Origin of the sequence: Pseudomonas sp. B22129, assembly GCF_044218875.1 — a bacterium.
Lineage (GTDB): Bacteria > Pseudomonadota > Gammaproteobacteria > Pseudomonadales > Pseudomonadaceae > Aquipseudomonas.
Window position 1 is genome coordinate 3,333,400 of record NZ_CP162592.1, and the last position, 57,671, is coordinate 3,391,070.

A 57,671-nucleotide genomic window follows, 5' to 3' on the forward strand; every position below is an offset into this window, starting at 1 on the left:
CGCCTGTCCTATGTGGTCAGGCTGACTGAAGCGGCGGCCAACCGCACCATGGACCTGGTGGAAAACGCCACGCCGCTGGTCAACGGTATGGCCAACGAAGCCCAGGCCCTGAGTGTTGACTGGGGCCGCTTCATGCGTCGGGAAGTGGGCGCTGAAGAGTTTCGTGAGCTGGCGCGTCGGGTCGACAGTTTTCTGTCGCGCAGCGAGCAGGAAAACCGCACGGTTTCCAGCAACCTCAACGACATTCTGCTGGCCCAGGATTACCAGGACCTCACCGGTCAGGTGATCAAACGCGTGACCCAACTGGTCACCGAAGTGGAAAGCAATTTGCTCAAACTGGTGCTCATGGCTGGCCAGGTCGATCGTTTTGCCGGTATTGAACATGACCGCGCGGCGATCCTCTCGGAAAAAGATCCAAAAAAACATCTCGCCAAGGGTGAAGGTCCGCAGATTCATGCCGATAAACGTGAAGACGTTGTATCCGGGCAAGACGACGTAGACGATTTGTTGTCCAGTTTAGGCTTCTAAGGAGCACCCACATGAGCTTCGGCGCCGATGAAGAAATCCTTCAGGATTTCCTTGTAGAGGCCGGCGAAATTTTAGAGCAGTTGTCCGAGCAACTGGTCGAGCTGGAAAGCCGACCGGATGATGCGAACCTGCTCAATGCAATTTTTCGCGGTTTTCACACTGTAAAAGGGGGCGCCGGCTTCCTCCAGCTCCATGAGCTGGTGGAGTGCTGCCACATCGCCGAGAACGTGTTCGACATCCTGCGCAAGGGTGAGCGCCACGTTGATTCGGAATTGATGGACGTGATTCTCGAAGCACTGGATGCAGTCAACGGCATGTTCAGCGAAGTGCGCGAACGTGCCCCGATCACCGCGGCTACCCCGGAACTGCTGGCCGCCCTGGCGCGCCTGGCAGAACCCGCCGACACCTCGACGCCGGTTGCCGTTGCAGCCCCCGCGCCGGTGGTGGAAGCCGAGCCGGATGTGACCGACAGCGAGTTCGAACAGCTGCTCAACTCCCTCAGCGCGGTCAAGGCCGAAGCTGAAGCGCCGCGTGCGCCGGTTGCTGCGCCGACCAGCGAAGACATTACCGACGCAGAATTTGAATCCCTGCTCGACCAGCTGCATGGCAAAGGCCAGTTCGCGGCTGACGCCGTGGCCCCTGCCGCAGCCACCGAAGCGCCTGCCGCTTCGGCCAACACCGACATTACCGACGACGAATTCGAAGCATTGCTCGACCAACTGCACGGCAAAGGCACGTTTGTGGCCGAAGCCTTGCCGGAAGTTGCAGCCACCGCCGCCGCGCCGGCGGCCAGCTCTGCGCCTGCACCTGCCGGCGACGGGTTGATCACCGATCACGAATTCGAAGCCCTGCTCGACGAATTGCACGGCAAAGGCAAGTTCACCGAAGTGGCCCCGGCGGCTGCGGTTGCCACGCCAGCACCGGTCGCCGCCAAAGCCGCCGCGCCAGTGGCCGCCAAGCCAGCCCCGGCACCTGCTGCGGCCCCCGCTGCGGCGCGTGCAGCTGCTGCACCGGTGGCCGAAAAACCGGCCAGTGAAGCCGAAACCACCGTGCGCGTTGATACCGCACGCCTGGACGACATCATGAACATGGTCGGCGAACTGGTGCTGGTGCGTAACCGCCTGGTGCGCCTGGGCCTGAACAGCGGCGACGAAGCCATGCAAAAGGCCGTGTCGAACCTCGATGTGGTCACCGCCGACCTGCAAACCGCGGTGATGAAAACCCGGATGCAGCCGATCAAGAAAGTCTTCGGCCGCTTCCCACGGTTGGTTCGCGACCTGGCACGCCAGCTCAAGAAAGAAATCAACCTGGAACTGGTGGGTGAAGAAACCGACCTCGACAAAAACCTGGTCGAGGCCCTGGCCGACCCGCTGGTCCACTTGGTGCGCAACGCCGTCGACCACGGCGTGGAAACCCCGGAAGAACGCGAAGCGTCGGGCAAATCGCGCAACGGCAAGGTGATTCTGGCCGCCGAGCAAGAAGGCGACCATATCCTGCTGTCGATTACTGACGACGGCAAAGGCATGGACCCGGCAATTTTGCGCAATATCGCGGTCAAGCGTGGCGTGATGGACAAGGACGCCGCCGACCGCCTGACCGACACCGAGTGCTACAACCTGATCTTCGCCCCGGGCTTCTCGACCAAGACCGAGATTTCCGACGTGTCCGGCCGTGGCGTCGGCATGGACGTGGTAAAGACCAAGATCAGCCAGCTCAACGGCTCGATCAATATCTACTCGACCAAGGGCCAGGGCTCCAAGATCGTGATCAAGGTGCCGTTGACCCTGGCGATCATGCCGACCCTGATGGTGATGCTGGGCAACCAGGCATTCGCTTTCCCGCTGGTCAACGTCAACGAAATCTTCCACCTCGACCTGTCGCGCACCAACGTGGTGGACGGCCAGGAAGTGGTGATCGTGCGCGACAAGGCGTTGCCACTGTTCTACCTCAAGCGCTGGCTGGTGGCATCGGCCAAGCATGAAGAGCAGCGCGAAGGCCATGTGGTGATTCTTTCCGTGGGCACCCAGCGTATCGGCTTTGTGGTCGATCAACTGGTGGGCCAGGAAGAAGTGGTCATCAAGCCTTTGGGCAAAATGCTGCAGGGAACCCCGGGCATGTCGGGTGCGACCATCACCGGTGACGGCCGGATCGCGCTGATTCTCGACGTCCCGAGCATGCTCAAGCGTTACGCCGCTCGGCGTATTTGATTCTGGTGGGGTAGGGCGGTTTGCCCGCCCCGCCTAACGGAGTGTTTATGGCAGTCAAGGTCCTGGTGGTGGACGATTCGGGTTTCTTCCGCCGCCGCGTCTCGGAAATTCTTTCCGCCGACCCAACGATTCAGGTGGTCGGTACGGCCACCAACGGCAAAGAGGCGATTGATCAAGCCATTGCGTTGAAGCCTGACGTGATCACCATGGACTACGAGATGCCGATGATGGATGGCATCACGGCCGTGCGGCACATCATGCAGCGCTGTCCGACTCCGGTGTTGATGTTCTCCTCGCTGACCCATGAAGGCGCCCGGGTGACCCTGGATGCGCTGGACGCGGGTGCGGTGGACTTCCTGCCGAAGAATTTCGAAGACATCTCGCGCAACCCCGAGAAGGTCAAGCAGATGCTGTGCGAGAAGGTGCACAGCATTTCGCGCAGTAACCGTCGCAGCCTGTTCAGCACACCGGCGCCAGCGCCCGTCGCGGCGCCGGCACCGACCACGTCGTCGTTTGCGCGCCCGGCACCTGCACCGGTGGCCCGCCCGGCGGTGGCGCCGGTTCGTGCGCCAGCGCCGAGCGGGCATTCCCCCGCGCCCAAACGCAAAGCCTACAAACTGGTGGCTATCGGTACTTCCACCGGCGGCCCGGTGGCCCTGCAACGCGTGCTGACCCAATTGCCGGCCAACTTCCCTGCGCCCATCGTCTTGGTGCAGCACATGCCTGCCGCGTTCACCAAGGCTTTCGCCGAGCGGTTGGACAAGCTGTGCCGCATCAGCGTCAAAGAGGCCGAGGACGGCGACATCCTGCGCCCTGGCCTGGCGTTGCTGGCCCCGGGTGGCAAGCAGATGATGGTGGATGGCCGTGGGGCGATCAAAATCCTGCCCGGCGATGAACGCCTGAACTACAAGCCGTGCGTGGATATCACCTTTGGTTCGGCGGCCAAGTCCTACGGCGACAAAGTTCTGGCGGTGGTGCTCACCGGCATGGGCGCTGATGGCCGTGAAGGCGCGCGCCTGCTCAAGCAGGGCGGCAGCGCGATCTGGGCCCAGGACGAAGCCAGCTGTGTGATCTATGGCATGCCCATGGCCATCGTCAAGGCTGACCTGGCCGACGCCGTGTACAGCCTGGACGACATCGGCAAACATCTGGTGGAGGCCTGCCTCTGATGGATGTATTGAGCCTGATCGGCATCATCATGGCGTTTGTCGCGATCATTGGCGGCAACTACCTCGAAGGCGGCCACCTCGGTGCGCTGGCCAACGGCCCGGCAGCGCTGATCGTAATCGGCGGCACCGTGGGCGCTGCGCTGTTGCAGTCGCCCTTGAGCTCCTTCAAGCGCGCCATGCAGATTCTGGTGTGGATCATTTTCCCGCCGCGCGTGGATTTGCCCGGCGGCATCGACCGCGTGGTCAACTGGAGCCTCACCGCGCGCAAGGAAGGCCTGCTGGGCCTGGAAGGCGTGGCCGATGCCGAACCCGACAGCTACGCGCGCAAAGGCCTGCAGTTGCTGGTGGACGGCGCGGAGCCGGAAGCGATTCGCAGCATCCTGGAAGTCGACTTTTATACCCAGGAAAGCCGCGACATCAACGCTGCCAAAGTCTTTGAAAGCATGGGCGGCTATGCGCCGACCATCGGCATCATCGGTGCGGTGATGGGTTTGATCCACGTGATGGGCAACCTCGGCGATCCGTCGCAGTTGGGCAGCGGCATTGCGGTGGCCTTCGTCGCGACGATCTACGGCGTGGCCAGTGCCAACCTGCTGCTGTTGCCGGTGGCCAGCAAGTTGAAGTCGATTGCGATGCGCCAGTCGCGTTACCGCGAGATGTTGCTCGAGGGCATTTTGTCGATTGCCGAGGGTGAGAACCCGCGCTCCATCGAATTGAAGCTTCAGGGCTTCATGGATTGATGATGGGTATCGAATTGTGGCGAACTGCGCTGTTGTGGCGAGCGAGCTTGCTCGCGCTGGGCTGCGCAGCAGCCCCAAAACAGGCGACCCGGTTTCGGCAGGAGAGCGGTGGTGAGTTCGTTGGGGGCGCTTCGCACCCCAGCGCGAGCAAGCTCGCTCGCCACAACAAGCTCGCTCACCACAGTGGGCACTACGCCCAAAAATGGGGGGAGGTTCTATGAGCCGTCGCCGTCGCGAGCCTGAAGAGCACGTCAACCACGAGCGCTGGCTGGTGTCCTACGCGGACTTCATCACGTTGCTGTTCGCGTTTTTCGTGGTGATGTACTCCATCTCGTCGATCAACGAAGGCAAGTACAAGATCATTTCCCAAGCGTTGGTGGGCGTGTTCAACGATACCGACCGCGCGCTCAAACCCATCCCGATCGGTGACGAGCGGCCCAAGACCGTGACCCCGGCCAAGCCGCTGGTCAACGACAGCGACGAAACCGCCGCCGGCATCGGTGGCACCAGCGACCCGCTGAAAAGCATCGCCGATGACATCAGCGCCGCGTTTGGTGACCTGATCAAGTCCAACCAGATGACCGTGCGAGGCAATGAGCTGTGGGTGGAGATCGAGTTGAACTCCAGCCTGCTGTTCGCCAGTGCCGATGCGATGCCGAGCGATCAGGCGTTCACCATCATCGACAAGGTGGCGGCGATCCTCAAACCGTTTGAAAACCCGGTGCACGTAGAAGGCTTTACCGACAATTTCCCGATCAGTACCGCGCAGTACCCGACCAACTGGGAATTGTCTTCGGCGCGTGCCGCGAGCATTGTGCGCATGCTTGCCATGCAGGGCGTAAACCCCGGGCGCCTGGCGTCGGTGGGCTATGGTGAATTCCAGCCGGTGGCCAATAACGCCACCGCTGAGGGCCGCGCGCGCAACCGTCGCGTGGTGCTGGTGGTCTCGCGTAACCTGGATGTACGCCGCAGCCTGACCGGCACCGGCACGGCGAATGCAACGCCGGATGCGGCGTTGAAGCGGGCTGGCACACAAACTGCACCGCCAACCGTTAAGCCGTCGGTTCGTCAGAGTGCCGTCAATTCTCCGTCACCGGCTCAATAACTTATGCACTGTCTCGGTCGCGCCAATGCCTGCCGGGAGGAACCAACCGAATGAGAGTCTGGGCAGTTGCCAATCAAAAAGGTGGGGTCGGCAAGACCACCACGTCCATCGCCCTGGCCGGGTTGCTGGCCGAGGCGGGCAAGCGCGTGGTCGTGGTCGACCTGGACCCCCACGGCTCCATGACCAGCTATTTCGGTTACGACCCGGATGCGCTGGAACACAGCTGCTACGACCTGTTCCTGCACAAGGGCAGCGTGCCGGCGGATTTGCCGGGGCAACTGCTGTTGCCCACCAGCAACGAAAGCATTTCCCTGCTGCCATCGAGCACTGCGCTGGCGACCCTCGAGCGTCAGTCGCCGGGGCAGAGTGGGCTGGGCCTGGTGATCGCCAAGACCCTGGCGCAGCTGTGGCAGGACTTCGATTACGCGATCATCGACAGCCCGCCGTTGCTGGGTGTGCTGATGGTCAACGCCTTGGCGGCCAGCCAGCAGTTGGTGATCCCGGTGCAGACCGAGCACCTGGCGGTCAAAGGCCTGGAGCGTATGGTCAGCACCCTGGCGATGATCAACCGTTCGCGCAAACAGGCGCTGCCGTTCAGCATCGTGCCGACGTTGTTCGACCGCCGTACCCAGGCGTCCCTCGGCACCTTGCGTGTACTGCGCGATGCCTACCCGGACACCATCTGGAATGGCTACATCCCGGTGGACACCCGCCTGCGTGATGCCAGCCGAGCGGGCCTCACGCCGTCGCAGTTCGACGGCAAGAGCCGTGGCGTGCTGGCCTACCGCGCGTTGCTCAAGCATCTGCTCTCGCAGCAGCTTGTGGCGCAGGTGGCGTGATGACCCGTCCCGTCGAACTCAAAACGCGGCCGCAACTGGCACTGGAATCCTACCTGGATAACTTGCTGCAGGATGCGACCGCAGAAGAATTGCCGGAACCGATTCTGGTGCTGGAGCCGGCTGTAGAGCCTGAAAGCACGCTGGATGAATTTCAGCTGGCTGTATTGGAAGAGCAGGCCCGTGACGCGCACGTAGTAGCGGCCCCTGTTGTGGTGCCGATTACGCCGGTGATCGTGGCGCCACTGGTGGTTGAACCCGTGGTGCAAGTGCACCTGCCGCCGAGCATCACGCCGCCGCCCGTCACGGGGGATGGTCGCCCGTCGTGGGCCGCCGAGCCGTTCGAATGCCTGTTGTTCGACGTCGCCGGGTTGACCCTGGCGGTGCCGTTGGTGTGCCTGGGCTCGATCTATTCGCTGGAAGGCCAGGAACTGACGCCCCTGTTCGGACAGCCGGAGTGGTTTCTCGGCATCCTGCCGAGCCAGGCCGGCAACCTCAAAGTCCTTGATACCGCACGTTGGGTGATGCCCGATCGCTACCGCGACGACTTCCGCCAGGGTTTGCAATACGTGATCTCGGTGCAGGGTTATGAGTGGGGGCTGGCCGTGCATCAAGTCAGCCGCTCGTTGCGCCTGGACCCGAATGAAATCAAATGGCGCAGCCACCGGGGCCAGCGGCCCTGGCTGGCGGGCACCGTGATCGAACATATGTGCGCGTTGCTGGACGTCGCCGAACTGGCTGAGTTGATCGCCAGCGGCGCCGTCAAATCGATGCCACAAAACAAACGCAGTTGATTGAACAATAAGGGCCGTGCGGTTGCGTGGCCAAAGAAGCACACACAGAAGGGGCAAGGGGTATGAACAAGTCAGCGTCCGCACAAGGTTTGGCCGATGATCCAATCCTGCAATGGGTAACCTTCAAACTGGATAACGAGTCCTACGGCATCAATGTGATGCGCGTGCAGGAAGTGCTGCGTTACACCGAAATCGCCCCGGTTCCGGGTGCACCAAGCTACGTACTGGGCATCATCAACCTGCGCGGCAACGTGGTGACGGTGATCGACACCCGCCAGCGTTTCGGCCTGGCGCCGACGGAAGTCAACGACAACACCCGTATCGTGATCATCGAAGCCGACAAGCAAGTGGTCGGGATCATGGTCGACAGCGTGGCCGAAGTGGTTTATCTGCGCCAATCGGAAGTGGAAACCGCGCCGAACGTGGGTAACGAAGAATCCGCCAAGTTTATCCAGGGCGTGTGCAACAAGAACGGCGAGCTGCTGATTCTGGTTGAGCTGGACAAGATGATGAGCGAAGAAGAATGGTCGGAACTGGAGAGCATCTGATTGTTCCTTGAGGCGGCGGTGATCGTCCTGGCCCTGTTGTGGGCCGGGACCCTGGCGTTCCTGCTGCGCTACATGCGCCAGCAACGTGAACTGTTGTTGCAGCAGGCTGAGCGTGATGCGGTGCGTGACCGGCGGATTCTGGATCTGGTCAAGCGGGTGGATCACTTTCAGCAGAGTGCGGTGAAAGTGGGGGATGAGGTGCACGAACTGCGCGCGATTCTTGGGCCTTTGCCGGACAAGCTGGCGCAGTTGGAGCAGCGGGATCCTTCGAGTTTGTCGTTTGCCCAGGCGGCCAAATTGGTCGGGATGGGGGCTACGGTGGATGAGTTGACGCAGTCTTGCGGGTTGACTCAGGCTGAGGCGCAGTTGATGAGTAAGTTGCACAAGGGGTGATTGTGTAGATATCCGTTGCTGCGGTAACGGCGGCTATTGGTTCCGCCCTTACGGCGGGTCACTTTGAAAAGCGCAAAGTAACCAAACGCTCTTGCCCCTACACTCGGTGCCTCGCCTAGGCTCGGCATGCCCGAACGAAGGCTTGAATCCGTGGGCCGCCGCGATGGGCCATCCCTGGCCCATCGCGGCTAACCCGGCGTCCTGCCGGGTTACCCACGGATTCAAGCCGGCGTTCGGCCATCGTGTTTTAACGGGGCGCCTCAGATCAAGATCAAAATCTAAAGCACGGCGGCCTGACAGCCGGCCTGAGTGGTTGAAGCAAAAGCGTTTTTTTGCCAGGGCAGATGACGTTCTTTCAGACAAATGAAGATCAAAATGTGGGAGCGGGCTTGCTCGCGAATGCGGTGTGTCAGCTACAAATATGCTGACTGATACTCCGTATTCGCGAGCAAGCCCGCTCCCACATTTCTGACCGAGTAAGAATTCAATATCTGCACAGATCTGCTTCTCTGTGGGAGCTGGCTTGCCTGCGATGGCATCAACTGGGTGTAACTGAAAGACCGAGGTGCCTGTATCGCAGGCAAGCCAGCTCCCACACAAACCGCGTTTGCTTTACACCACTTAGGCCGGCTGTCAGGCCGCCGTGCTTGTGATCTGCTTTTGATTTTGATCCTGGGCGCCCCGTCAACCATGTGTCCGGTCCGTACAGCTTTTCAAAGTGACCCGCCGTAAGGGCGGAACCAATATCCGCCATTACCCAAAAAATGGATATGTACCCGGTAAACCAAACCCCCTCCCCAAATGTCCACATCCTTCAGGAACCACTAAACCCCAGGAGTAGCCCCCAATGACCACCCCCAAAGCCCTGTTGATCCTCCACGGCAAGCAAGCCCTCAACGAGGACGTGCGCACCGCCGTGCAGGCCCGGCGTGAACAGGGGTGGGATCTCGCGGTCCGGGTCACCTGGGAAGGCGGCGACGCCCAGCGGCTGGTCAATGAAGCCCTGGCCGACGGCTACACCCACCTCATCGCCGGCGGCGGCGACGGCACCCTGCGTGATGTGGCCGAAGCCATGGCCCTGGCCAAAACCGACGCCAGCCTGGTGCTGATGCCCCTGGGCACCGCCAACGATTTCGCCAAGGCGGCCGGTGTGCCGCTGCAGCCCGCTGAGGCGCTGGCACTGCTCGACGTCGAGCCCCGAGCTATTGACCTCGGCCAGGCCGGCAGCCAGATATTCCTCAACATGGCCACCGGCGGCTTCGGCAGCCAGGTCACCGCCAACACCTCCGAAGACTTGAAAAAAGTACTGGGCGGTGCCGCCTACCTGTTCACCGGCCTGACCCGTTTCAGCGAGTTGAAAGCCGCCTACGGCGAACTGGAAGGCCCGGGTTTCCACTGGAAAGGCGACCTGCTGGCGCTGGGTATCGGCAACGGCCGCCAGGCGGGCGGTGGGCATGTATTGTGCCCCGGCGCATTGGCCGACGACGGCCTGCTCGATATCAGCATCCTGCCGGCGCCTCAGGAGGTGGTCGGTACGCTGATGACCCTGATGAGCGACGGCTGGGGCCTGGACAACATGTTCGTACGGGCGCGCCTGCCGTGGGTCGAGATCAAGGTCGCCGAAGGGCTCTACATCAACCTGGATGGCGAGCCGCTCAAAGGCGACGACCTGCGTTTCAGCGCAGTGCCCAAGGCCTTGCGCGTGCACCTGCCGGTCAATTCGCCGCTAGTCGTCCAGGCTGATGATCTGCTCGCGAACGGCGAATAACACCAGGCCCGCCACATCGAATATCTGCAGGCGCTTCATGATTTGCGAGCGATGCGCTTCCACCGTCTTGATGCTCAGGCCCAGGCCCTGGGCGATTTCCCGGGTGGACTTGCCACGCACGATCAAGCGCAGGATCTCCAACTGCCGCGCCGTGAGGTTGTGGCTCTGGGCGACGGGGGACGCCGGACCCTGGCTGCGGATCAATGCCTGGTTGATCACCGTATGGGCGATGGCGGGGCTCAGGTAGCGCTCGTTGTTGCGCAACGCCAGCAGGGCGTGTTCCAGCTCGTTGGCCGTGGTGTCCTTGAGCAGGTAGCCATGAGCACCGGATTCCAGCGCGCGCATGATCAGTTCCGGGTCGGTGTGCATCGACAGGATCAGCACTTTGCTCTTGGGGTAGGCCGCCTTGAGCTGTTGCAAGGCGTCGAGGCCGCCAGTGTGTTTCATCGACAGGTCCAGCAGCACGATATCCGGTTGCAAGCTGCTGAATTTCTCCAGTAGCTGCGCACCATCGCTGGCTTCGCCGATTACGTTGTAGCCCGCAATATCCTGGATCAGTGCGCGTACACCGGCCCGGATCAATGCGTGGTCATCCACCAGGAGTAATTTGCAGATCACTCGAGAACCTTAGGGGAGCTGGCCCGTTCGAGGGCGCGGGGCGCCCAGGGGAAAAGCGCGTCGATCCGTGTGCCTTTGCCTGGCTGGCTGCTGACGGACAATGAACCGCCCAACTGATCGATGCGCTCGGACATCCCGGCCATGCCCCGCTGGCCTTCCAGGCCCGGGTTGATGGCGGGCGAAAAGCCCAGGCCGTCATCGCAGATCATCAGCGAGAGGCCTTCGGGCAGGCGTTGCAGGCGTACCAGCAAATTGTGCGCCTGGGCATGGCGAAGCATGTTGGTCACAGCTTCCTGGGTGATGCGAAAGGCCGCTACGGCCATTTCTTCCGGGATGCCGGTCAGCCGTTGCTGGCATTCCAGGCTCCAGTGGACGGGGGTGTTTTCCAGGGTCTTGAGCAGGTGCGCGCGCAAGCTCGCCTCAAGGCCCAGGCTGGCCAACTGGCGGGGGTTGAGGATGGCGGACACGTCACGCACTTTGGCCAGGGTTTCATTGAGGGTGTTGCACAACACTGTGCACTGGCTTTGCAGGTCGTCGGGCAGACGGCGTTTGAGCCATTCACTTTGCAACTTGGCGGCGGTCAGCAGTTGGCCGATGTCGTCATGCAACTCGCGGCTGAGGCGGTGACGTTCGTTTTCCTGGACTTGCAGCAGGCGGTCCGCCAGCTCCTGCGGCTGGAATTTGATCGACTTGCGCGAGCTCCACTGTTGCAGGCCCACCACCAGCAACGTGGCCAGGTTGAGCAGCAGGATCAAGAGTGGCAATGGCGCGGAACGGGTATAGGCCCACAGGCTGACCAGCAACGAGCAAAGGCACAGGACGAGAACCATGCGGCGCGCATTGCGGCGCGACACGGACCTTGCGATGAGTGACTTGAGGCTGGCGTACATAGCGGATGGAGCCACTGAAGGTTCGCTGCGGGAAGACCGCTCAATGTGGCGGGCAGGTCTTTGTTTGGAATCGTTTTTATACATGATGAAGTTGAGTCACTTCGAGCGGGGCATAGTACCACCACTATTACCGTTGGTCGCCTAACGCTTTTCCTGGAAAGCTTATTAAGCAGGCATACGCCCTGGGCGGTAATCCCAGCGCTCAAAGAGCGAGCAGTTGTATTAATCGACTTGGCTTGTATCACTATTGCGTTGATGGCTAATTGATATATTTTGCCCGCAGACAGATACCAGCCCTTTAATAGGAACGGTCGCTTTTAGATAAGTCAGCGATTAAATACGACCTTATCAACACGTCACGATGCGTGGTGCATGCGCTGCTGCGGTTTATTGGCGAAGTCTTTTTGCGGGATCTGCAAAGTAACCGTCGCAATCAATGTAGTTTGCTCGCTTTCATCCAGGCCCAACTCACCGGTCCGGGTGTCGATCAGTTCCAGTTGCCAGGCCAACAGGGTCAGGCAGTCATGCAAGGCGTCCAGCGCCTGATCATGCAGATGCATGGGGCTCACGGCGTTGGCAATCAGGTATTGAATATGTCGCGAGAACTCGCTGATCGCCTGCAGGGCCAGGCCTTCGGCCTTTTCGGCCAATTTAGCCAGGCTGGCCTTCATGCAGTCGATTGCATCGCTGTCGTTGCGAATCAAATGCAGGTGGTTCAGGCATTCTTCCGACTTGGCCAAAAGCATTTCAGCTTCCAGCAGGAATTCAGGAAGTGCGGTTTGCCATTCGTTTGCGCTGCTCATCCTGCAAGTCTCCGCAACATAAGGTCGGGTGATGAAATGCCGCATCGGGTGAATGGCGTAAAACTACCGCTGAAATATGACTGGAATCTGTAGCCCACTTCCGAAAATTGTGCAGGACCTTTATTTGAATGATGGCGAGCGCCGGGTGTAGCCCTCGTTATAAGGGGCTTTTGCATAACTTCAATTGCCGCCACGTGAATGTCTGGAAGACGCGTGGGCCGAGGGCTTGGTATGGCAAACAAAAGCCTGACTCCATTCATGCAATGAGAATGGCGTCACATTAATGGCTATTAGATATCGCGAATATCAGGTTGGGCCTGATTGTTCGTAGGGGAATCCCTTACGCAGCGGAACCTCGCGTCGATTTACATGTCGCGCGACGTTGCTGGAGGGCCTTGTGTGGAGGCGATTGCAGTAAAGCATGATGTCAGTGTGACATCAATGCATTTACGTGGCATTTTACCGGGGTCAAGGTCTGGCGCTCGCCGCCGATAACAAGCCTTAAGTGAGCAGCACAATCCCACATCAGGAGCTTTTAATGGCCGGCATTCTCGACACGGTAGATCAACGCACGCAACTGGTGGGTGAGAATCGCCTGGAGATCCTCATGTTTCGCCTGGCCGGGCGCCAATTGTTCGCGATCAACGTGTTCAAAGTGCAGGAAGTGCTACAGCTGCCCAAGCTGACCCTGATGCCCCAGCGCCACCCGTTTGTGTGCGGCGTGGTCAACCTGCGCGGCCAGACCCTGCCCGTGATCGACCTGTCACAAGCCATCGGCATGCGCCCGCTGGTGCCGGGGCCTAACAGCACGATTATCGTCACCGAGTACAACCGTTCGGTGCAGGCGTTTCTGGTGGGCGGCGTGGACCGCATTGTCAACATGAACTGGGAAGCCATCCTGCCGCCGCCCGCCAGCGCCGGGCGCCAGCATTACCTCACGGCCATCAGCAAGGTCGATGACCAGTTGGTGGAAATCATCGACGTGGAAAAAGTCCTCGCCGAAATCGTCCCGTACAACGCCAAGGTATCCCGCGAAAAACTCGAAGACCCGGTGCTGGAACGTGCCCGTGGCCGCGAAGTGCTGTTGGTGGACGATTCCAACGTCGCCCTGTCGCAACTGCGCGATACCCTTGGCCAACTCGGCGTGAAGATGCATATCGCCAGCGATGGCCTCAAGGCGCTGAACATGCTCAAGGCCTGGGCCGACAGCGGCCAGGTGATGACCGACAAGCTGCTGATGATCTTCACCGACGCCGAGATGCCCGAAATGGACGGCTACCGTCTGACCACCGAAATCCGCAATGACCCGCGCTTGCGTGGCCTCTACGTGGTGCTGCACACCTCGCTGTCGGGCAGCTTCAACGATTCGATGGTGAAGAAGGTCGGGTGCGACAACTTCCTGTCCAAATTCCAGCCCGACAAACTGGTGGATGTGGTGCGCCAACGTCTGATGTTGGACGAAGTGCCCGCCTGACTTTAGGATGACACTTTGTTTCCCAGGAAGGCAGGCCCATGCTTCGTCTCAGCGCGTTGTACCGTTACCCCTTGAAGTCCGGCAAGGCCGAGGTTTTGCAGCATATCGGCCTGGATACACTCGGGCTGGAGGGGGATCGACGCTGGATGCTGGTGGACGAAGCCAGCGGGCGTTTCCTCACCCAGCGTGCAGTGGCGAAAATGAGCCAACTGTCGGCGCTGTGCAATGGCGCTGGCGGCCTGACCCTGAGTTCCCCGGGCCATGCGCCGCTGGACGTGGCACTGCCCGGCAGCGACGCCGAGCTGCGCGGCGTGACTATCTGGCGTGACACGCTGCGCGTGCCGGATGCTGGCGATGCCGCCGCAGCCTGGGTCAGCGCTTTTATCGGCAAGCCGACGCGCCTGGTGCAAGTGCCTGTGGAGCGTGCGCGCAGCACCGAAGCCGGCTATGGCAAGGATGATGACAAAGTCGGTTTTGCCGACGGTTTCCCTTTGTTGCTGATCGGTCAGGCCTCGCTGGACGACTTGTCTCGGCGTATCGGCCGCCCCATGGAAATGCTGCGTTTTCGTCCCAACCTGGTGATCGAAGGCAGCGAGGCGTTTGCCGAAGACGGCTGGAAGCGCCTGCGCATCGGCGACGTGGAATTTCGCGTGGTCAAGTCTTGTTCACGCTGCATCCTCACCACCATCGACCCGGCCAGCGGCGAACGCAGTGCCGACCGTGAGCCCTTGGCCACGCTCAAGACGTTCCGCGAGCAGGACGGCGATGTGATGTTCGGCCAGAACCTGGTCAACGATGGCACAGGCCGCCTGGAAGTCGGCATGCCGGTGACGATTCTCGAATAAGGCTTTCGAATAAAATCAGCGCCCATAAAAAATGCCCGTCTCGCAGGAGACGGGCATTTTTTTGACCGGGTGAAAGATCAGCCGCGGTATTCGCACAGGTAAGCGGTATCCACGGCGACCTTCAGTTGGAACTTGCTGTTGGCCGGTACGTTGAACTGGCTGCCGGCGGCGAAGGTTTCCCAGTCGTTGGCATCCGGCAGTTTCACGGTCAGGGCGCCGGACACTACGTGCATGATTTCACGCTGGGCGGTGCCGAACTCGTATTCACCCGGGGCCATCACACCCACCGTCGCTGGACCTTCGGCGGTGCCAAAAGCGATCGACTTGACGGTGCCGTCGAAGTACTCGTTGACTTTAAACATGGGTGAATCCTCGGAAAAGGGTCTGGAAAAGTCGGCCAGTATGCCGAACGGCACGGAGGCTGCCTAGACCGGCAGTATCAGCGGTAACAACCGTGCGGTATTGCGTGCATCTTCCAGTGCCCGGTGTTGCTGGCCATGAAACTGCATCCCGGCCAATTGCAGGGCGCCATTGAGCCCCAGGGGTTTGTCCAGGCGCCGCGCCTTGGCGAAGCGCTGCTTGAGGTTCACATGGGGCGTCTGGGCGAGGGCGCTGGTCAGGCCGTGGCGTTGCCATTCCAGCTCCAGCTGCGCGCGGTCATAGTCGCCCCAGCTGGCCCAGCCTTCCAGGCGCGCCTGATGCTGGCCCAGCCAGCGCTCGAACAGCGGCCACACGTCGGTGATCGGTGCGGCGGCGTCGATGCTGGCCTGGGTGATGTGCGTCAGCTGACGGCAGAACGGCGTCAGCAGCGGGCGGCGCAGGGGGCGCACGAAACGCTGGAAATGATCCAGCTCGCGGCCCTGGCGGTTCACCAGGCTGGCGCCGATCTCGATGACTTCCATCTCCGTCACGGGCCAGCCGCCTTCATCCGTTGTGGCTTCAAGGTCAATAATCAGCCAATGAGGCATTGCGCAGGTTCCCGTACTCATCCCTTCCTGATGGGGATAGAGCGTAGCCCGGCCTTGTAGTTCCGCCCAGGGCCTATTCGATCTCCAGCAAAACCTGACGGTTACGTACCTGATCGCCGGCGATGACCTGCACGCCCTTGACCACGCCATCCATGCCGGCGGTCAGCGAATGCTCCATTTTCATGGCTTCGAGCACCAGCAGCAGCTGGCCTTTGACCACGGATTCACCCGCACTGACGCGCACGTCGACGATGGCACCGTCCATCGGCGCCTTGACCGTGCCGCTGCCGGCGGCGGCCTGGCGGCTGGCGACCTGCTGGGTGCGGTTGGTCACGTGCAGGCCCGGCAGCCATAGCTCAGTGCCGTCGAGGTAGTAGGGCAGGCGCCGACGGATGCCGTTGAGAGTCAGGGTGACGTGGCGGCCGTCGAGGGTGAGTTGGAGGGGAGCGGCGCTGACGGTGTGGGTTTCACCGTTGACCTCCAGGCGGTATATCGAAGGGCTGGCCGTGTTGTTGCTCCACCCCGCCAGGCCTTGCGGATGCTTGCCAGCACTGTGTTGATAAAACAGTGCGGCAGCCAGTGTGAGCTGATCTTCTGAGGCGGCCTGAGGCGGGATTTCGCTGAAATGCTCGGCGATAAACCCGGTGCTGAAATCACCTGCGACAAAATCCGCGTGCTTGAGCAGCTCGGCGAGCAGTCGCTGATTGGTGGTCACGCCCAGCAATACGGTGTCCTCCACCGCCCGCAGCAGTTTGCGCCGGGCCTCTTCGCGGGTGGCGCCGTGGGCGATGATCTTGCCGAGCATCGGGTCGTAGAACGGGCTGATGCGCTGGCCTTCGCTGATGCCGTGATCCATCCGAACACCGGGGGCCGGCTCCCAGCGCAGTATGTCACCGGTTTGCGGCAGGAAGCCCTGGGCCGGGTCTTCGGCGTACAGGCGCACTTCCATGGCGTGGCCGGTCAACGTCACGTCGGTTTGCTGCAAGGGTAACGGCTGGCCGGCGGCGATGTGCAGTTGCCAGGCCACCAGGTCGAGGCCGGTGATCAGCTCGGTAACCGGGTGTTCAACTTGCAGGCGGGTGTTCATTTCCAGGAAATAGAACTGGCCGTTGCGGTCGAGCAGGAACTCCACAGTACCGGCGCCGACGTAGTTCACCGCCCGCCCGGCGTTCAAGGCTGCTTCGCCCATGGCGTGGCGCAGCTCGGGCGTCATCACGGGGCAGGGCGCTTCCTCGATGACTTTCTGGTGGCGGCGCTGGATCGAGCAGTCGCGTTCACCGAGGTAAAGCAGGTTGCCGTGGCTGTCGCCGAACAGCTGGATTTCGACATGGCGCGGGTCGGTCAGGGCCTGCTCGAGGATCAGTTCATCGCTGCCAAAGGCGTTTTTTGCTTCGGAGCGCGCGGTGTGGAGGTTGGCCAGCAGGTCTTTTGCCTGATGCACCAGGCGCATGCCACGGCCCCCGCCACCGGCGCTGGCCTTGATCATCAGGGGGTAGCCGATGCGCTCGGCTTCCCGTTGCAGGGTTTGGTCGTCCTGGGCGCTGCCCTGGTAGCCGGCGATGCAGGGGACGCTGGCGTCGAGCATGGCGAGTTTGGACAGGCGTTTGCTGCCCATCAATTCGATGGCTTCGGGGCTGGGGCCGATGAACGTCAGCCCGGCATTCAGGCAGGCGCGGGCGAAGTCAGGGTTTTCGGAGAGAAAGCCGTAGCCCGGGTGAACCGCATCCGCGCAGGTTATTGTGGCGGCGTGGAGGATGGCGTCGATGTTGAGGTATGACTGCTGGACGGGAGCGGGGCCGATGTTGACGGCTTCGTCGGCCATCTGCACGTGAAGGGCCTGGGCGTCGGCGTCGCTGTAGATGGCCACGGTGCGATAGCCCAGGGCTTGGGCGGTGCGCTGTATGCGGCAGGCGATTTCGCCGCGGTTGGCGATCAGGATTTTGCTGAGCGTGGGCATGGGGTTATCCCTGAGTGATCGAGTGTCTGTTCGGGCCTCTTCGCGAGCAAGCCCGCTCCCACATTTGGAATGCATTCCCCTGTGGGAGCGGGCTTGCTCGCGAAGGCGTCATTTGCACCACTTCGGCTTCCGTTTCTGTACAAAAGCCTGCGTCCCCTCAACCCCTTCTTCCCCTTTCACCGCCTCGGCAAACCACTGCGCGCCTCGATCCAACACAACCTCTAGCGGCTCATCCCCACTCGCCAGCAACAGCGCCTTGGTTCGCGCATTCGCCCCTGGCGCGCAATTGAGCACCTGCCCCAACACGTCATCCAACCGCTCAGCCAACGCCTGCGGATCGCGCTCGGTAAAGTGCACGACCCCCAGCCGCTCAGCCTCCACGCCATCAAAGCGCGCCGCCGTCAGCGCGAGCCTGCGTGCCTGGGTCAGCCCGATGCGTTTCACCACAAACGGCGCAATCTGCGCGGGCAATAAACCAAGGCCGGTCTCGGGCAACCCGAACTGCGCTTGATGATCAGCTATCGCAATATCACTCACGCACGCCAGGCCAAACCCGCCCCCCAGCACCGCGCCTTGCAGCACCACGATGACCACTTGCGGCACCGCTTCAACTTCTTGAAGCAGAGTACCGAACGCCCGGTTCAACGCCTGCATGCGGTCGCCCGCGCTGGCCATGTCTTTCACGTCCGCGCCAGCACAGAAGTGCCCGCCCGCGCCGCTGATCACCAGCGCGCGCGTACGGCTATCGAGATCTGCCAGCACGGCGCGCAGTTCGTCGACCATTTCCTGGCTCATGGCGTTACGGCTTTCGGGGCGGTTGAGGGTGATGTGCAACACCCCGTTATGCGGTTCAAGCAGCAGGGTGTTCATGGCTTTTTCCCGGGCAAGGTGCCCATCAGTTTGCAGATGATGCCCAGCATGATTTCGTCGGCACCGCCGCCAATCGACACCAGGCGCACGTCGCGGTAGGCGCGGGCCACCGGGTTGTCCCACATGAAGCCCATGCCGCCCCAGTATTGCAGGCAACTGTCGCTGACCTCACGGCCCAAACGCCCGGCCTTGAGCTTGGCCATCGACGCCAGGCGGGTCACGTCCTGGCCCTTGATGTATTGCTCGGTGGCCTGGTAGACCAGCGCACGCAGGCATTCGATTTCCGTGGCCAGTTCGGCCAGGCGGAAGTGGATGACCTGGTTGTCGATCAAGGCTTTGCCGAACGTCTGGCGCTCCTTGCAATACTCGATGGTGCTGTCGATGCAGTACTCCAGGCCCTTGATCATATTGGCCGCGCCAAACAGGCGTTCTTCCTGGAATTGCAGCATCTGCATCATGAACCCCGCGCCTTCGTGGCCGATGCGGTTGCGTTGCGGCACACGCACGCCGTCGAAAAACACCTGGGCAGTTTCCGAGCTGTGCATGCCGAGCTTTTCCAGCGGCGGGCTGACGCTGATGCCGGGCGTGTTCATCGGCACCATGATCAGCGATTTATTGATGTGCGGCTTGTCGTCGGAGGTGTTGGCCAGCAGGCAGATAAAGTCGGCGCTCGGCGAGTTGGTGATCCACATCTTGCTGCCGTGGATCACGTAGTCGTCGCCGTCCTTGCGCGCGTGGGTTTTCAGCCCGGCCACGTCGGAACCGGCGCCGGTTTCCGAGACGCCAATGCAACCCACTTGTTCGCCGCTGATGGCCGGGCGCAGGAATTCGTCGCGCAGTTCATCGGAGCCGAAGCGGGCGAGGGCGGGGGTGCACATGTCGGTCTGCACGCCGATGGACATAGGGATGCCGCCGCAGCGGATGGTGCCGAACTCTTCGGCGGCGACGATGGAGTAGCTGTAGTCCAGGCCCATGCCGCCAAATTTCTCAGGCTTGGAAATGCCCAGCAGGCCGAGGTCGCCGGCCTTGCGAAAAATCTCGTGGATGGGAAAGCGCCCGGCCTTTTCCCATTCGTCCACGTGCGGGTTGATTTCGCGGTCGACGAAGGCGCGCACGGTGCGGCGCAGTTCCTGATGTTCCTGGGTGAAGATCATTTTCAGTGTTCTCCTTAAAGGCGCGCTACGCCGAAGCTGTTCGGCTGTAATGGCCGCACGTCGGCCTCGTGGCAGATGTCCAACAGAAATCCCAGCAATGTGCGCGTATCCCGTGGGTCAATCAGCCCGTCATCCCAGAGGTTCGCGCTGGCGTAGAGCGCCGTGGCCTGGCTGTCGAGTTTCTGCGCGGTGACCTGTTCGAGCATGTCCAGCACCTTGGGGTCCGGCACCAGGCCGTCCTTCAACTGCTTGGCCTCGGTGACGATGCGCAGCACTTTGCCTGCCTGCGCACCGCCCATCACCGCCGTGCGGCTGTTGGGCCAGGCGAAGATAAAGCGCGGGTCAAGGCCCCTGCCGCACATTGCGTAGTTGCCTGCGCCGTAGGAGCCGCCGACCACCATTGTGAGTTTAGGCACTCGCGCATTGGCCACCGCCTGGATCATCTTGGCGCCGTGCTTGATCACGCCTTGCTGTTCCGACTCGGTGCCGACCATGAACCCGGTGGTGTTGTGCAAAAACAGCAACGGCGTGCGGCTTTGGTCGCACAGCTGGATAAACTGCGCGGCCTTGCTCGCACCCTTGGGCGTGATCGGGCCGTTGTTGCCGATCACGCCGACGGCGCGCCCCTGAATGTGCAGGTGGCCGCACACGGTGTGGGCATCGAACTCGCCTTTGAATTCGAGGAAATGGGAGCCGTCGGCCAGGCGCGCCAGGATCTCGCGCACGTCATAGGGTTTCTTCGGGTCGTCGGGTATCAGCCCCAGCAGCTCGTCGATGGGGTACAGCGGCTCTGCGTAGGCGCGTTTTGGCGCGGGGGGCAGGCCATCATTCCAGGGCAACAGGCTGACAATTTCACGCGCGATGCGTACGCCGTCGGCGTCATGTTCCGCCAGGTATTCGGCGGTGCCGGCGATCTGGGCATGCATCTCGGCGCCGCCCAGTTCTTCGTCGGTCGCCACTTCGCCGGTGGCCGCTTTAAGCAGCGGCGGCCCGGCGAGGAACAGCTTGGCCTTGCCGCGCACCACCACCACGTAATCCGACAGCCCCGGCTGATACGCGCCGCCCGCCGTGGCCGAACCATGCACCACGGTAATCTGCGGCAAGCCCATGGCCGACAGGCGCGCCTGGTTGGCAAAGCTGCGCGCGCCTTCGACGAAAATCTCGGCAGCGTAATTGAGGTTGGCGCCGCCGCTTTCGGCCAGCGTCACCACCGGCAGTTTGTTTTCCATGGCGATCTGTTGCAGACGCAGGGATTTTTTCAAACCCGAAGGGGAAATTGTCCCGCCCTTGATCGCGCTGTTATTGGCCACCACCAGCAGGCGCACGCCGCTGACGTAGCCGATGCCGGCGATCAACCCGCCACCGGCCGCGTTGCCGTCCTTGTCGTCGTGAAGTTTGTAGCCGGCCAGACCTGCCAGTTCCAGAAACGGTGCGCCGGGGTCCAGCAGCAGGTTGAGGCGTTCGCGGGGCAGCAGTTGGCCGCGCTTGTCGAACTTGGGCTTGGCTTCCTGTGCCTTGCTCAGCAGGTTTTGCTCCAGCTGGCGCAGGTGGGCGATGGCCGCCAGCATGGCCGCGCGGTTCTGCGCGAATTGCGGGCTATGGGTGTCGAGAGCGGTTTCAATCACCGGCATGGGTTATTGCTCCGCCTTGAGCACATCAGGCAAATATGCGCGGTGAAAGCCATTGAACGGCTCACTCGGCGATTGTGCCTTGTGCAATGGCCATGCGCGGCTGCCCAGGCTGGCGGCGCCATCGATGCGCAACGTGCTGCCACTGACGAAGGCGGCAGCGGGGCTCAACAGAAACACGATGGCCGCGCTGACTTCCGATTCGGTGCCGATGCGCTTGAGCGGCACGTGCTCACGCAAGGTCGGGATCACCGCCTTGAACGCACCTTCGTAGGTGTCCATGCCGCTGGAGGCGATCCAGCCCGGCGCTACGGCGTTGACGCGCACCCCGGCGTAGCCCCACTCAAACGCGGCCGTCTTGGTGAAGTTGTCCATGCCCGAACGCGCTGCGCCCGAGTGGCCCATGCCGGGCATGCCGCCCCACATGTCGGCGAGCATGTTGACGATGGCGCCACCGTGCTTGCTCATGGACTGGTTGAACACTTCCCGCGCCATCAGAAAACCGCCGACCAGGTTGGTGCGCAGCACGGTTTCAAAGCCTTTTTGGTTGATCGATGCCAGGGGCGACGGGTATTGGCCGCCGGCGTTGTTCACCAGCCCATGGATCGGCCCGTGTGCCTGAATGATCTGCGTGACGAGCGCTTTCACCGCTTCTTCATCGCGAATATCGCAGGCCAGCCAGTGGGCGCTGCCGCCATCTTCAGCAATTTCCGCCGCCACCTTCTGCAGTTTCTCCGGCTTGCGCCCCACCAGAATCACACGGGCGCCAAGGGCCGCCAGCTCATGGGCGGTGCACCGGCCAATACCGCTGCCGCCGCCGGTGACTATCACGGTCTGCCCCTGGAACAGGTCGGCTTTGAAGATCGAGTCGAAGGCCACGGCAACGCTCCTTTAAGTGAGTTGATCGGCAATGTGCTGCGGCACGGCGATGGGGATTTCCAGCAGTTGCTGGGCGAAGGCCTTGCCTTGCGGGTCGATGCGCAGGCTGGCGATGCCGCCGCCGCCCAGGGCGTTTTCCAGCAGGAAATTCAGGCTGTGGCTGCCGGGCAGGTACCAGCGTTCGACGCGGCCGAGCTGGGGGTCGAGCACGTGGCTCATCCAGTCGACGATGACTTCAGGCGTCAAGGCTTCGGCGATCCACGGCAGGTAGTCGGGGTGACGGGCGATCACGCCGATATTGCTGTGGTTGCCTTTGTCGCCGGAGCGCGCCACGGCGAGTTTCACCAGCGGCACGCTGGCGTCGGCGCGGCCCTGGGGTTTGGGTGGCTGCACAGGTGCGGTCGGGGTGACACAGGGCGCAGAGCCGGGCAACTCGGTAACGTGGCGCGCGCCCTGAAGGTCGATCACCAGCTCACAGGCCGACTTATCGATCAGGAACGAAAACAATCGAATCAACGGATACACCGTGGGCCGCCCGCCGACGATGCCGGTCAGCCCCGGCGCCATGCCGGTTGCCGCCTGAGCAATTTCACGGGCGAACAGCACCAAGGCTGGTTTGCTCGGGTGACGCACCGCCAGCTTCACCACCACTTCGCGGCAGTCCTGGCGCCGGGCGTGGGCGCCGTAGGTGGCTTCGCTGCCGAGCAGTTCGATGTTCACTTCGGTGTAGGGTGCCCAGCCGCGTTGGCGGAACAGTTCGGCGGTCTTGTTGATGATCGCCTGGCTGACGCGCCGGGCTTTGTCGACCGCGTCGATCCCGGCGATCAGGCAACTGGCGGTGCAGCGAAAACCGTCCGGATAAGTGGCGCTGACCTTGTATTGATCGGTGGGCGGTGAGCCCTTCGCGCCCTGCAGGCGCACCGTATTTTTACCCTGTTGCTGCAATTTGACCTGGCTGAAATCGCAGATCACATCCGGCAGCAGGTAGGCGCGGGGGTCGCCGATTTCATACAGCAATTGCTCGGCGACGCTCAGCTCGCTGATCAGCCCGCCAGTGCCGTCGACCTTGTTGACGGTGAACTGGCCGTCGGCGCTGACCTCGACGATGGGAAAACCGATGTGCTCGTAGTCCGGCACGTCGCGCCAATCGGTGAAGTTGCCACCGGTGCACTGCGCGCCGCACTCGATGATGTGCCCGGCCAGTGCTGCCTGGGCGAGGCGGTCGTAATGGTGCCAGGACCAGTTGAACTCATGCACCAGCGCGGCACTGACCACGGCGCTGTCGACCACCCGGCCGGTAATCACGATATCCGCGCCCAGCTTGAGCGCGGCGGTAATCCCGGGGGCGCCGAGGTAGGCGTTGGCGGACACACAAACCGGCGGCAATGGCGCGCCGTTGTACAGGTCGGTAATGCCGTGCAGGTGTGTGAGTTGGGGGTGCAGGTCATCGCCGAGCAGCACGGCGATTTTCAGCGCAACCCCGGCCTTGGCGCAGGCCGCTTGCAGGGCGGCGGCGCAGGCTTGGGGGTTGATGCCGCCCGCGTTGCTGATCACCCGAATGCCTTGGCGTTGGATATCTGCCAGCAGCGGCGCCAGCACGTCGACGAAATCCGTGGCGTAACCCGCTTGGGGGTCTTTCATACGCGCACCGGCGAGGATCGACATCGTGACTTCAGCCAAATAGTCGAACACCAGGTAATCCAGCGCGCCGCCTTGCACCAGTTGGGCGGCGGCGGTGCAGGTGTCACCCCAGAAGGCGCTGGCACAGCCGATACGAACCGTCTTGTTCATGAGAAATCCTTACCCCGAATGGCTGGCGTCGAGACTACCAAGCAAGCGCTTGGTTTGTAAACGTTCGAAACAAGTTTTGCCCAAGCGCTTGCTTGGTTGACGGCCACGGCCTAAATTGCCGCCCAAGACGTCTGCACAAGTGAAGGAGAGTGGCATGGATGAGCAAAAAGCCCTGCGGGTGATGCGCACCATGGTCGACGGCGGCCAATTGACCGACCCCGACAGTGCCCGGGGCAAGTTGCTGCAAACCGCAGCTCACCTGTTTCGCAACAAGGGGTTCGAGCGCACCACGGTGCGTGACCTGGCGAGCGCGGTGGGCATTCAGTCCGGCAGCATCTTTCATCACTTCAAGAGCAAGGACGAGATCCTGCGTGCGGTGATGGAAGAAACCATCCATTACAACACCGCGATGATGTGTGCTTCGCTGGAGGAAGCGACAGACGTGCGCGAGCGCGTGCTCGCGCTGATTCGCTGCGAATTGCAGTCGATCATGGGTGGCAGCGGTGAGGCGATGGCGGTGTTGGTGTACGAATGGCGCTCGTTGTCGGCCGAGGGCCAGGCCCAAGTGCTGGCGCTGCGTGACCTGTATGAGCAGATCTGGTTGCAGGTGCTGGGCGAAGCCAAGGCCGCCGGCTACATCCGCGGCGATGTGTTTATCACGCGTCGCTTCCTGACCGGCGCCTTGTCCTGGACCACCACCTGGTTTCGCGCCGAAGGCAGCTTGACCCTGGAGCAACTGGCCGAAGAAGCCCTGCTGTTGGTGCTTGAGGCCGACTAAGCCACTCATTTGATGGCAAAAGTTGTCTCGACTGACAAAAACGCCTAGCTTATCGCCATCAGAGTGTTTAACGGTGTGTGCCTTGATGTTATTGCCATGGCGGCTGGCTGCAGGACTGACTTTATGGGCACTGGGCACCGCCTACGGGTTGCCGGCTTCGGCTGCGCAACTGGTGAGGATCGGCGCCGCGCACTTCCCGCCCTATACCGTCCGCCCCGAACAAGGCGCCGATACGGGCTTGCTGCCGCAACTGGTCGAAGCCCTGAACGCTGCGCAAACCGACTACCAGTTTGTGCTGGTGCCCACCTCTATCCCGCGCCGTTTTCGGGATTTCGAGCAGGGCCGGGTCGACATGGCGATCTTCGAAAACCCCAACTGGGGCTGGCAAGGCATTCCCCACACCAGTGTGGATATGGGCCTGGAGGACGCCGAAATCTTCGTCGCCCAACGTCAGCCAGGTCGCGACCAGCGCTACTTCGCCGACCTCACCGGCAAGCGCCTGGCGGTGTTCAGCGGCTACCACTATGCCTTTGCCAACTTCAACCCCGACCCGAAGAACATGGCCGAACATTTCAACGCCACGTTGACCTATTCCCATGACAGCAACCTGTTGATGGTGGCCCGCGGGCGGGCTGATATCGCCCTGGTGACCCGCTCGTACTTGAGCGACTTCATGGTGCGCAACGCGGACATGGCCGGCAACTTCTTGGTGTCGGAGCGCATCGACCAGATCTATCACCATTACGCGCTGTTGCGGCCAAAGGCGCCGATCAGTGGCGCGGCGTTTGCCGGGTTGCTCAAGGGCCTGCGGGACAGCGGCCAGATGCTGAAAATCTTCGAACCCTACCGTATTGATGTCACGGCGGTTTCCACAACGCCTTGACCGGCTAAATTTTTCGGCGTTGCTCACGTCACTTCTTCTATCTGCAGACGAATACCGTGAGCCGCCACCATGAATGACTTATCTGCCCTGCCATTGCCGGCCGGGCCCGCCCTGAATGCCGATGAAACCGACAGCCGCCTGAGCCTGACCCTGGAAGGCCAGCCACTGATTCGCCTGCGCCTCGAGCGCGGCGATGAATTGCACGTGCATTTGCAGGAGGCCAACAGCGTTGCCAACCCCCACGCCTTGTGGAGCGCCTGTTACTGGTTGTTGGTCAAGGAGCCCGCGCGCCAGCGTGTGGTCTGGCATTTGGAGCACGTGCCTGAAGAGGCGCTGCGCAGCGGGCTGCTGGTGGCAACCGAAGTGGCGGGGCAGTTTAGCTGCGAGCGCACGCTGTTCTGGCAGTTGCCCCAGCCCTGGCTTGGCCACCCCTTCAGCGGCAGCTACCCGCAGCAGATGCTCATCAGCGCCGGCAAGCGCCATCCGGCCCGGGCGCCCAAGCCGCGTGGCGAGGTTTATCGCCGTTTCGACGCGCGGCTCGGCGCCTGGATTTCGTTGCGCACCGTCGAAATCGACGTGGACCTGGCCCGCTTCAACCGTTGGCAGAACAGCACCCGTGTGGCGAATTTCTGGCAGGAAACCGGCAGCCTGGAACAACACCGCGAATACCTCGACAAGCTCGACGCCGACCCGCATACCCTGACGCTGATCGGCTGTTTCGACGACGAGCCGTTTGCCTACTTCGAAGCCTATTGGGCCAAGGAAGACCGGATCGCACCGTTCTACGACGCCGGTGATTACGACCGCGGCATTCACATGCTGGTGGGGGAGGAGCATCACCGCGGGCCGCACAAGGTCGCCAGTTGGTTATCGGCGCTGGTGCACTACCTGTTTCTCGACGACCCGCGTACCCAGCGCGTGGTAGCAGAGCCGCGTGCCGACAACGCGAAGATGATCGGCCACATGCACAACCAATGCTTTCACTGCGACAAGGAATTCGATTTCCCGCACAAGCGCGCGGCGCTGATGATTCTGGGGCGGGAGCGGTTTTTTGAGCGGTGTGGGTTGAACTGAGTCGGCCTGGCTTTATGTGGGAGCTGGCTTGCCTGCGATGCAAACACCTCGGTCTTTCAGTTAAACCAGGTTGATGCTATCGCAGGCAAGCCAGCTCCCACACAAAGCCAGCTCTAGTGGATCAAACCCGCCGCGCAAACGTATCGCTGTGGCTGCCCGACACCTTGCGGCAATGCACCAGTGCATCCCGAATCATGAAGTTCACCAGGGTCGGCGACACGCCGAGCTCCTTGGCGATGTCCTTTTGCGGTACGCCGTGCAGGCGGTACATCTCGAAGGCGTAGCGGGTGCGCTGGGGCAGCTCCGTCAAGGCGTCGGCGATGTTTTCCAGGGTGTTGAAGTTGATGTGAGAGGTTTCCGGTGAAGCGCCGTGAATGACCACATTCAAGCCTTCCTCTTCTGTCCCGGAGTACTTGAGCTCCAGGGCCTGCTTGCGATAGTGATCGATGGCCAGGTTGCGCACGATCTGGAACAGATAGCTGAGCTGGGCCTTGAACGATGAGGTGATCGTCGGTGCTGACTGCAACCGGAAGTAGGCGTCCTGCACTACGTCTTCCGCGCGAGAGCGGCAGCCCGTGATGCGTGCCGCGATCTTCACCAGGATCAGCCGGTTGTCGACGAATGCCTGGAGAAGCGGTGAGTCGCACCTGCCTGTGGATACTTGTTCCGTCATGGAAATCACCTTGTTGCAAAAGAGGTTGGGGGAGGGCGTCCTTGCTGAAGCCTCCTACACATCGGGCAACAAATTATGCTTAATGATAATGATTGTCAAATGAGAAGGCGAACTAATCTTATGCCTTCTCGTTAGGTGTGAGGTCCGTCGCACTCGTCTCCTGCGACTAATTATCTGGCGCCTCCGTCCGTTCTCTTGGGTGACAGGTCCGTTGGTGAAACGGCCAAGGATCAGCAGCCGCAGGAGGGCGAGATGGGTTTTTATCGTGCACGCAGCGTGTTTCAGTCTGGAGCCCTCACACCATGAGTGCGCCGGCTCGGTTACGTCTGTTTTGCCTGCCCTACTCAGGCGCCAGCGCCATGGTGTATGCGCGCTGGCGCCGGGTTTTGCCTGACTGGTTGCACGTGTGCCCACTGGAATTGCCCGGGCGCGGCATGCGTATGGATGAGCCCTTGCAGCGCAACATCAAGGCCTTGGCCGCGCAGTTGGCCACTGAAATCAGCCACGACTTGAACGGGCCGTATGCCGTATTCGGCCACAGCCTCGGTGGCCTGTTGGCCTTCGAGTTGGTGCATGCCTTGCGCGAACGTGGCGTGCCCGCGCCACTGGCCTTGTTCGCCTCCGGTACCGCCGGCCCGGCGCGCCGTGACGTCAGCGAATACGCCATCGAGAAGACAGACGAGCAACTGATCGCCCGCCTGCGTGAGCTCAAAGGTACAGCCGAAGATGCCCTGGCCAACCCCGAGCTGATGCAGTTGATGCTGCCGATCCTGCGTGCCGATTTTCTGTTGTGCGGCAGTTTCACCTACGGCGCGCGTGAGCCCTTGCACGTGCCGATCCACGTGTTCGGCGGCAAGCAAGACAGCGTGCGCGCCGACCAGTTGCTCGACTGGCAGGCCGACGCCGCCAGCGGCTTCTCACTGGACATGTTTGACGGCCACCACTTCTTCCTCGTGCAGCACGAAAGCGCTGTGCTGCGCTGCCTGCGGCGCTATGCCGATGAGCACCTGACCCGCTGGCGCACTGGCGCGGCGCGGCAGCTGGCCGCCGGCTGAACGTTCTCTAATTCCCGACTTACCGTAAGCCGATTTCAGGCAGGAACCCCATGATGGACGCCTTCGAACTTCCCCGCACTCTGGTCCAGTCCCTTCAACGCCGTGCCGAGCAAACCCCGGACCAGGTCGCCTTGCGCTTCCTCGCCGAGTCCGCGGAGCACAGCGTTGTGCTCAGTTACCGCGAGCTGGATCAGCGCGCCCGCACCATCGCCGCCGCGTTGCAGGCCAATGCTGAGCCGGGCGACCGTGCGGTGCTGTTGTTCCCCAGTGGCCCGGATTACGTCGCGGCGTTTTTTGGTTGCCTGTACGCCGGGGTGATCGCGGTGCCGGCCTATCCGCCGGAGTCCACTCGCCGTCATCATCAGGAGCGTTTGCTGTCGATTATTGCCGACGCTGAGCCGCGCCTGCTGCTGACTATTGCCAGCCTGGGCGATGGCCTGGCGCAGATCGACAACGCGCCGCCGGTGCTGAGCGTTGACACACTGGTCGCCGCAATTGCGGGCAACTGGGTCGCTCCTGAGCTGCACCCCGACGACATCGCCTTCCTGCAATACACCTCCGGTTCCACCGCATTGCCCAAGGGCGTGCAGGTCAGCCACGGCAACCTGGTGGCCAACGAAGTGTTGATCCGTCGGGGGTTTGGTATTGACCTGAACCCGGACGACGTGATCGTCAGCTGGTTGCCGCTCTACCACGACATGGGCTTGATCGGCGGCTTGCTGCAACCGATTTTCAGCGGCGTACCCTGCGTCTTGATGTCGCCGGCTTACTTCCTCGGCCGACCGTTGCGCTGGCTGGAAGCGATCAGCGAATACGGCGGCACCATCAGCGGTGGCCCCGATTTCGCCTACCGGCTGTGCAGCGAGCGGGTCAGTGAAACCGCACTGGAGCGCTTGGATTTGAGCAAGTGGCGCGTGGCCTATTCGGGCTCCGAGCCGATCCGCCTCGATACTCTGGAGCGCTTTGCCGAGAAGTTCGCCGTCTGTGGTTTCACCGCGAACAACTTCTTCGCCTCTTACGGGCTGGCCGAGGCGACGTTGTTTGTCGCCGGAGGCACCCGTGGCAACGGTATCCCGGCGTTGCGCGTGGACGAGCACGCCCTGGCCGCCAACCGTGCCGAGCCGGGGCAGGGCAGCGCGATCATGAGTTGCGGCACCAGCCAGCCGGAACACGCGGTGCTGATCGCCGACCCGCACACCCTCGCCGAGTTGCCCGACAACCACATCGGTGAACTCTGGGCCAGCGGCCCGAGCATCGCCCATGGCTACTGGCGCAACTCCGAAGCCACGGCCAAGACTTTCGTGCAGCATGCGGGCCGCACCTGGCTGCGCACCGGCGACCTGGGGTTTATCCGCGAAGGCGAGGTGTACATCACCGGGCGCCTGAAAGACCTGCTCATTGTGCGCGGCCACAACCTGTACCCGCAGGACATCGAGCAAACCATCGAGCGTGAAGTGGAAGGGGTGCGCAAAGGCCGGGTCGCGGCGTTTGCCGTGCAGGACCAGGGCCTGGAAGGCATCGGCATCGCCGCGGAAATCAGCCGCAGCGTGCAGAAAATCCTGCCGCCCGAAGCGTTGATCAAGGCGATCCGCCAAGCCGTGGCCGAGGCGTATCAGCAAGCCCCAAGCGTGGTGGTGTTGCTCAACCCCGGCGCGTTGCCGAAGACCTCCAGCGGCAAGGTGCAGCGCGCGGCGTGTGGCCTGCGCCATGCCGACGGCAGCCTCGACAGCTACGCGCAGTTCCCCGAGCTGCACGCGCAGGCGGGGGACGCGGCGTTGGAGGCCGGACTGCAAAGCCGGATTGCAGCGATCTGGTGCGAACAGTTGAATGTCGCGACGGTCGCGGCCGATGACCATTTCTTCCTGCTCGGCGGCAACTCCATCACCGCCACCCAAGTGGTCGCACGCCTGCGCGAAACCCTGGGCCTGGAACTGAACCTGCGCATGCTGTTCGAGGCGCCAAGCCTCGGCGCGTTTGCCGCCAGCGTGGCGCAATTGCAGCAGGGCGGTGGCGTGGTGCAAGGCGCGATTCAGGCCCTGTCGCGGCAAGGGGAACTGCCCCAATCCCTGGCGCAAAACCGCCTGTGGATCACCTGGCAACTGGACCCGCACAGCAGCGCCTACACCATTCCCGGCGGCTTGCGCCTGCGCGGTGAACTGGATGAAGACGCCGTGCGTGCCAGCTTCCAGCACCTGGTCCAGCGCCATGAGGCCCTGCGCACGCGTTTCTACGAACGTGACGGCCAGGCCTTCCAGCGTATAGATGCAAAAGCTGCATTCGACCTGCAAGTCATCGACCTCAGCGACCTGCCCGCTGCGGAGCGTGAAGCCCGCGCGCAACAGATCCGCGAAGACGAAGCACGCACCCAGTTCGACCTGGAAAAAGGCCCGCTGCTGTGGGTAACGCTCGTTCGCCTGGACGATGAAGATCACCAGTTGCTGGTGACCCTGCATCACATCATCGCCGACGGTTGGTCGCTGAATATTCTGATCGACGAATTCTCGCGCCTGTATGCCGCCGCGACCCAGGGCCAAACCCTGGAACTGCCGCCGTTGGCCCTGCAATACGCCGACTACGGCAGTTGGCAGCGCCAATGGCTGGCGGAGGGAGAAGGGCAGCGCCAGCTGGCGTATTGGAAGGCACAGTTGGGCGAGGAACACCCGAGCCTCAGCCTGGCCACTGATCACCCGCGTTCGGCGCAGCACCTTCACAGTGCTTCGCGCCATAGCGTGCGTTTGAACACCCGCCTCAGCGCAGCGATCCGTCAGACCGCCCAGGCCAACGAATCCACGCCGTTCATGCTGTTGTTGGCGGCGTTCCAGAGCCTGCTCCATCGCTACAGCGGCCAGCGCGACATCCGCATCGGCGTGCCGAATGCCAACCGCCCACGCCAGGAAACCCAAGGCCTGATCGGCTTCTTTATCAACACGCTGGTGCTGCGCGCCGAGCTGGACGCGCGGTTGCCATTCAATGAACTGCTGGCGGCAACCCGCGAGACGGTCATCGGCGCCCAGGCCCACCAGGACCTGCCGTTCGAACAACTGCTCGAAGCTTTCCCGCAAGCCCGCGAACAGGGCCTGTTCCAGGTCATGTTCAACCACCAGCAGCGTGACCTGAGCGCCTTGCGCCGCCTGCCCGGAATGCTCGCCGACGAATTGCCGTGGCACAGCCGCGAAGCCAAGTTCGACCTGCAATTGCACACGGAAGAAGACCGCAACGGGCGCCTGAGCCTGGCGTTCGACTACGCCGATGAACTGTTCGAAGCCGCGACCATCCAGCGCCTGGCCGAGCACTTCATCAACCTGCTGAACGCGGTCACCGAGCAGCCGCACCAAGCCATCGGCGACCTTAAGCTGATGCAGCAAAACGAGCAGCAACCGTGGAGCGAAGCGCCGTGCACACCGGCACAGCAATGGCTGCCGGAATTGCTCAACCGCAACACCTCTGACGACACCGCGCTGGTCTGGCAAGGCGCCAGCCTGACCTTCGCCCAGCTGCACACCCAGGCCAACCGCCTGGCCCACTACCTGCGCGACAAGGGCGTGGGCCCGGACGTGTGCGTGGCTATCGCTGCCGAGCGCTCGCCGCAACTGCTGATCGGCCTGCTGGCGATCATCAAGGCCGGTGGCGCCTACGTGCCGCTGGACCCGGACTATCCCGCCGAGCGCCTGGCCTACATGCTCGAGGACAGCGGCGTGCACTTGCTGCTGACCCAGACCGCATTGCTGGAGCAACTGCCGACGGCCGAGGGGGTGTGCGTGATCGCCATGGACAGCCTGCACCTGGACAACTGGCCCACCCAGGCGCCGGGCCTGCACTTGCACGGCGACAATCTCGCCTACGTGATCTATACCTCCGGCTCCACCGGCCAGCCCAAAGGCGTGGGCAACACCCACGCGGCCCTGGCCGAGCGCCTGCAATGGATGCAGGCCACTTACCAACTGAACGCCAGCGACGTGCTGATGCAAAAGGCGCCGATCAGTTTTGACGTGTCGGTATGGGAATGCTTCTGGCCGCTGATCACCGGTTGCCGCCTGGTGCTGGCCGGCCCGGGCGAGCATCGCGACCCGCACCGCATTGCGCAGCTGGTACAGGAGCACGGCGTGACCACGCTGCACTTCGTGCCGCCGCTGTTGCAGCTGTTTATCGACGAGCCCTTGGTGGCCGAATGCACCAGCCTGCGTCGCCTGTTTTCTGGCGGCGAGGCCTTGCCCGCCGAGTTGCGCAATCGCGTGTTGGCGCAATTGCCGGCGGTGCAGTTGCACAACCGTTATGGCCCGACCGAAACCGCGATCAACGTCACCCACTGGCATTGCACAGCCGCAGATGGCGAGCGTTCGCCGATTGGCCGCCCGCTGGGCAATGTGATCTGCCGCGTGCTGGATGAGCAGCTCAACCCCGTGCCATTGGGCGTGCCGGGCGAACTGTGCATCGGCGGCATCGGCCTGGCCCGGGGTTACCTTGGCCGTCCCGGGTTGACCGCCGAGCGTTTTGTCGCGGATGACCAGGGCACGCGCCTTTACCGTACCGGCGACCGCGCACGCTGGAGCGCCGACGGCGTGCTTGAATACCTCGGCCGTCTCGACCAGCAAGTGAAGCTGCGGGGTTTCCGGGTGGAACCCGAAGAAATCGAAGCGCGCCTGTTGGCTATCGACGGGGTTGCCCAAGCGGTGGTGCTGGTGCGCGACGCGCAACTGATCGGCTACTACACCGCCCATGCCGAGCTGGACGAACACGACGTCAAAACCGCGTTGGCCGCCGAACTGCCCGAGTACATGGTGCCCGCGCTGTTGATGCGCCTGGAGGCCATGCCCCTGAGCCCCAGCGGCAAACTCGACCGCCGCGCCTTGCCGGAGCCGGTGTGGCAAACCCGTGAACACATCGAACCCGAGACCGCGTTGCAGCAGCAGATTGCAGCCATCTGGCGTGAGGTCCTTGGCCTGCCGCGTATCGGCCTGCGTGACGACTTCTTCGCTCTCGGCGGGCATTCGTTGCTGGCCACGCAAATCATTTCCCGTACCCGCCAGGCGTGCGACGTCGAGCTGCCGTTGCGCACCTTGTTCGAAGCCAGCGAGTTGGGCGCTTTTGCCGAACACGTGGCGGTGATCCAGGCCTCGGGCCAGCGCAACCAACAGACCGCCATCGCCAAGGTCGATCGCAGCCAGCCGGTGCCGCTGTCCTACTCCCAGCAGCGCATGTGGTTCCTCTGGCAGATGGAGCCGGACAGCCCGGCCTACAACGTTGGCGGCATGGCGCGCCTGCGTGGCGTGCTGGACGTGGGGCGTTTTGAGGCCGCGTTGCAAGCACTGATCATGCGCCACGAAACCCTGCGCACCACCTTCCCGAGCGTCGATGGCGTGGCGTGTCAAAAGGTCTCGCCGCAAACCGGCCTGCGCATGGACTGGCAGGACTTCACTGCGCTGAACGAAACCGAGTGCCAGCAGCGCCTGCAACAACTGGCGGATGTGGAGGCCCACACCCCGTTCAATCTGGAAACCGGCCCACTGCTGCGCGCCTGCCTGGTCAAGGCCGGCGAGCAGGAGCATTACCTGGTGCTGACCCTGCACCACATCGTTACCGAAGGCTGGGCCATGGACATCTTTGCCCGTGAACTCAGCGCGCTGTACGAAGCCTTTATCGACGAGCGTGACTCACCGCTGGCGCCCTTGCCGGTGCAGTACCTCGACTACAGCGTGTGGCAACGCCAGTGGCTCGAGGCGGGTGAGCGCCAGCGCCAGCTGGACTATTGGACCGCGCAGCTGGGCAATGAACATCCGCTGCTGGAGCTGCCCGGCGACCGTCCTCGCCCGCCGGTGCAAAGCCACCAGGGTGAGCTGTACCGCTTCGATTTGAGCGACGAGCTGGCGGCCCGCGTGCGTGCTTTCAACGCCGAGCGCGGCCTGACGCTATTCATGACCATGACCGCTACCCTCGCCGTGTTGCTCTACCGTTACAGCGGCCAGACCGACCTGCGCATCGGCGCCCCGGTCGCCAACCGCATCCGCCCGGAGAGTGAAGGGCTGATCGGTGCATTCCTCAATACCCAAGTGCTGCGTTGCCGCCTCAATGGGCAGATGAAGGTCGGCGAATTGTTCGATCAGGTGCGCCACACCGTGATCGAAGGCCAGTCCCATCAGGACTTGCCCTTCGACCACCTGGTGGAAGCCCTGCAACCACCGCGCAGCGCGGCGTACAACCCGCTGTTCCAGGTGATGTGTAATGTGCAGCGTTGGGAATTCCAGCAGAGCCGCCAACTGGCGGGCATGACCGTCGAGTACCTGGCCAATGATGCCCGCGCGACCAAGTTCGACCTCAACCTGGAAGTCACCGACCTCGACCACCGCCTGGGCTGCTGCCTGACCTACAGCACCGACCTGTTCGATGAGCCACGCATTGCACGCATGGCCGGGCATTGGCGCAACCTGCTGGAGGCGTTGATTGCCGACCCGCAGCAACGCCTGAGTGAATTGCCGCTGCTGAACGCGGAGGAACAGCGCGCGCTGCAAGGCAGTCTGGGCGTCGAAAAAGGTGAACACCGTCTCGATCAGTGCCTCCAGCAACTGTTCAGCCGGCAGGCCGCCGCCCGAGGTGATGCGCCTGCGCTGACCTTTGCCGACGTGACCCTCAGCTACTGCGAGCTGGATGCCCGCGCCAACCGGCTGGCCTGGATGCTGCGCGAACGCGGCGTGGGGCCGCAGGTGCGTGTCGGCCTGGCGCTGCCGCGTTCCCTGGAAATGGTCATCGGCCTGCTGGCGATTCTCAAGGCCGGCGGCGCTTATGTGCCGCTGGACCCGGAATACCCGCTGGACCGCCTGCATTACATGATCGAAGACAGCGGCATCGGCCTGCTGCTCAGTGACGCGGCGATGTTCGAAGCGCTTGGCGAGTTGCCGGCGACGGTCGCTTGCTGGTGCCTGGAGGACGACTTGCCGGTGCTGGGCAATTACCCGGCCGACGCGCTCCCGTTTATCAGCTTGCCGCAACACCAGGCCTACCTGATTTACACCTCCGGCTCCACCGGCAAACCGAAAGGCGTGGTGGTGTCCCATGGTGAAATTGCCATGCATTGCGCGGCGGTGATCGAGCGTTTCGGCATGCGCCCGGACGACTGTGAGCTGCATTTCTATTCGATCAACTTCGACGCGGCCACCGAGCGTTTGCTGGTGCCGTTGCTCAGCGGTGCGCAGGTGGTATTGCGTGCCCAGGGCCAGTGGGATGCCGAGGAAATCTGCGCGCTGATCCGCACCCATCGCATCACTGTCCTGGGCTTCACGCCGAGCTACGGCAGCCAGTTGGCGCAATGGCTGGCGACTCAACAGCAGACCTTGCCGGTGCGCATGTGCATCACCGGCGGCGAGGCGTTGACCGGGGAACACTTGCAGCGCATTCGTGCGGCGTTCCAGCCTGAGGTGTTTTTCAACGCCTATGGGCCGACCGAAACGGTGGTGATGCCGCTCGCCAGTCTCGCGCCCGAACAGCTGGAAGAGGGCGCAGGCAGCGTGCCGATCGGCAGCATCATCGGTGACCGTGTGGCCTACATTCTCGACGCCGATCTGGCGCTGGTGCCGCAAGGTGCAACGGGTGAGTTGTATGTAGGCGGGGCCGGCCTGGCCCAGGGGTATCACGAACGTCCAGGGATGACGGCGGAGCGGTTTGTCGCCGATCCGTTTGCTGCCAAGGGTGGGCGTTTGTACCGCACCGGCGATCTGGTGCGCCAACGCGCTGACGGGTTGGTGGAGTATTTGGGGCGGATCGACCATCAGGTGAAAATCCGTGGTTTCCGCATCGAGCTGGGCGAGATCGAAACCCGACTGCTCGAACATGAAGCCGTGCGTGAGGCGGTGGTGCTGGCGCTCGATTCGCCCAGTGGCAAACAGTTGGTGGCTTACCTGGTCAGCGACGTCGACCACAGCGCCTTGCGCGAGTCCCTCAAGGCTCATCTGAAGGCGCAACTGCCCGACTACATGGTGCCCGCGCACCTGATCGTGCTGGCCAGCATGCCGCTGACCGCCAACGGCAAGCTTGACCGCCGCGCGTTGCCGCAGCCGGATCCGGACGCCAACCGCCAGCAGTACGTGGCGCCGCGCAGCGAGCTGGAGCAAACCCTCGCGGCGATCTGGTGCGCGGTGCTGAACGTGCAGCGCGTTGGCCTGGACGATAACTTCTTCGAGCTGGGCGGCGATTCGATCCTGTCGATTCAGGTGGTCAGCCGCGCGCGGCAGGCCGGGATTCACTTCAGCCCGCGTGACCTGTTCCAGCACCAGACCGTGCAAACGCTGGCCGCTGTCGCCACGCGTTCCGAGCAGGTCACGGCCGAGCAAGGTGTGTTGACCGGCCCTTCAGGCCTAACGCCGATCCAGCATTGGTTCTTCGATACCGACATTCCCAACCGTCAGCACTGGAACCAGGCGCTGCTGCTCAAGCCACTGCAATTGCTCGATCCCCATCGCCTGGAACAGGCGCTGCTGGCGGTGCTGGAACATCACGACGCCTTGCGCCTGAGCTTCACCCCGCGCGATGCCCAGTGGCATGCCGAACACTTGGCCGTGCCCCAGGGCGGCGTGCTGATGCAGGCGCAGGTGCGCGATATGGACCAATGCACGGCGCTGTTTACCGACACCCAACGCAGCCTTGACCTTGCCCATGGCCCGCTGCTGCGCGCGCTGCTGGTGGACGGCCCCGAAGGCCAGCAACGCTTGCTGATTGCGATCCACCACCTGGTGGTCGACGGCGTGTCGTGGCGCGTGTTGCTCGAAGACCTGCAAAACGTCTACCGCCAACTCACTGAGGGCGAATCCGTCAGCCTGCCGGCCAAGACCAGCGCCCTGCGTGACTGGGCCGCGCGCTTGCAAGCGTATGCGGGCAGCGAGTCGCTGCGTGAAGAGTTGAGTGTCTGGCAGGATCAACTGGCTGGCCCGGCCGTGGAATTGCCGGTGGACCGCCCGCAAGGTTCACTGCGCAACCGCGATGCCGACACTGTCAGCGTGCGTCTGGATGCCGAACACACCCGCCAGTTGCTGCAACAGGCGCCGAGTGCTTACCGCACTCAGGTCAACGACGTGTTGCTGACGGCCCTGGCTCGGGTGTTATGCCGCTGGAGCGGTCACGAATCGACGCTGATCCAGTTGGAAGGCCATGGCCGCGAAACCCTGTTCGATGAAATCGACCTGACGCGCAGTGTCGGCTGGTTTACCAGTGCTTATCCACTGCGTTTGACGCCGCAGGCGGAGCCGGGCGCTTCGATCAAGGCGATCAAGGAACAATTGCGTGGTGTGCCGCACAAGGGCCTGGGTTATGGCGTGCTGCGCTACCTGGCGGACGACCTGATCCAGCAGACCCTGCAGGCCTTGCCGCACGCGCAAATCACCTTCAACTACCTGGGCCAGTTCGACCAGAGTTTCGGCGCCGACGCGCTGTTCCATCCGCTGGATGAATCCGCCGGTCTGGCCCACGACCCCGACGCGCCGCTGCCTAACGTGCTGAGTGTCGACAGCCAGGTGTACGGCGGTGAGCTGGTGCTGCGCTGGACCTTCAGCCGCGAGCGCCATGACCTGCAGACCATCCGCGAGCTGGCCGAGGCGTATCTGGCCGAGCTGCAAAGCCTGATCGCCCATTGCCTCACGGGCGAAGCCGGCGGCATCACGCCGTCCGACTTCCCGCTGGCGCGCCTGACCCAACCGCAGCTGGACGCCTTGCCGGTGCCGGCCAGCGCCATTGAAGACGTGTACCCGCTGACGCCGATGCAGGAAGGCCTGCTGCTGCACACCCTGCTGGAGCCGGGCACCGGCCTTTACTACATGCAGGATCGCTACCGCATCAACAGCGCCCTGGACCCTGAGCGCTTCGCCCAAGCCTGGCAGGCCGTGATTGCACGGCATGAAGCCTTGCGCGCCTCGTTCTGCTGGAACGTCGGCGAAGACATGCTGCAAGTCATCCACAAACCGGGTAGCACGCCGATTGAATACCTCGACTGGAGTGCCGACCCGGAAGCTGAACAAGAGCCGCGTCTGCAAGCCTTGCTCAAGGCCGAGCGCGAAGCTGGTTTCGATCTGCTCAACCAGGCGCCGTTCCACCTGCGCCTGATCCGTGTGGGTGAAGCGCGCTACTGGTTCATGATGAGCAACCACCACATCCTCATCGATGCGTGGTGCCGTTCGCTGCTGATGAATGACTTCTTCGACCTCTACATGGCCCTTGGCGAAGGCCGCGACGCGCAACTGGCCACGCCGCCGCGCTATCGCGACTACATCGCCTGGCTGCAACGCCAGAACCTCGCCGAGGCGCGCCAGTGGTGGCAGCAGAACCTGCAAGGGTTCGAGCGCACCACGCCGATCCCGAGCGACCGCCCCTTCCTGCGTGAGCACGCGGGCCACAGCGGCGGCATGGTGGTGGGTGATTGCTACACCCGCCTCGATGCCCGCGATGGCGCGCAATTGCGTGAACTGGCCCAGGCCCATCAACTGACCGTCAACACCTTCGCCCAGGCAGCGTGGGCGCTGGTGCTGCGCCGCCTGAGTGGCGACCGTGACGTGCTGTTCGGCGTCACCGTGGCCGGTCGCCCGGTGGAAATGCCCGAGATGCAGCGCACCGTCGGGCTGTTCATCAACAGCATTGCGCTGCGGGTGAAACTGCCGCAAGACGATCAACCGTGCAGCGTGCGCCAGTGGCTCAGTGGCCTGCTCGACAGCAACATGCAGCTGCGCGAGTACGAATACCTGCCGCTGGTGACGATCCAGGAACACAGCGAGCTGCCCAAGGGCCAGCCGCTGTTCGACAGCTTGTTCGTGTTCGAAAACGCCCCGGTGGAAGTCTCGGTGCTGGACCGTGCGCAAAGCCTGAATGCCACTTCGGATTCCGGCCGTACCCACACCAACTTCCCGCTGACCGCCGTGTGCTACCCCGGCGATGACCTTGGCCTGCACCTGTCTTACGACAAACGTTACTTCGACGAAACCACCGTGCAGGGCATGCTCGGTGAGTTCAAGCGCCTGTTGCTGGCGCTGGTCCAAGGCTTCCATGGCAACATGGCCGACCTGCCGCTGATCGGCGAACAGGAGCGTGAGTTTCTGATCGAAGGCTGCAATCAGAGCGAGCATGCCTACCCGCTGGAACGCAGCTACATCGAGCTGTTCGAAGAGCAGGTGGCCGCGCATCCTCAGCGTATCGTCGCCAGTTGCCTCGACCGGCAATGGAGCTATGCCGAGCTGAACCGGCGCAGTAACCGCCTCGGTAACGCGCTGGTTCTGGCGGGCGTCGGGCGGGATCAGCCGGTGGCCTTGCTGGCTGAGCGCAGCCTCGACCTGCTGGGCATGATCATCGGCAGCTTCAAGGCCGGTGCCGGTTACCTGCCGCTGGACCCGGGCCTGCCAGGCCAGCGCCTGAGCCGCATCATTGACCTGAGCCGCACGCCGTTGCTGGTGTGCACTGAGGCCTGTCGCGAACAGGCAGTGGAACTGCTCGAAGCGTTTGCCTGTTCGGCTCGGCCCAAGTTGTTGGTGTGGGACACGCTGGCACCTGCGGATGAAAACCCGGGCATCTACAGCGCCCCGGATAACCTCGCCTATGTGATCTATACCTCGGGCTCCACCGGCTTGCCCAAGGGCGTGATGGTGGAGCAGCGCGGCATGCTCAATAACCAGTTGAGCAAGGTGCCGTACCTGGACTTGAGTGCTGCGGATGTGATCGCGCAAACCGCGTCGCAAAGTTTCGATATCTCGGTGTGGCAGTTCCTCGCCGCGCCGCTGTTTGGCGCGCGGGTGGACATTGTGCCGAACACCATCGCCCACGATCCGCAGGGCTTGCTGGCGCATGTGCAGGCCCAGGGCATCACCCTGCTGGAAAGCGTACCGTCGCTGATCCAGGGCATGCTCGCCCAGGAGCGTATCAGCCTGGAGGGCCTGCGCTGGATGCTGCCGACCGGCGAGGCGATGCCGCCGGAACTGGCGCACCAGTGGTTGCTGCGGTATCCGCAGATTGGCCTGGTCAACGCCTATGGCCCGGCGGAGTGCTCGGATGACGTGGCGTTCTTCCGCGTGGATGTGGCGTCGACCCGTGGTACTTACCTGCCGATTGGTACGCCGACCGACAACAACCGCCTGTACCTGCTGGACGGCGCGCTGGAGCTGGTGCCGCAAGGTGCTGTCGGCGAGCTGTGCGTGGCCGGGACGGGGGTTGGGCGAGGTTATGTCAGTGATCCGCTGCGCACGGCTTGCGTGTTTGTGCCCGATCCGTTCGGTGCACCGGGCGAGCGTCTGTACCGCACCGGCGACCTGGCGCGCCGGCGCAGCGATGGCGTGCTGGAATATGTGGGGCGTATCGACCATCAAGTGAAGATTCGCGGCTACCGCATCGAACTGGGTGAAATCGAGGCGCGCCTGCACGAGCAGCCCGAGGTGCGTGACGCGGCGGTTGGCGTGCAGGAAGGCATCAACGGCAAGCATCTGGTGGGTTACCTGGTCGCCGCTGATACGGCGCTGAACCCGAGCGAGCGCCTGGACCGCATCAAGCAGCGCCTGCGTGCGGAACTGCCGGAATACATGGTGCCGCTGCACTGGCTGTGGCTTGACCGCCTGCCGTTGAATGCCAATGGCAAGCTCGACCGCAAGGCCTTGCCCGCGCTGGAAATCGGCCAGTTGCACAGCCAGGACTACCTGGCACCGCGCAATGAACTGGAAGGCACATTGGCTGCGATCTGGGCCGAAGTGTTGAAAGTCGAAAGGGTCGGGGTGCAGGACAACTTCTTCGAGTTGGGCGGGCATTCGTTGCTGGCTACGCAGATCGCTTCCCGCGTGCAGAAAACCCTGCAACGGGATGTGCCGCTGCGGGCCATGTTTGAGTGCAGCACGGTGGCGCAATTGGCCGAGTACATCGATGGGTTGGCAGTGAATGAAATCAGTGCCGAAAAAGTGGATCGGTTGAGTGACCTGATGGCGGAGCTGGAGGGGCTTTAATCTGCTTTGCCTGTCAGGGCCTCATCGCGGGCAAGCCCGCTCCCACATGTTGAACTGTGAGTACGTTCAAGTGTGGGAGCGGGCTTGCCCGCGATAGCGCCAGTCCAGGCGCCGCTTACTTGGGCCCGGTTTTTTGCAATGCCTCCTGTCAACCTTGACAGTATTCAACGCTGTCGTTCAGGCGTTAGATAACCCGTGTATTTCGGTCATTACTGATCGTCATTCAGCACGGCGCAGGAGGCTTCATCGTGACTCACGAATTATCCCCATGTAACAACTGTGCAGGGGCGTCGGCTCCCTGTTCATGCCACGACTGTCGTGAGCAAACGTTTGTCCCGGGAGAGTCCAGAACGATCACGGTCAAGCGCACTTCAAACGTGGTGCACACGTGCGAGGTGACGTCGAATCAGCGCTACGGCATTGACTTGGGCTTATTAATTGCGCCTAAAGTGCTTGAGGAAAATAATAAAAATGAGCTGGTACTGCTTTACTTTTCAGGTGACGCCCATGTCTTTGTGGAAAAAGGCGGGCTTCTGCGGGCAGGCGAAAGGGCGTGGTTGACCGTCTCTGGAATGGGCAAGGATGGCGTTCTCGTTACGCTCCCATTGATGAACGGTGACTTGATTACGTCCGACGATGAAAAAAATGGTCTGACACGCGCTATCCCAAGAGCAAAGCTGCTTGAGTTTCCCGACAAAACCCTTCTGACGATTACCTTCAAAGTCAGCACGTGCAGCAATAGTTGTGATAATGAGTTGATTGTTTATCCGGAGCAGACCTGTACGCTTCGCAAGCCTTACCGGGACGAGACAACCTTTGATGACCAGACGTTAGGCAAGTGGGTAAGAGGCCCTGGGGCGGCTGACCCAACGGATCTCAGCTATTTATTTCAGGGGACCGGGTTTATATTGAAAAACATGACGTGGTCGACGTCGGGCATTGGAATCGTTTTATGGCGGTCATTTCATGAACTTGAGATTAATCATAAGTATCGATTCAGCATTGCTGTGCGCAGAGGCAGCATCTATGATCCGCTCCCCATACTGTCATTACGCCTGAACGATGTGGACCAGACCGCCCCTGAGCAACTTGCGGATCTTGTGAACTGGAAAACGCTCTTTTTTGATTTCGTGGTCACCTCGTTACCTGTGACGCTGGCAATTTACAGTCACCAGAATCGAGGGATAGAAGGTAATGACACGGATCTGGACAATCTTCTGGTCGAGGAAATCCCGTAACGTTACAAGAATGCCCGTGTTCACGCGGGCATTCTATTTCATCTTGGCATCAAGCCTGGTTTCGTTCTTCCAACGGGTTCCGCCGATGAGTTTGTTGCGCGTGTGAGTCCGGTTTTTTGCAAAGCCTCCTGTCAACCTTGACAGTATTCAACGCTGTCGTTCAGGCGTTAGATAACCCCTGTATTCCGGTCATTACTGATCGTCATTCAGCGCGGCGCAGGAGGCTTCATCGTGACTCACGAATTATCCCCATGTAACAACCATGCAGGCGGTTCGGCGCCGTGTTCATGCCATGACTGTCGTGAACAAACGTTTATCCCTGGAGAGTCCAGAACGATCACGGTCAAGCGCACGTCAACCTCCACCCACACGTGCGAAGTGACGTCGAACCAGAGTTACGGCATTGACCTGAGCACGTTAGTTGCAACCAAGTTCCTTGAGGCAAATAGTGTCGGTATTTTGGATTTGCGTAGCTTTCAAGGGCCTGCACATGTCTTTATGGAAAAAGGTGGGCTTATCCGGGCAGGAGAAAGGGTGTGGTGGTTCATCACTGGAATGGGCGTAAATGGAGCGCTCGTCACGTTCAAATTGATGGACGGTGACGTGATGACAGTCGACGATGAAAGAGATGGCCTGAAACGCGCTATTCCAAGAGATAAACTGCTTGAATTCCGCCACAAAGCCCTCCTGACAGCCACCCTTAAGGTCAGCACGTGCCACAACAGTTGTGATAATGAGTTGATTGTTTATCCGGAGCAGACGTGCACACTTTTTAAACCTTACCTGAAGCACACAACCTTTTATGACAACACGTATGGCGGCTGGACAGTAGGCAGTGCGGCTTCTCACCCGCTGGATCTATCGATTGTGACGCTGGCCGATGGTACAACTGCATTGCAAAACATAACTAACGGACCTAATGGTATTGGGCCGTATTTGTCGAAAACCTTTACTGATCTTGAACCGGGTCGTCCGTATCAATTCTCCGCTGAAGTTAAACAGGCCTACCTCTCGAATGGTCAGACCCCCTGTTATGCGCTGAATGTTGACGGAGTGGAGCTGGCCCGCGCGAACATCCTTGATGACAAAGCCTTTATAACGATCACTGGTAGTTTCACTGCTACCTCGTCAACGCACTTGCTGGAGCTTGCTAGCCGTGTGGGTGTAGGACCCCTGGGCAATGACACCGATCTGAAATCCCTTACAGTCGTGGGGCTCTAGCAGCACTCAGTAAAATGCCCGCGTTAACGCGGGCATTTTATTTAACCGATTGGGCTGATCACTTCGGCCCCAGAATCTTCACCAGCTTCTCCGGCGACGGTGCGCCTTGCTGTTGCTGCAAGCCGCCCTTGTCATCCAGATAGAAAATCGCCGGGGTTGCTGACAGTTCCAGCTCATCCATCAACTTCATGTTGGCATCGAGCTTGGCTTCGATATCCGCCGGGATCTTGTCCAGCGCCTGCAATTTGCTGCCTTTGCCGGCGGCTTCGTGTTCTTCCAGGGCTTTTTGCGGGTCTTTGGCGGCGAACAACGCTGCGGATTTGCCCGGGCTGTCTTCGCGGATGATGCCGACCATGATGTGGCGCAACTGCACCTTGCCGGCCTTGACCCACGGCCGCGCCTGTTCCCAGAACATGTTGCAGTACGGGCAGTTCGGGTCGCTGAACAGGTAGACGATGCGCGGCGCGTTTTTATCGCCGTCCTGAATCCAGTTGCTGTGTTCCATCTTGGCCCAGACTTCCTTGGCCATCGGCGCGTATACCAGTTTTTCCAGCGGCGCGCTGCTCAGGTCATTGCCCTGGGCGTCGTACAGGTTGCCGGCGATCACGCTTTTGCCGTCGGCGGTCAGGTACAGCGCCATGCCACGGTTCTGGTATTGCGCGGCGTAGCCGGTGAGGCCGCTGGGCGCGTCGAATTTGCCGAGGATCTTGGCGCCCTTGGCCTCGATCTGTTTGATCGGCGCGGGCCAGTCTTCAGCCTGGGCCAGGGCGGCGGCCAGTGTCAGTGGCAGCAGGGTCAGCAGGTGGCGGAGTCTTGGCATGTCGGTTTCCTTGCAGGGGCGGTGTCGAAGGGTTCCATGGCACGGGCCAGGCTGGCCTGGGACAGTTCGCCCAGGTGGCTGTTGATCAGGCGCCCGTCGGCTTGGTAGAACAACGTGGTTGGCAGCGCCATGGAGCCCACGGCCTGGCCGAGGCGGCCGCTGGCATCAAACAGTACGTTGTCGAGGGTCAGGCCCTGGGTTGCGAGAAAGGTGCTGACGCTCTGCATGCTTTCGGCCTGGTTGACGAACAGGAAGGTCACGTCAGGGCGTTGATGTTGCGCGCGCTCCAGCACCGGCATCTCACGGCGGCACGGCGGGCACCAGGTGGCCCAGAGGTTGATCACCAGCGGGCCGCCTTTGTAGTCGGCCAGTTGCACCACGTCGCCATTGGCGTTGCGCAGGGTGATGTCCGGCAGTTGTGCGCCCTTGTCGTAAAGGCTCAGCGACAAGCTGGTCAGCCCCCAGAACACCAGCCCGGTGACCACGCCGGCGCCCAGCGGCGTGCGCAGGGCAGGGCGGCGCCAGCCATACAACAGGGCGCCGAGTATCAGCGCGATCACGCCCGGCCAGGCGAGGAAGCCACCGTCACGCAGGTCGACCATTTGCAGCGGATCGTGGCGGTAGTCGCTCCAGTACATCAATACAAAACTGATACGCGCCACCAGCATGCCCAACAGGAACAGGCTGAACAGCACCGATTCCGGGTTTTCACCGCCACGCTTGGCCACGCGCCAGCCCACCACAGTGGCGAGAATCAGCGCGCCAATCAGCAGGATGTGGTTCAGGGCGATGGCAAAGGTGCCGATGGTCAGGGTCAACATCAGCGCGCGTCCCGGGTTTGGGTCCAGCGTTGCAGGAAGGCGGTGGCATCCACTTCGCCGGTGATGCGCTGGGCGCGGCGTTCTTCACCGTCCGGGCCGATCCACACGAAGCTCGGTGGCCCCGGTACTTTGTAGCGGCCGAGCAGTTCACGGCTGGCGGCGTTGTCGGCGGTGACGTCCAGGCGCAGCAGGCGTACGTCCTTGAGGGCGTCCATCACTTCAGGTTTGCCGAACACCTGTTTTTCCATGATCTTGCACGACACACACCAGTCGGCGTAGTAGTCCACCAGCACCCATTGGCCCTGGGCCTTGGCGCTGTCGAGCTGGCTTTGCAGCACGGCCGGGTCGCTGAGGGTCATGAAGGCGTCGTGGGCGTTCGGCGCAGCGGCGGTATTCGAGCCACCGTAGACCTTCAAAGGTTGCCACAGGTCGTCGCTGCCACCGGCCGCGCCCACCACCAGCACTGCGCCCCACAGGCCGAGCAGCAGTGAGCCGGCGCCGAACACTTTGGCAGCCAGGCCGTATTCGTGGGCCAGCGTCCAGCCGCAGTAGGCCATGACGAGAGCCAGTGCCCCCCACAGGCCGAGCCACAGGCTTGCATCCACGACCGGGCGAATCATCAACACGGCGGTGCCAAGGAAAAGGAAGCCGAAGATGCCTTTGAGCACGTTCATCCAGGTGCCCGGCTTGGGCAGGAAGCGGTTGCCCACGGTCACCAGCAGCAACAGCGGGATACCGATGCCGATGCCCATGGCGAACAGGATCAGACCGCCGTGCAGCGCATTGCCGCTTTGTGCGATGTAGAGCAGGGCGCCGGCCAGTGGCGCCGTCATGCACGGGCCCACCAGCAGGCCGGACAGGGCGCCGAGAATACCGGCACCCACCAGGCTGCCGCCGCTCTGCTGACGGCTCACGTTGTCGAGGCGGTCACGCAGGAAGGCGGGCAGTTGCAGTTCAAAGAAGCCGAACATCGGCAGGGCGAGGATCACAAAGAGTGCGGCAAAACTGCCGAGAATCCACGGGGTTTGCAGCAGCGCGGCGAGGTTGCCGCCCGCTAGCGCGGCCAATACGCCGAGCGCCGCATACACCAGCGCCATGCACACCACGTAGCTGCTGGCCAGGGCAAAGCCGCGACGCGGGCTGGCACCACTGCCTACGACCAAACCTGCAAGAATCGGCAACATCGGCAGTGAACACGGCGCAAATGCCAGCAACAGGCCCAAGCCAAAGAACACCAGCAGGCTCCAGCCCAGGCTGCGTTGTTGCAGGCCGCTGGCCAGGCTTTGGTCCTGGGCTTGTGCGGTTGCAGCCACGGCGGGATCGCCGCCCAGGTCCACAGTGATCGATTGCGGCGGATAGCACAGGCCTGCATCGGCGCAGCCTTGCCAGCCCAGCTTGACCTGGCCGGTGGCACCCGCCGGGATCTTCACTTCCAGGCCCTGGCGATACACTTGTTGCTCGCCAAAGAACTCGTCGCTGTGGGCTTCGCCTTGCGGCAACAGCGGTTTTTCGGCGAGGCCGTCGAACTTCAGGCGTTGCTGGTAGAGGTAATATCCGTCGGCAATCTGCCAATACAGCTGGGTTTCACCGCTTTCAAGACGTTCGGAGGTAAACGTGAACGCTTTGCCCACCGGCAGGAAATCGGGTTTGGTCTCAAAGGGGTTACCCGGCGAGGCCTGGGCAAACCCTGCGAACAACACCAGCAGAAAGGTAAACAGATACCGCATGGTCAAGCCTTAGTTCGATGCAAGTGAGGCACACAATGTGTGGCGTTGATTAACCGATGATTAACCGCGGCTATTCTAGAGGGTGCGGGCCGGTTTTAGCGGCATAATCTGCGCTTAATCGGCGGCACCTTTAATTCCCCCATCTTTCATGAAGGGTTAACCATGCACGTACTGGTCTGTGAAGACGACGAACTGATCGCCAGCGGCATTGTGGCCGGCCTCAGCGCCCAGGGCTTTACCGTCGAGCGCGTGGCCAGCGCCGGCGCCGCACGGGCGATGCTCAAGGCCGCCACGTTCGACATCATGGTGCTCGACCTCGGTTTGCCGGATGAGGACGGCCTCAAGCTGCTGCAACAACAGCGCAGCCAGGGCCTGGAAATTCCGGTGCTGATCCTCACCGCGCGAGACTCTGTAACCAATCGCGTCGACGGCCTGCAAGCCGGCGCCGACGACTACCTGCTCAAACCCTTCGACCTGCGCGAACTCGCCGCCCGCCTGCAAACCCTGTTGCGGCGCGTGGCCGGGCGCAGCGTCAACCTGATCGAACACGGCCGCCTGGCCTACGACCCGAGCAGCCGCGAGACGTTTCTCGGCGGCCAGCCGGTGGACCTGTCCCGCCGCGAGCAGGCGCTGTTGCAGGCGTTGCTGCACAACAAGGGCCGCGTGCTGTCCAGCGAGCAACTCAAGGACAGCGTCTACGGCTTCAACGACGAGCTGGAAAGCAACGCGCTGAACGTACATATCCACCACCTGCGGCGAAAATTGGGCAACGGCATTGTCGAGACCGTGCGTGGGCTGGGCTATCGCCTGGGTACCGCCGACGGTGGCGCGGTTGAAGAGGGGGAAACCGTTTCGTGATGAGTTTGCGCCTGCGCCTGACGTTCAAGCTGGGCGCCGCTTTTGTGCTGATCTGGGCCCTGGCGGCGGCCTGGATGCTCAACGACCTGCGCAACCAGATGATGTTCTCCCTCGACCAGCGGCTGGTGGCGTCGGCGCGCATGGTGGCGGGGCTGACCGAGCAGATGCCCGGGCTTGCGAGTGTGGGCAGCACCACGCATTTGCGCACCGAGCAGTTGAACGTGCCGGGGGGCATGGCCTGTCAGGTCAGCTCCTTGCGCGGGGAAATCCTCGCACGCAGCCACACCACGCCGGACGAAGGCCTGGAATCGCGCAAAAGCGGCTTTCGTGATCAGGTCATCGACGGTGTAGGCTGGCGCAGTTTCACCCTGTCCCGGGGCGATTTGCTGATTACCACCGCCGACCGCCAGGTCGAGCGCGAGGCCTTGAACCTGTCGATTTTGCTCGCCGCGTCGGTGCCGGTGGGCGTGGCGTTGCTCGGTTGCCTGTGCCTGTTGTGGCTGGGCATCGGCCAGAGCCTGGTGCCGCTTAACCGCATGCGCGATGCGTTGATGCGCCGAAGTGCCGATTCCCTCGAGCCGTTGCAGATTCACCCGCTGCCCAGCGAACTGAAACCGCTGCTCGACACCCAGAACCAACTGTTGCAGCGCATTGCCAAGACCATCGAGCGCGAACGCCGCCTGACCGGTGATGCGGCCCATGAACTGCGCAGCCCGCTGACAGCGATCAAGACCCACCTGCAAGTGGCGCGCATGACCGACGGCGCGGCGCGCGACCAGTCCCTGGCCCACGCCGAGGAGGGCGCCGACCGCCTGCACCGTACCCTGGAGCAATTGCTGTTGCTGGCGCGGGTGGAGGGCAACCTGTCGTTTGATGACGGCATGCACTCCAGCGCCGAGCAGGTAGCGCGGCTGGCCATTCAGGATGCCAACGCCGGAGACAACTCACGCATCGACCTGATCCTGCCGGCCAACCTGTCGGCTACCCCGGTGGAAATGCCGGTAGGCCTGGCCGTCGCGGCGCTGCGCAACTTGCTGGATAACGCCTTGCGCCACACCCCGGCGGACACCCGCGTGGAGCTTAGCGTGTTCACCGGCACCGACAATGTGGTGTTTCGCGTACGCGACCATGGCAAGCAGATTTCCAGCGAGGACCTGCAACACCTGACCCAACGTTTCTGGCGCAATGGCAGCAGCGAAGGCTGCGGGCTTGGCTTGGCGATTGTTCAGGCCATCGTGCAACGTTGTTCCTGCTCGTTGAAATTCGACAGCCAGCCGGACGGCCTGCGGGTTGATCTGGGCATGCCACTGCGTCGCTGATTCCTTTTTCTCAGGTCCCAAATAATTACCGCCATCCCGAGTGTGAACACCTCAGGATGGCGGTAATTTTTTTGCGCTTGAACGGGCCGAATGAGTCGGCCTGGATTGAAAAGGACAGCTTTTATGTTGGTGATCGATAGCAGTTTTCCCGCCCGGGACTTCAATGAACGCAACGGCGAGCCCGTGCGCCAAGTGGTCCTCCATTACACCGCCGCACCTTTTGCGTCGTCCCTGCACACCCTGACCCGGCATGGCGTCAGCGCTCACTACCTGCTGCCTGACCCCTGCGAGCCCGGCTACCGCCATCGCGGTTATGACGAGTTGCGGGTGTTTCGCCTGGTCGACGAGGACAAGCGCGCCTGGCACGCAGGCGTGAGCCACTGGGGCGGGCGGGATAACCTCAACAGCCGCTCGATCGGCGTTGAAATCGTCAACCTGGCGCGGGATGACGCTGGGGTGTTCACGTTCCCGGACTATGGCAAGGAGCAGGTTGAGGTGCTGATCGCATTGGTTCGCGACGTACTGGGGCGTTACCCGCAGATCGGGCCGACCGACATCCTCGGGCATAGCGATGTGGCGTATTGGCGCAAGAGTGATCCGGGGCCTCGGCTGCCCTGGCGGTGCCTGCATGAAGCGGGTGTGGGCGCCTGGTTTGATGAGGCAACGCGGGCGATGTACCAGCGGCGGTTTTGCGTGGCGTTGCCACCGGAGGTAGAGGTGGAGCGGGCCTTTCAGCGATATGGGTACAGGGCAGCGCCAAACCGCCAGGCGTTCGAGCAGCGTACCCGGGCCTTTCAGATGCATTTTCGCCAGCGCGATTATTGCGGTTTTCTGGACGCCGAGACCTGCGCCATTTTGTATGCATTGAATGAAAAATACCTGGGCTTGTGTGGCTGAGCGCTTTTCGCGACCAGAGGAGTAAATCCTTCCTGCGCTGGTGCGTTTCCAAAACAGTGAATCCGTGCGCATGCCTTTGGGCCACACGCCAACGGATCGGCAGTTTGGTCACCCCCCACCAGCGTATTGAGGGATCGAGAGATGTCAGTCGCTACCACCCGTATCGAAGCCCCCCAGGTCAGTCCTGAACCTGTGGAAATGCTCTACCAGTTCGAAGAAACCCCGCTGCTGGCCCGCCAACGTCAACAGGAATCCAACGCTCGCAGTTACCCGCGACGTATTCCCCTGGCGCTTAAACGCGCCAAGGGCATCTATGTGGAAGACGTGGAGGGTCGGCGTTTCATCGACTGCCTGGCCGGTGCCGGCACACTGGCGCTGGGCCATAACCACCCGGTGGTGATCGATGCGATCCAGCAGGTACTCAGCGACGAGTTGCCCCTGCACACCCTCGACCTCACGACACCGGTCAAAGACCAGTTTGTGCAGGACCTGTTTAGTCTGTTGCCCACAGCGTTGGCGCAAGAGGCGAAAATCCAGTTCTGTGGCCCCACCGGCACTGATGCGGTGGAAGCCGCATTGAAACTGGTGCGCACTGCCACCGGCCGCAGCACGGTGCTGTCGTTCCAGGGCGGGTACCACGGCATGAGCCAGGGGGCCCTGAGCCTGATGGGCAGCCTGGGGCCGAAAAAACCCTTGGGTGCGCTGTTGGGCAATGGTGTGCAATTCCTGCCATTTCCTTATGACTACCGTTGCCCGTTCGGGCTGGGCGGCGAGGAAGGTGTGCGGGTTAACCTGCATTACCTGGAAAACCTGCTCAACGACCCGGAAGCCGGCGTGTTGCTGCCCGCTGCAGTGATCGTCGAAGTGGTGCAAGGCGAAGGCGGCGTGATTCCGGCTGACCTCGACTGGCTGCGAGGTCTGCGGCGCATCACCGAACAAGCGGGTGTGGCGCTGATCGTCGATGAAATCCAGAGCGGTTTCGGGCGCACCGGCAAGATGTTCGCGTTTGAACACGCGGGCATCATTCCGGACGTGGTGGTGCTGTCCAAAGCCATAGGCGGCAGCCTGCCGCTGGCGGTAGTGGTGTATCGCGACTGGCTCGACACCTGGCTGCCGGGCGCCCATGCCGGGACGTTCCGCGGCAATCAGATGGCCATGGCCGCGGGTTCTGCGGTGATGCGCTACCTGCGGGAACACGACGTGGCGGGCCATGCGGCCGCCATGGGCGAACGCCTCGGCGAGCACCTGCGCATCCTGCAACGCGACTTCCCGCAATTGGGCGATATTCGTGGCCGAGGGTTAATGCTGGGCGTCGAGTTGGTTGATCCGAAGGGCGCGCCGGATATTCAGGGCCATCCACCGGTACACCGCCAACTGGCGCCGCTGGTGCAGCGCGAATGCCTCAAGCGCGGCCTGATCCTGGAGCTGGGCGGCCGACATGGCGCGGTGGTGCGTTTTCTGCCGCCATTGGTGATCACTGCGGCCGAGGTGGATCAGGTGGCCGGCATTTTTGGCCGTGCGTTGGCGGCAGCGGTCGCCAGCCTCTAATTTTTTTCGGGCGTTAAACGTTTTTACAGATATCAGCGCTGCGCGTGGCGCGCAGCCAGCCTTTAAGCGATGGAGAACAGCAATGACCTCAGTATTTGACCGCGACGACATCCTGTTTCAGGTAGTGGTCAACCACGAAGAACAGTATTCCATCTGGCCGGACTACAAAGTCGTGCCTGAGGGCTGGCGCACCGTGGGCAAGAGCGGCCTGAAGAAAGAGTGCCTGGCCTACATCGAGGAAACCTGGACCGACATGCGCCCGTTGAGCCTGCGCCAGAAGATGGACGGCGCGGCACTGGCCAACTGATACAGCCGCTCACTGTGAGCGGCTTTTGTGGCGAGGGAGCTTGCTCCCGCTGGGCTGCGAAGCGGCCCCAAAAGCTGGGAACGCTGCGCACTGGAGCGCCAGCCCGGTCCAGCGCGAGCAAGCTCGCTCACTACAGAAGCCCGCTCCCACAGAACAGCCCTACGGTGCAGGGTTGGTGTAGAGGTAATCCGTCGCCAACGACGCCAGCGTCCGCACCCCCACCACCAGCGCCGATTCATCCACAAAAAAGCCCGGATTATGGTTCGGTGCGGCTTTGCTCATGTCCTGATTCCGTGGGGTCACCCCCAGGAACACAAACAGCCCCGGCGCCTCCTTGGCGTAAAAGGAGAAGTCTTCAGCACCGCCCACCAGCGGCCCCTGGACCACATCATCCTTCGCCGCCCAACGCAGGCTCGGCAGCATTTTTTCGGTCAGGGCCGGGTTGTTGATGGTCGGGTCGTATTTCTCGATGATGGTGACTTCTGCCTTGGCGCCACCGCTTTCGGCAATTTTCTCCACGGTCTGGCGTACGTCGCTGTGCAGTTTCTGACGGATGCCGAAGTCGTAGGAGCGAATCGTGCCGCTCATGTCCACCGACTCGGGGATGATGTTGTAGCGGGTGCCGCCGTTGATGGTGCCGATGCTCACCACCGATGGAAACGAGGAGATATCCGTGCGGCGGCTGACCACGGTTTGCAGGCCGACAATGGTTTGCGCGCCCACGGTGATCGGGTCTATGCCGTCCCACGGGCGGCCAGCGTGGGTCTGTTTGCCGAGGATCTTGATGCGCAGGTCATCGGAGCTGGCCAGTGTCGGCCCCGGGCGGTAGGCGATCTGCCCGGCGGGTACACCGGCCCACACGTGCAGGCCGAACACCGCGTCCGGCTTGGGCGCCTTCATCACGCCTTCCTGCACCATCATTTTTGCGCCCCAGGTGTTTTTGCCGTCGGGGATAAAGTCGCTCGGGCCTTCTTCGGCCGGCTGGAAATAAAACACCACGGTGCCGGGCAGGCGGTCGCGCATGCCGGTCAGGATTTTCGCGGTACTGAGCAGGATTGCGGTGTGGGCATCGTGGCCGCAGGCGTGCATCACGTCGACCTCTTTGCCGAGGTAAGAGCCTTTGGCCTTGGAGGCGAACGGCAGGTCGGCGACTTCCTTGACCGGCAGCGCATCCATGTCGGCACGCAGGGCCACGGTCGGGCCGGGCAGGGCGCCTTTCAGCACGGCCACCACGCCGGTGCGGGCCACGCCGGTTTTTACGTCCAGGCCCAGGTCGCGCAGTTGTTTGGCGACCAGCTCGGCGGTGCGGGTTTCGGTGTTGCCCAGTTCAGGGTGGGCGTGAATATCGCGACGGGTTTCCAACAGCGCCGGTTCAAGGATTTTTGCCTGGGCGGCGATCTCTTCCCGGGCAGTGTCCTGACCGTTGCTGGCGGCGATGACCGCGCTGCTGGCTAACCCGCACAGCGCGCCAAAAACCCAGGGGTGTGTCAGACCGTTCAAACGCATAAAAACCTCTCCATGTTTATTGTTGTTGATCTTTCTCCTGCACAGTGCCGGCGGTGACCACCTGCACACTCAAGCGCGGCGTGGCCAGGTCCAGCCCGGCCTCGTCCAGGTGGCGCTTGAGCGACAGGTTGAACGCCCGCGACACTTCCCACTGCTTGATCGGCGCCGTCTTGAAGCGTGCGCGCAGGATGGCGCTGCCGGATTCGAAGCTTTCCACGCCTTGTATCTCCAGCGGCGACCAGATGTTGCGGCGCTGCAGCGGGTCGTTGCGCATCTTCTGGCCAACGTCGCGCATCAGCTTGATCGCGTCGTCGATTTCCATGTTGTAGGGGATCGCCACCCGGAAGATCGCGTAGCCGAACTCCCGCGAGTAGTTCTTGATGCTCTTGATTTCGCTGAACGGGATGGTGTGCACGATGCCGTCGATGTCGCGCAGGCGCACGGTGCGAATGGTCAGGCCCTCGACGGTGCCGAGGTGGCCGCCGACGTCCACGTAGTCGTCGATGGCCAGGGAGTCTTCGATGATGATGAACAGGCCGGTGATCAAATCCGCGACCAGCGACTGCGCACCAAAACCGATGGCCAGGCCGATCACACCGGCACCGGCCAGCAGCGGCGTGACGTTCATGCCCATGTTCGCCAGGGCGACGATGGCGGCGATGATAAAAATGGTCACGAACAGCACGTTGCGGATCAGCGGCATCATGGTCTGCGCACGTGCATTGGCCAGGCCTTTGCGCGAGCGGGTCAGGGCATGGTGGATCGCCGTGTCGCTGAGGATCCAGATCAGCCACGCAAACAACAGCGTGCCGCCGAGGCCGAACAGTTTGACGCTGATTTCATGGCCATCGCCTTCGGTGAAGCGAATCAGCGACAGGCCCCACACCCGCAGGCCCAGTTCGATAAACACCAGCCACACCACCAGGTGCGCCAGGGTGTACAAAAAGCTTTTCAGGCGTTCGGAATACAGCGCATGGCGTTTGTGCCCGCGTTGCGGCTTCAGCGCATGGCGGCGCACCAGCCCATTGATCACCATGCACAGCACCAGCAGCACCGTGCACAGCAGCGATTGGCGCAAGGCGGTGCTGGTGTCGCCGGCGGACAGGAAGGTCGCGAACAGCGAGATGCACACCAGCAGCAATGCCGGCAAATACCAGAAGCTGCCGATGATCGAGAGGGTATCGGTGAGGGCGCGGCGCGTCAGGCGGCGCGACAGCGGCTGGTTGCGGATCAGGTGGGCGATGGGGCGGCGAAAACGCAGGATAAACACACCGGTGGACAGTGCGGCCATTACATTGGCCACCGTCGCGGCAGTGTGGGCCAGGTGTTGGCCGAGGGCCTGGACCAGTCGCGGGTCGCTCAAGGCTTCGCCAAAGGCGGCGAAGCTGCCGATCCACCACAACGGCCGGAAGGCCTGGTGCCGCAGGATGTACAGCGCGCGGTGGCGGTGCGGGCCGTCCAGCACCGAGAAGGCAATCACGCAGATGGCCGAGAAGCAGGTGCCGACCACCAGCGCATACGCCAGCACCATCGCCAGGGATTTGCCCAGCGATGAGGGCAGGGCGTAGCTGAGGTACACCGTGATGATCAGGGCGATCATCCACGGCCCGAGCTTGCGCAGGGCGAAGCGCACCATGTCCCAGGTGCGCGGGTGTTGCGGCAGTTCTTCCGGCAGGCCGAAACGTTCGCGCACGCGGTGGCTGAGCCAGATCAGCGCGGCGGCCAAGAGGCTCCACACCGCGAGGATCACGGCAAAGCCGAAAATGATCGGCAGCCATTCCCGCGCAGGCAGCATCAGCGCGCCGAGTTCATCCTTGGCTTGGTCAAATTCGTTGGACCAGCGTGACAGCGGGCTGTCGGCGCCGGAGAACTGCGCTTCCAGCCCAGCCAGCGTGCCGCCGATCAAACCGAGTACGCCTTGCTCGGCGGCCGGTTGGGCTTTTTGCGTGGCTTCGCGCAGCTTTTTGAGGTCGGCCAGCAACTGGGTGCGTTGCTGGTCGTTTTCCAGGGTCTTGATCACTTCGTCCAGCGACTGGCCCAGCGGCACGTCGGCCTGGGGCTGGGTTTTGCTGGCGTTACCCAGCAGGCCGGGCAGGCTCACGGCCTGGGCAGGCGCGAGCGGCAGCAAGGTGAGCAGGGCGATCAGAAAACAGCAGGGCAGGGCAAACAGACGGGAGAGCACGAGGCGGTCAACCTTGAAAACGACGAATTGACCGAGTGTACGAGGCCGCTATGCCAGATGCGAGTGCATTTGTCATTCCGCCAGTTTGGCGAGGATCTTGTAAACCACCGTGCCCAGGATCAGCAGCATGCCGATCCACATGCCAAATACGCCCAAGGGCTTGTCGCGGAAGTTGAAGCCGACGGCGAGCATGATCATGCCGATCAGAATGGGGATAAGCATGGCGTGGAACGAGGACATGGAGATCATGGGGCGACGGCCTTGTCGGAGTGGGAATACTGACAAGTTTAGGTCGGTTTACAGGAAATGGTGTTGATGTGTGTCAGATGGCGTTCGGTGTGTTTGGAATGGCCATCGCGGGCAAGCCCGCTCCCACAGTTTGATTTGTGAATGCATTCAAATGTGGGAGCTGGCTTGCCTGCGATGGGTTCGCCTCGGTCTCAGGGCAGGTCGCGGCTCGCGTAAAACGCCCCCAACACCTTCACCAGATGCGCCAGGTCATGGCTGCCGCACAGTTCACGGATGGAATGCATGGCAAACGTCGGCAAGCCGATGTCCACGGTGCGCACGCCCAGGTGGCTGGCGGTGATCGGGCCGATGGTGGAGCCGCAGCCCATGTCGCTGCGCACCACGAAGCTCTGTACCGGGACTTCCTGGGCCATGCACAGGTGACGGAAGAACCCGGCGGTTTCGCTGTTGGTGGCGTAGCGCTGGTTGCTGTTGACCTTGATCACCGGGCCCGCATTGAGTTTCGGGCCGTGGTTGGCGTCGTGTTTCTCGGCGTAGTTGGGGTGCACGCCGTGGGCGTTATCTGCCGAGACCAGCAGGGATTTCTGAATGGTGCGCACGAACTCATCACCTTCCGGCAACAGGCGGCGCAGGGTCTGCTCCAGCATCGGGCCGTCGGCACCGCAGGCCGAGCAGGAGCCGACTTCTTCGTGGTCGTTGCACACCAGCACGCAGGTTTCGTCGGTTTCGCTGGTCAGCAAGGCTTGCAGGCCGGCGTAGCACGACAGCAGGTTGTCCAGGCGTGCGCCGGCGATGAAGTCGCCGTTCAGGCCAATCACCGCAGCGCTTTGCGTGTCGTAGAAACTCAGCTCGTAGTCGAGCACCACGTCGGCGTTCAAGCCGTGTTCGCGGGCCAACTGCTCGGTGAGCACGGCGCGGAAGTCGACGCGCTCGTCACCGGCAAATTGCGCGAGGATCGGTGGCAGCTCGGTCTGGGCGTTGATCGCCCAGCCCTGGTTGGCTTCACGGTTGAGGTGAATGGCCAGGTTGGGGATGATGGCGATGGGCAGTTTGAAATCGATCAACTGGCTTTCGACCTTGCCGTCACGGCGGAAGGTCACGCGCCCGGCCAGGGACAGGTCGCGGTCAAACCACGGCGCGAGCAATGCGCCGCCGTAGACTTCCACGCCCAGCTGCCAGAAGCCCTGGCGTTGCAGTTCCGGCTGGGGCTTGACCCGCAGGCACGGGCTGTCGGTGTGGGCGCCGACCAGGCGAATCCCGCCCAGCAACGGCGAGTGGCGGCCGAGCTTGAAGGCGATGATCGAGGAGTCGTTGCGGGTCACGTAATAGCGACCGTTGGCCTCGGTGGTCCAGGTTTCGCGCTCGTCGAGACGCTGGTAACCGGCCGCTTCCAGGCGCTGGGCGAGGGCGGCAGTGGCATGAAAAGGAGTAGGGGAGGCCTTGAGGAAGTCGATCAGGCCTTGATTCAACGCTTCGCGCATAAATAGCTCCAGACAGCAGTGCGCGGAGTTTACCGTATTGGTTTCACTCGGTGTCTAGAACTGACACAGAACTAAATGTGGGAGCGGGCTTGCTCGCGAATGCGGTGGTTCAGTTAACT

General features: G+C 62.3%; 43 protein-coding genes (1 of these 43 running past the window's edge). 24 read left to right on the top strand and 19 right to left on the bottom strand.

What is annotated here, in order from left to right:
- From AB4P94_RS15350 to yegS, 10 genes are all read left to right on the top strand, one after another.
- Positions 1-528, top strand: the 3' portion of a protein-coding gene (locus AB4P94_RS15350; RefSeq protein ID WP_395611230.1) for a protein phosphatase CheZ. It extends 261 nt beyond the left edge of the window; only the last 528 of its 789 coding nucleotides appear in the window; its start codon lies off the left edge, out of view; its stop codon occupies positions 526-528.
- A gap of 11 nt (positions 529-539) precedes the next feature.
- The gene (locus AB4P94_RS15355) at positions 540-2,735 is read left to right on the top strand and encodes a chemotaxis protein CheA (RefSeq protein WP_395611231.1); all 2,196 of its coding nucleotides are present in this window, start codon (positions 540-542) and stop codon (positions 2,733-2,735) included.
- Positions 2,736-2,782: 47 nt separating this feature from the next.
- Complete coding sequence (locus tag AB4P94_RS15360; protein WP_395611232.1) at positions 2,783-3,904, top strand: chemotaxis response regulator protein-glutamate methylesterase; 1,122 nt, start codon at positions 2,783-2,785, stop codon at positions 3,902-3,904.
- A complete protein-coding gene (locus AB4P94_RS15365; protein WP_395611233.1) occupies positions 3,904-4,644 on the top strand; it encodes a flagellar motor protein in 741 nt (246 codons plus the stop codon). Before AB4P94_RS15360 ends, AB4P94_RS15365 begins: the two co-directional genes overlap by 1 nt.
- A gap of 217 nt (positions 4,645-4,861) precedes the next feature.
- Positions 4,862-5,749, top strand: coding sequence for a flagellar motor protein MotD (motD, locus tag AB4P94_RS15370; RefSeq protein ID WP_395611234.1), 888 nt, complete (start codon positions 4,862-4,864; stop codon positions 5,747-5,749).
- A 50-nt stretch (positions 5,750-5,799) separates the two neighbouring features.
- On the top strand, positions 5,800-6,588 hold the full coding sequence (locus AB4P94_RS15375) for a ParA family protein (RefSeq protein WP_014719332.1): 789 nt from the start codon (positions 5,800-5,802) through the stop codon (positions 6,586-6,588).
- Entirely contained in the window at positions 6,588-7,379 is a 792-nt protein-coding gene (locus tag AB4P94_RS15380) for a CheW domain-containing protein (protein WP_395611235.1), read from the top strand. Before AB4P94_RS15375 ends, AB4P94_RS15380 begins: the two co-directional genes overlap by 1 nt.
- A 62-nt stretch (positions 7,380-7,441) precedes the next feature.
- Positions 7,442-7,927, top strand: coding sequence for a chemotaxis protein CheW (locus AB4P94_RS15385; protein WP_395611236.1), 486 nt, complete (start codon positions 7,442-7,444; stop codon positions 7,925-7,927).
- Positions 7,928-8,320, top strand: a complete 393-nt coding sequence (locus AB4P94_RS15390) for a DUF2802 domain-containing protein (protein WP_395611237.1) — start codon at positions 7,928-7,930, stop codon at positions 8,318-8,320.
- A gap of 847 nt (positions 8,321-9,167) precedes the next feature.
- A complete protein-coding gene (gene yegS, locus AB4P94_RS15395; RefSeq protein ID WP_395611238.1) occupies positions 9,168-10,088 on the top strand; it encodes a lipid kinase YegS in 921 nt (306 codons plus the stop codon).
- Here yegS and AB4P94_RS15400 read toward each other — a convergent pair.
- From AB4P94_RS15400 to AB4P94_RS15410, 3 genes are all read right to left on the bottom strand, one after another.
- Positions 10,047-10,706, bottom strand: coding sequence for a response regulator (locus AB4P94_RS15400; protein WP_395611239.1), 660 nt, complete (start codon positions 10,704-10,706; stop codon positions 10,047-10,049). The genes yegS and AB4P94_RS15400 overlap by 42 nt on opposite strands.
- A complete protein-coding gene (locus AB4P94_RS15405; RefSeq protein ID WP_395611338.1) occupies positions 10,703-11,596 on the bottom strand; it encodes a sensor histidine kinase in 894 nt (297 codons plus the stop codon). The genes AB4P94_RS15400 and AB4P94_RS15405 overlap by 4 nt, the downstream gene beginning before the upstream one ends.
- A 356-nt stretch (positions 11,597-11,952) precedes the next feature.
- The gene (locus tag AB4P94_RS15410) at positions 11,953-12,399 is read right to left on the bottom strand and encodes a hypothetical protein (protein ID WP_395611240.1); all 447 of its coding nucleotides are present in this window, start codon (positions 12,397-12,399) and stop codon (positions 11,953-11,955) included.
- Positions 12,400-12,937: 538 nt separating this feature from the next.
- On the opposite strand from AB4P94_RS15410, the gene AB4P94_RS15415 reads away from it, so the two are divergent.
- Positions 12,938-13,873 carry a chemotaxis protein CheV gene (locus AB4P94_RS15415; RefSeq protein WP_017134971.1) on the top strand — a complete coding sequence of 312 codons (936 nt, stop codon included), beginning with the start codon at positions 12,938-12,940 and terminating at the stop codon, positions 13,871-13,873.
- 38 nt (positions 13,874-13,911) lie between these two features.
- Complete coding sequence (locus AB4P94_RS15420) at positions 13,912-14,718, top strand: MOSC domain-containing protein (RefSeq protein WP_395611241.1); 807 nt, start codon at positions 13,912-13,914, stop codon at positions 14,716-14,718.
- A 77-nt stretch (positions 14,719-14,795) separates the two neighbouring features.
- Here AB4P94_RS15420 and AB4P94_RS15425 read toward each other — a convergent pair whose 3' ends face one another.
- From AB4P94_RS15425 to AB4P94_RS15460, 8 genes are all read right to left on the bottom strand, one after another.
- Positions 14,796-15,080: a pyrimidine/purine nucleoside phosphorylase gene (locus tag AB4P94_RS15425; protein ID WP_395611242.1), complete on the bottom strand. Its 285-nt coding sequence runs from the start codon at positions 15,078-15,080 to the stop codon at positions 14,796-14,798.
- Positions 15,081-15,143: 63 nt separating this feature from the next.
- Positions 15,144-15,686, bottom strand: coding sequence for an exonuclease domain-containing protein (locus tag AB4P94_RS15430; RefSeq protein ID WP_395611243.1), 543 nt, complete (start codon positions 15,684-15,686; stop codon positions 15,144-15,146).
- 73 nt (positions 15,687-15,759) lie between these two features.
- Entirely contained in the window at positions 15,760-17,643 is a 1,884-nt protein-coding gene (locus AB4P94_RS15435; RefSeq protein ID WP_395611244.1) for an acetyl-CoA carboxylase biotin carboxylase subunit, read from the bottom strand.
- A gap of 108 nt (positions 17,644-17,751) precedes the next feature.
- The gene (locus tag AB4P94_RS15440; protein ID WP_395611245.1) at positions 17,752-18,513 is read right to left on the bottom strand and encodes an enoyl-CoA hydratase/isomerase family protein; all 762 of its coding nucleotides are present in this window, start codon (positions 18,511-18,513) and stop codon (positions 17,752-17,754) included.
- Positions 18,510-19,667: a citronellyl-CoA dehydrogenase gene (gene atuD, locus AB4P94_RS15445; protein ID WP_395611246.1), complete on the bottom strand. Its 1,158-nt coding sequence runs from the start codon at positions 19,665-19,667 to the stop codon at positions 18,510-18,512. Before atuD ends, AB4P94_RS15440 begins: the two co-directional genes overlap by 4 nt.
- Before the next feature lie 14 nt (positions 19,668-19,681).
- Positions 19,682-21,298 (bottom strand): geranyl-CoA carboxylase subunit beta, encoded by a 1,617-nt coding sequence (atuC, locus tag AB4P94_RS15450; protein ID WP_395611247.1) that lies wholly within the window; start codon positions 21,296-21,298, stop codon positions 19,682-19,684.
- Positions 21,299-21,301: 3 nt separating this feature from the next.
- On the bottom strand, positions 21,302-22,174 hold the full coding sequence (locus AB4P94_RS15455) for an SDR family oxidoreductase (RefSeq protein WP_395611248.1): 873 nt from the start codon (positions 22,172-22,174) through the stop codon (positions 21,302-21,304).
- A 12-nt stretch (positions 22,175-22,186) separates the two neighbouring features.
- Positions 22,187-23,965, bottom strand: coding sequence for an acyclic terpene utilization AtuA family protein (locus AB4P94_RS15460; RefSeq protein ID WP_395611249.1), 1,779 nt, complete (start codon positions 23,963-23,965; stop codon positions 22,187-22,189).
- Positions 23,966-24,119: 154 nt separating this feature from the next.
- Here AB4P94_RS15460 and AB4P94_RS15465 point away from each other — a divergent pair, with 154 nt between their 5' ends.
- The 3 genes from AB4P94_RS15465 to AB4P94_RS15475 all read left to right on the top strand — a co-directional run bounded on the left by AB4P94_RS15465 (position 24,120) and on the right by AB4P94_RS15475 (position 26,700).
- Positions 24,120-24,743: a TetR/AcrR family transcriptional regulator gene (locus AB4P94_RS15465; RefSeq protein WP_395611250.1), complete on the top strand. Its 624-nt coding sequence runs from the start codon at positions 24,120-24,122 to the stop codon at positions 24,741-24,743.
- Between the two features lie 85 nt (positions 24,744-24,828).
- Entirely contained in the window at positions 24,829-25,626 is a 798-nt protein-coding gene (locus AB4P94_RS15470) for a substrate-binding periplasmic protein (RefSeq protein WP_395611251.1), read from the top strand.
- A 69-nt stretch (positions 25,627-25,695) separates the two neighbouring features.
- Entirely contained in the window at positions 25,696-26,700 is a 1,005-nt protein-coding gene (locus AB4P94_RS15475; RefSeq protein ID WP_395611252.1) for a GNAT family N-acetyltransferase, read from the top strand.
- A gap of 121 nt (positions 26,701-26,821) precedes the next feature.
- On the opposite strand, the gene AB4P94_RS15480 is transcribed toward AB4P94_RS15475, so the two are convergent.
- Positions 26,822-27,373: an RNA polymerase factor sigma-70 gene (locus AB4P94_RS15480; protein WP_005789991.1), complete on the bottom strand. Its 552-nt coding sequence runs from the start codon at positions 27,371-27,373 to the stop codon at positions 26,822-26,824.
- Between the two features lie 302 nt (positions 27,374-27,675).
- Here AB4P94_RS15480 and AB4P94_RS15485 point away from each other — a divergent pair, with 302 nt between their 5' ends.
- The 4 genes from AB4P94_RS15485 (at position 27,676) to AB4P94_RS15500 (ending at position 43,837) form a co-directional block, all read left to right on the top strand.
- Positions 27,676-28,428: a thioesterase II family protein gene (locus AB4P94_RS15485; RefSeq protein ID WP_395611253.1), complete on the top strand. Its 753-nt coding sequence runs from the start codon at positions 27,676-27,678 to the stop codon at positions 28,426-28,428.
- Between the two features lie 50 nt (positions 28,429-28,478).
- The gene (locus AB4P94_RS15490; protein WP_395611254.1) at positions 28,479-41,378 is read left to right on the top strand and encodes a non-ribosomal peptide synthetase; all 12,900 of its coding nucleotides are present in this window, start codon (positions 28,479-28,481) and stop codon (positions 41,376-41,378) included.
- 248 nt (positions 41,379-41,626) lie between these two features.
- Positions 41,627-42,616 (top strand): hypothetical protein, encoded by a 990-nt coding sequence (locus AB4P94_RS15495; protein ID WP_395611255.1) that lies wholly within the window; start codon positions 41,627-41,629, stop codon positions 42,614-42,616.
- Between the two features lie 231 nt (positions 42,617-42,847).
- The gene (locus tag AB4P94_RS15500; protein WP_395611256.1) at positions 42,848-43,837 is read left to right on the top strand and encodes a hypothetical protein; all 990 of its coding nucleotides are present in this window, start codon (positions 42,848-42,850) and stop codon (positions 43,835-43,837) included.
- Positions 43,838-43,895: 58 nt separating this feature from the next.
- Here AB4P94_RS15500 and dsbG read toward each other — a convergent pair whose 3' ends face one another.
- The 3 genes from dsbG to dsbD are packed head-to-tail and all read right to left on the bottom strand — an operon-like array spanning position 43,896 to position 47,205.
- Complete coding sequence (dsbG, locus tag AB4P94_RS15505) at positions 43,896-44,657, bottom strand: thiol:disulfide interchange protein DsbG (RefSeq protein ID WP_395611257.1); 762 nt, start codon at positions 44,655-44,657, stop codon at positions 43,896-43,898.
- Positions 44,633-45,478, bottom strand: a complete 846-nt coding sequence (locus tag AB4P94_RS15510; protein ID WP_395611258.1) for a prolipoprotein diacylglyceryl transferase family protein — start codon at positions 45,476-45,478, stop codon at positions 44,633-44,635. Before AB4P94_RS15510 ends, dsbG begins: the two co-directional genes overlap by 25 nt.
- On the bottom strand, positions 45,478-47,205 hold the full coding sequence (gene dsbD / locus AB4P94_RS15515) for a protein-disulfide reductase DsbD (RefSeq protein ID WP_395611259.1): 1,728 nt from the start codon (positions 47,203-47,205) through the stop codon (positions 45,478-45,480). Before dsbD ends, AB4P94_RS15510 begins: the two co-directional genes overlap by 1 nt.
- 162 nt (positions 47,206-47,367) lie before the next feature.
- On the opposite strand from dsbD, the gene AB4P94_RS15520 reads away from it, so the two are divergent.
- The 5 genes from AB4P94_RS15520 to AB4P94_RS15540 all read left to right on the top strand — a co-directional run bounded on the left by AB4P94_RS15520 (position 47,368) and on the right by AB4P94_RS15540 (position 52,134).
- Positions 47,368-48,063 carry a response regulator gene (locus AB4P94_RS15520; protein WP_017254138.1) on the top strand — a complete coding sequence of 232 codons (696 nt, stop codon included), beginning with the start codon at positions 47,368-47,370 and terminating at the stop codon, positions 48,061-48,063.
- Positions 48,063-49,382: an ATP-binding protein gene (locus AB4P94_RS15525; RefSeq protein ID WP_395611260.1), complete on the top strand. Its 1,320-nt coding sequence runs from the start codon at positions 48,063-48,065 to the stop codon at positions 49,380-49,382. Before AB4P94_RS15520 ends, AB4P94_RS15525 begins: the two co-directional genes overlap by 1 nt.
- 123 nt (positions 49,383-49,505) lie before the next feature.
- A complete protein-coding gene (locus AB4P94_RS15530; protein ID WP_395611261.1) occupies positions 49,506-50,279 on the top strand; it encodes an N-acetylmuramoyl-L-alanine amidase in 774 nt (257 codons plus the stop codon).
- 141 nt (positions 50,280-50,420) lie between these two features.
- Positions 50,421-51,827, top strand: a complete 1,407-nt coding sequence (locus AB4P94_RS15535) for an aspartate aminotransferase family protein (protein ID WP_395611262.1) — start codon at positions 50,421-50,423, stop codon at positions 51,825-51,827.
- Between the two features lie 82 nt (positions 51,828-51,909).
- Complete coding sequence (locus AB4P94_RS15540; RefSeq protein ID WP_395611263.1) at positions 51,910-52,134, top strand: MbtH family protein; 225 nt, start codon at positions 51,910-51,912, stop codon at positions 52,132-52,134.
- 159 nt (positions 52,135-52,293) lie between these two features.
- Here AB4P94_RS15540 and AB4P94_RS15545 read toward each other — a convergent pair whose 3' ends face one another.
- The 4 genes from AB4P94_RS15545 to AB4P94_RS15560 all read right to left on the bottom strand — a co-directional run bounded on the left by AB4P94_RS15545 (position 52,294) and on the right by AB4P94_RS15560 (position 57,552).
- Positions 52,294-53,640 carry an amidohydrolase gene (locus tag AB4P94_RS15545; protein WP_395611264.1) on the bottom strand — a complete coding sequence of 449 codons (1,347 nt, stop codon included), beginning with the start codon at positions 53,638-53,640 and terminating at the stop codon, positions 52,294-52,296.
- 16 nt (positions 53,641-53,656) lie between these two features.
- Complete coding sequence (locus AB4P94_RS15550; protein ID WP_395611265.1) at positions 53,657-55,822, bottom strand: mechanosensitive ion channel family protein; 2,166 nt, start codon at positions 55,820-55,822, stop codon at positions 53,657-53,659.
- Positions 55,823-55,894: 72 nt separating this feature from the next.
- The gene (locus tag AB4P94_RS15555; protein WP_010208820.1) at positions 55,895-56,071 is read right to left on the bottom strand and encodes a hypothetical protein; all 177 of its coding nucleotides are present in this window, start codon (positions 56,069-56,071) and stop codon (positions 55,895-55,897) included.
- Between the two features lie 191 nt (positions 56,072-56,262).
- A complete protein-coding gene (locus tag AB4P94_RS15560; RefSeq protein ID WP_065903452.1) occupies positions 56,263-57,552 on the bottom strand; it encodes a M18 family aminopeptidase in 1,290 nt (429 codons plus the stop codon).
- Between the last annotated feature and the right edge of the window lie 119 nt (positions 57,553-57,671).

Bases quoted from the DNA above. Each gene is read 5' to 3' on its own strand.
- AB4P94_RS15355 (WP_395611231.1), top strand. From the start codon at position 540: ATGAGCTTCGGCGCCGATGAAGAAATCCTTCAGGATTTCCTTGTAGAG.
- AB4P94_RS15360 (WP_395611232.1), top strand. From the start codon at position 2,783: ATGGCAGTCAAGGTCCTGGTGGTGGACGATTCGGGTTTCTTCCGCCGC.
- AB4P94_RS15365 (WP_395611233.1), top strand. From the start codon at position 3,904: ATGGATGTATTGAGCCTGATCGGCATCATCATGGCGTTTGTCGCGATC.
- motD (WP_395611234.1), top strand. From the start codon at position 4,862: ATGAGCCGTCGCCGTCGCGAGCCTGAAGAGCACGTCAACCACGAGCGC.
- AB4P94_RS15375 (WP_014719332.1), top strand. From the start codon at position 5,800: ATGAGAGTCTGGGCAGTTGCCAATCAAAAAGGTGGGGTCGGCAAGACC.
- AB4P94_RS15380 (WP_395611235.1), top strand. From the start codon at position 6,588: ATGACCCGTCCCGTCGAACTCAAAACGCGGCCGCAACTGGCACTGGAA.
- AB4P94_RS15385 (WP_395611236.1), top strand. From the start codon at position 7,442: ATGAACAAGTCAGCGTCCGCACAAGGTTTGGCCGATGATCCAATCCTG.
- yegS (WP_395611238.1), top strand. From the start codon at position 9,168: ATGACCACCCCCAAAGCCCTGTTGATCCTCCACGGCAAGCAAGCCCTC.
- AB4P94_RS15405 (WP_395611338.1), bottom strand. From the start codon at position 11,596: ATGTACGCCAGCCTCAAGTCACTCATCGCAAGGTCCGTGTCGCGCCGC.
- AB4P94_RS15410 (WP_395611240.1), bottom strand. From the start codon at position 12,399: ATGAGCAGCGCAAACGAATGGCAAACCGCACTTCCTGAATTCCTGCTG.
- AB4P94_RS15415 (WP_017134971.1), top strand. From the start codon at position 12,938: ATGGCCGGCATTCTCGACACGGTAGATCAACGCACGCAACTGGTGGGT.
- AB4P94_RS15420 (WP_395611241.1), top strand. From the start codon at position 13,912: ATGCTTCGTCTCAGCGCGTTGTACCGTTACCCCTTGAAGTCCGGCAAG.
- AB4P94_RS15425 (WP_395611242.1), bottom strand. From the start codon at position 15,080: ATGTTTAAAGTCAACGAGTACTTCGACGGCACCGTCAAGTCGATCGCT.
- AB4P94_RS15430 (WP_395611243.1), bottom strand. From the start codon at position 15,686: ATGCCTCATTGGCTGATTATTGACCTTGAAGCCACAACGGATGAAGGC.
- AB4P94_RS15435 (WP_395611244.1), bottom strand. From the start codon at position 17,643: ATGCCCACGCTCAGCAAAATCCTGATCGCCAACCGCGGCGAAATCGCC.
- AB4P94_RS15440 (WP_395611245.1), bottom strand. From the start codon at position 18,513: ATGAACACCCTGCTGCTTGAACCGCATAACGGGGTGTTGCACATCACC.
- atuD (WP_395611246.1), bottom strand. From the start codon at position 19,667: ATGATCTTCACCCAGGAACATCAGGAACTGCGCCGCACCGTGCGCGCC.
- atuC (WP_395611247.1), bottom strand. From the start codon at position 21,298: ATGCCGGTGATTGAAACCGCTCTCGACACCCATAGCCCGCAATTCGCG.
- AB4P94_RS15460 (WP_395611249.1), bottom strand. From the start codon at position 23,965: ATGAACAAGACGGTTCGTATCGGCTGTGCCAGCGCCTTCTGGGGTGAC.
- AB4P94_RS15465 (WP_395611250.1), top strand. From the start codon at position 24,120: ATGGATGAGCAAAAAGCCCTGCGGGTGATGCGCACCATGGTCGACGGC.
- AB4P94_RS15470 (WP_395611251.1), top strand. From the start codon at position 24,829: ATGTTATTGCCATGGCGGCTGGCTGCAGGACTGACTTTATGGGCACTG.
- AB4P94_RS15475 (WP_395611252.1), top strand. From the start codon at position 25,696: ATGAATGACTTATCTGCCCTGCCATTGCCGGCCGGGCCCGCCCTGAAT.
- AB4P94_RS15480 (WP_005789991.1), bottom strand. From the start codon at position 27,373: ATGACGGAACAAGTATCCACAGGCAGGTGCGACTCACCGCTTCTCCAG.
- AB4P94_RS15485 (WP_395611253.1), top strand. From the start codon at position 27,676: ATGAGTGCGCCGGCTCGGTTACGTCTGTTTTGCCTGCCCTACTCAGGC.
- AB4P94_RS15490 (WP_395611254.1), top strand. From the start codon at position 28,479: ATGATGGACGCCTTCGAACTTCCCCGCACTCTGGTCCAGTCCCTTCAA.
- dsbG (WP_395611257.1), bottom strand. From the start codon at position 44,657: ATGCCAAGACTCCGCCACCTGCTGACCCTGCTGCCACTGACACTGGCC.
- AB4P94_RS15510 (WP_395611258.1), bottom strand. From the start codon at position 45,478: ATGTTGACCCTGACCATCGGCACCTTTGCCATCGCCCTGAACCACATC.
- dsbD (WP_395611259.1), bottom strand. From the start codon at position 47,205: ATGCGGTATCTGTTTACCTTTCTGCTGGTGTTGTTCGCAGGGTTTGCC.
- AB4P94_RS15520 (WP_017254138.1), top strand. From the start codon at position 47,368: ATGCACGTACTGGTCTGTGAAGACGACGAACTGATCGCCAGCGGCATT.
- AB4P94_RS15525 (WP_395611260.1), top strand. From the start codon at position 48,063: ATGAGTTTGCGCCTGCGCCTGACGTTCAAGCTGGGCGCCGCTTTTGTG.
- AB4P94_RS15530 (WP_395611261.1), top strand. From the start codon at position 49,506: ATGTTGGTGATCGATAGCAGTTTTCCCGCCCGGGACTTCAATGAACGC.
- AB4P94_RS15535 (WP_395611262.1), top strand. From the start codon at position 50,421: ATGTCAGTCGCTACCACCCGTATCGAAGCCCCCCAGGTCAGTCCTGAA.
- AB4P94_RS15540 (WP_395611263.1), top strand. From the start codon at position 51,910: ATGACCTCAGTATTTGACCGCGACGACATCCTGTTTCAGGTAGTGGTC.
- AB4P94_RS15545 (WP_395611264.1), bottom strand. From the start codon at position 53,640: ATGCGTTTGAACGGTCTGACACACCCCTGGGTTTTTGGCGCGCTGTGC.
- AB4P94_RS15555 (WP_010208820.1), bottom strand. From the start codon at position 56,071: ATGATCTCCATGTCCTCGTTCCACGCCATGCTTATCCCCATTCTGATC.
- AB4P94_RS15560 (WP_065903452.1), bottom strand. From the start codon at position 57,552: ATGCGCGAAGCGTTGAATCAAGGCCTGATCGACTTCCTCAAGGCCTCC.